Below are 57,671 nucleotides of genomic sequence, written 5' to 3'. Positions count from 1 at the left end.
CGCGGCGGGCAGCCGGTCCGGCGGCAGCAGCTCGTGCGCGAGCAGCGTGCCGAGGGCCGCGGAGAGCAGCCGGTGCTCGTCCTCGGGACGGTTGGTCCAGGCGGTGACCAGGTAGGAGAGCCGGAACCAGCGGGGCGGCTGCCGCCTGCGCAGCACGATGCCGTCCGGGCCCCGTTCCGCATACGCGCCGCGCTCGCGGCGGGCCACGTCCTCGCGTATGTCGTACAGATAGGAGTTGAGCGTCGGAGCGTTGCGCCGCGCCGCCCAGTCGCGGGTCGGCGCCTCGAAGACGACCTCGCCGGTCCCCTCCGGGAGCGCCCCGCGCAGCAGCCCGCGCAGCGCCTCGTCTACTTCGTGGATCACGGCCGGGCTCCCCGCAGGGTCGATGGGAAGCAGTTCGGTCGCCGCATTAGATGTACCCCTCCCGCAGCGCGTACGCGACGGCATGCGCGCGGTTCTGCAGTTGCAGGCGCGTCATCAGCGCGTGCAGGACGTTCTTCACGGTGCGTTCGGAGTAGGCGAGTTTCTCCGATATCTGCTTGGTGTCGAGCCCCTCCGCGATCAGCCGTACCACGTCCACCTCGCGCGGCGCCATGCCCAGCGTCGGCACGAGGGTGCCTGCGCCGGACGGCGAGCCGTCGAGCGCCGAGAGCCGGAGGCGGCCCAGCTGTGTCATGAGCCGGTTGATGAGGTCGGGCGGCAGCTCGCCCTCGCCGCGCGCGGCGCTGTGCACGGCGCGCAGCAGCTTCTGCGGGGTGGCCTGGTGGCGCCAGAGGATGGCCCGCACGCCGTACTCGACGACCGCGAGCAGTTCCGGTTCGCGCAGCTCGGTGGCGATGAGCACGACGCGCTGTTCCGTGGACCGCGCCAGGCGGCGCAGTTCGCTGCCCGCCGGGTCGTCGAGCCGGTCCACGAGCATGACGGCGACGCGTTCCGTTGTGGTGGCGGGCGCCGCGCCGGGCGCCGCGCCGGGCGGCGGCGCGGGCGAGCCGTCTCCGGCGCGGTCCACCAGTTCCACGGTGGGCTGGTGTCGTAGGTGGCTGATGACCCCGGCCCGGCTGAGGGGGTCGGTGGCGTGTACGGCCACCGAGATACGTGTATCCGACACTGAAATTCCCTGTCTTCCCCCGAATAGCGACGGGCACAGGGTGCTCGGAAGCAATCAACAAATGATTGCCGATGAATCAACGGGATCGTTTACCGGTGCCGACGGGTGAGTGAAGACCGCCGTATTGGGGACTTGGAGTGCAGGGCGGGTGCAGCAGCGTTCCCCCCGGGGGGACTGCACCGGCCCAGGTTTCCCTGGTTCGGCCATGAGCCGGGGAAGCCGCGCCCGCTTCACGGGGGCGAGAACATGCCGTGTGCGCAGACCTGCTCCGCGACGTCGCGGAGCTTGACGTTGTTCTCCTGCGAATAGCGGCGCAGCACGTCGAAGGCCTCGTCCTCCGTGAGGTGGTGCCTGCCCATCAGGATGCCCATGGCTTCGCCGATGGTGTGCCGGGTGCTCAGGGCCCGCTCCAGCTGGGCGTGCGTGCGGGCGCTGGAGAAGGCGACGGCCGCGTGCGAGGCGAGGAGCACACCGGCCGTCTCGTCGTCCTCGGTGAAGGCGCCGGGTCGACGCGAGTAGAGGTTCAGCGCGCCGAGGTCCTCGTCCTCGGTGAAGAGCAGGAACCCCATCATGCTGCCGACGCCCAGCGCACGCGCCTCGGAGGCGTACGCGGGCCAGCGCGGCTGGTCACGGGTGACGTCCGAGATGCGGAAGACCCGCTTTCCGTTCACCTTGCGTGCGGCGTCGAAGCAGGGGCCTTCCCCGTTGCGCGCCTGCAGCCGGTCGCTGTCGACGACCAGCCGGTGGGTGGGGGCGAGGGTCTCCACCTCCTTGCCGCGCAGGATGAGGATGCCCGCCGCGTCACAGCCCGCCACCAGCTCGGTGGCCGACGAGGTGATCCGCTCCAGCGTGGCGTCGACCGAGGTCTGCGCCAGCAGGTCCCGCGCCATCGCCGCCATCTGCTTCCCGAACCGGGCCCAGTCCACACCGTCCTCCGTTCTCCCGACGTCTGAGCACTCATCTCTTACCCAGCTTCTCGCCGGAGCCCCGAGACCGGGTGCGACCGGTCCGCTCCGTGCCTGGTCCGGGCCCGTTCGACGGGGCAAAATTCCCAAGTGTGTCCGAAGAGTTCGCTGTACGTTGTAGAGGCGCGCCGGAGACGGAGAGCGTTCCCGCGGAGGCTGTGCGCCGCGTCCGACAGTTGATCACGCAACCGCAGCTCAGGCTGTGTTTTGAGGCCGACCTGAAGTGTTTCTGACGATCAGTACCACCGGTACCCACGAACGCCCGGCCACCGACCTCGGATTCCTGCTCCACAAGCATCCCGGGAAGACGCAGGCGTTCTCCACCTCGTACGGCACGGCGCACGTCCTCTACCCCGAGGCCACCCCCGAGCGCTGCACCGCCGCGCTGCTCCTCGAGGTCGACCCCGTCGCGCTCGTGCGGCGCGGCAAGGGCAAGAACAAGGGGCGGGGCGGGGCGCCGGACGCGGCTCTCGCGCAGTACGTGAACGACCGGCCCTACGCGGCCTCGTCGCTGCTCGCCGTGGCGCTGAGCGCGGTGTTCTCCAGCGCGCTGCGCGGGGTGTGCGCCGCGCGCCCCGAGCGGGCCGCGCAGCCGCTGCCGCTGCGCGTCGAGGTGCCCGCGCTGCCCGCCCACGGCGGCGCCGAGCTGGTGCGGGCGCTCTTCGGGCCGCTCGGCTGGACGGTGGCGGTGACGCCGGTACCGCTGGACGTGCGGTTCCCCGAGTGGGGGGACTCGCGGTACGTACAGCTCGTACTCGAAGCGCCCGAAGAGACGTTGACGCTGGGCGAAGCGCTGCGGCACCTCTACGTGCTGCTGCCCGTCCTCGACGACGCCAAGCACTACTGGGTCTCGCCCGACGAGGTCGACAAGCTGCTGCGGGCCGGTGAGGGGTGGCTCGCGGACCACCCGGAGCAGGAGCTCATCACCAGCCGCTATCTGGCGCGGCGCGGGTCCCTGACCCGGGAGGCCAAGGAGCGGCTCGAACTGGTGCGGCTCGCCGACGCGGACGACACGGACGTCGAGGAGATCGACAACGCCGTCGACGAAGGGACCGCCCCCACCGCCCCCACCGACAGCAACGCGCAGCCGGTGCCGCTCGCCGAGCGGCGCCGCGAAGCGATCCTCGCCGCACTCACGGAGGCCGGTGCCTGCCGGGTGCTCGACCTGGGCTGCGGTCAGGGTCAGTTGGTGCAGGCGCTGCTCAAGGACGTGCGGTTCACCGAGATCGTCGGCGTCGACGTGTCCATGCGCGCGCTGACCGTCGCCTCGCGGCGGCTGGACCTCGACCGCATGGGCGAGCGCCAGGCCGGGCGCGTCACGCTGATGCAGGGCTCGCTCGCGTACACCGACAAGCGGCTCAAGGGGTACGACGCGGCGGTGCTCAGCGAGGTCGTCGAACACCTCGACCTGGCGCGCCTGCCCGCCCTGGAGTACGCGGTGTTCGGCTCCGCGCGGCCCCGCACGGTCCTCGTGACGACGCCGAACGTCGAGTACAACGTCCGCTGGGAGTCGCTGCCCGCGGGCCACGTCCGCCACGCCGACCACCGCTTCGAGTGGACGCGCGAGGAGTTCCGCGCCTGGGCCCACGAGGTGGCGGAACGGCACGGGTACGGAGTGGAGTTCGTCCCGGTGGGCGACGAGGACCCCGAGGTGGGACCGCCCACACAGATGGCCGTGTTCACGCAGGCCGACAAGAACGACCGGACCGGCAAGAACGACCGGATCAGCAAGAAGAAGGAGGAGCAGGCCGCATGACGAACGACACCGGCACCACCGATGCCGCACGGACCCTCGCCGTCACCGACCTCTCCCTCGTCGTCCTCGTCGGCGCCACCGGCTCCGGCAAGTCCACGTTCGCGCGCAGGCACTTCAAGGACACCGAGGTCATATCCAGCGACTTCTGCCGCGGACTCGTCGCCGACGACGAGAACGACCAGAGCGCGAGCCGCGACGCCTTCGACGTCCTGAACTACATCGCGGGCAAGCGCCTGGCCGCGGGCCGCCGCACCGTCATCGACGCGACCAGCGTGCAGAGCGACAGCCGCAAGCAGCTGATCGAGCTGGCCAGGCAGTACGACGTGCTGCCCATCGCCATCGTGCTCGACGTGCCCGAGGAGGTCTGCGCCGAGCGCAACGCCGCGCGCCCGGACCGCGCGGGCGTGCCGCGCCGCGTCATCCAGCGCCACCAGCGCGAACTGCGGCGCTCCCTGCGGCACCTGGAGCGTGAGGGCTTCAGGAAGGTGCACGTCCTGCGCGGAGCGGCGGAGATCGAGGCCGCCACCATCGTCACGGAGAAGCGCTACAACGACCTCACCCACCTCACCGGCCCCTTCGACATCTTCGGCGACATCCACGGCTGCGCCGCCGAGCTGGAGACCCTGCTCGGCAAGCTCGGTTACGTCGACGGCGTCCACCCGGAAGGCCGTACGGCCGTGTTCGTCGGCGACCTCGTCGACCGCGGCCCGGACACGCCGGGCGTCCTGCGGCGCGTGATGTCGATGGTCGCGGGCGGCACCGCCCTGTGCGTGCCCGGCAACCACGAGAACAAGCTCGGCCGCCACCTCAAGGGCCGGGGCGTCCAGCACACCCACGGACTCGCCGAGACCGTCGCGCAGCTGTCGGCGGAGAGCGAGGAGTTCCGCACGCAGGTGCGGGAGTTCGTCGACGGCCTCGTCTCGCACTACGTACTGGACGGGGGCCGCCTCGTCGTCTGCCACGCCGGGCTGCCCGAGAAGTACCACGGCCGCACCTCGGGCCGGGTGCGCTCGCACGCCCTGTACGGCGACACCACGGGCGAGACCGACGAGTTCGGCCTGCCGGTGCGCTATCCCTGGGCCGAGGAGTACCGGGGCAGGGCCGCGGTCGTCTACGGCCACACCCCGGTGCCCACCGCGACCTGGCTCAACAACACCATCTGCCTGGACACCGGTGCCGTCTTCGGCGGCATGCTGACCGCGCTGCGCTGGCCGGAGCGCGAACTCGTCGACGTACCGGCGGAACGCGTCTGGTACGAGCCGTCCAGGCCGCTGCGGACCGAGGCACCGGGCGGCCACGACGGGCGGCCGCTCGACCTGAACGACGTGCACGGCCGCCGCGCGGTGGAGACCAGGCACGCGGGCCGCGTCGCCGTGCGCGAGGAGAACGCGGCCGCGGCCCTGGAGGTCATGAGCCGCTTCGCCGTCGACCCGCGCCTGCTGCCGTACCTGCCGCCGACCATGGCGCCGACGGCCACCTCCCGGCGCGAGGGCTATCTGGAACACCCCGCGGAGGCCTTCGCCGCGTACGCGGAGGACGGTGTCGCCCGTGTCGTGTGCGAGGAGAAGCACATGGGCTCGCGCGCGGTGGTCCTGGTCTGCCGCGACGCGGACACGGCCCGCGAGCGGTTCGGCGTGGAGGGGCCCACCGGTTCCCTCTGCACCCGCACCGGACGCCCCTTCTTCGACGACCCCGCCGTCACCGAGCAGATCATCGGCCGGGTGCGCGACGCCGTCACCGAGGCGGGCCTGTGGGAGGAGCTGGCCACGGACTGGCTGCTGCTCGACGCGGAGCTGATGCCGTGGTCGCTGAAGGCGTCCGGGCTGCTCCGCACGCAGTACGCCGCCGTGGGCGCCGCCTCGGGCGCCGTCTTCCCCGGCGCGATCGAGGCCCTGGAGGCGGCGACGGCACGGGGTGTCGACGTGGGCCCGCTCCTGGACCGGCAGCGGGAACGTGCCGCGGACGCCGCCGCGTTCACCGACGCCTACCGCCGCTACTGCTGGCCGACCGAGGGCCTGGAGGGCGTGCGCCTCGCGCCGTTCCAGATCCTGGCCGTCCAGGGCCGCAGCCTCGCCGCGCTCCCGCACGACGAGCAGCTCGCCCTGATCGACCGCATGGTGGAGCACGACGGCAGCCAGGGCTCCGACCTGCTGCAGACCACCCGCCGTCTCTATGTCGACACGGGCGATGCGGAGTCGGTCCGTGCGGGCGTCGACTGGTGGCTGGAGATGACCAGCCGCGGCGGCGAGGGCATGGTCGTCAAGCCGGTCGAGGCGCTGGTCAGGAACGCGAAGGGCAGGCTCGTCCAGCCCGGCGTCAAGTGCCGCGGCCGCGAGTACCTGCGGATCGTCTACGGCCCGGAGTACACACGCCCGGAGAACCTGGCGAAGCTGCGCGACCGCTTCCTCGGCCACAAGCGCTCCCTCGCCGTCCGTGAGTACGCGCTCGGCCTGGAGGCCCTGGACCGCCTCGCCGACGGCGAGCCGCTGTGGCGGGTGCACGAGGCGGTGTTCGCGGTGCTCGCCCTGGAGTCGGAGCCGGTGGACCCCCGGCTTTAGCCAACGGTGCGCGTCGGCCGTCCGGCCGGGGAAAGATGGACCCCATGGGATTCCATGTCGACTCCGAGGCCGGGCGGCTGCGCCGCGTCATACTGCACCGCCCCGATCTGGAGCTCAAGCGGCTGACTCCGAGCAATAAGGACGCCCTCCTCTTCGACGACGTCCTGTGGGTGCGCAGGGCCCGCCAGGAGCACGACGGGTTCGCGGACGTGCTGCGCGACCGGGGGGTGGCGGTCCATCTCTTCGGCGACCTGCTGACCGAGACCCTGGACGTGCCCGCGGCCCGCCTCCTCGTCCTGGACCGGGTCTTCGACGAGAAGGAGTACGGGCCGCTCGCCACCGACCACTTGAGGGCCGCGTTCGAGACCATGCCGTCGGCCGAGCTCGCCGAGGCGCTGATCGGCGGGATGACGAAGCGGGAATTCCTGGAGCGCCACGCCGAGCCGACGTCCGTGCGCTTCCACTGCATGGACCTGGACGACTTCCTGCTCGGCCCGCTGCCCAACCACCTCTTCACCCGCGACACCTCCGCCTGGATCTACGACGGCGTCTCGATCAACGCGATGCGCTGGCCCGCCCGGCAGCGCGAGACCGTGCACTTCGAGGCGATCTACCGGCACCATCCGCTGTTCCGCGCCGAGGACTTCAACGTCTGGTCGCGGGGCCAGGCGGACTACCCCTCGACCATCGAGGGCGGCGACGTCCTGGTGATCGGCAAGGGGGCGGTGCTCATCGGCATGAGCGAGCGCACCACGCCGCAGGCCGTCGAGATGCTCGCGCACAAGCTCTTCGCGGCGGGCTCGGCGCAGACCATCGTGGCCCTCGACATGCCGAAGCGGCGCGCGTTCATGCACCTCGACACGGTGATGACGATGGTCGACGGCGACACCTTCACGCAGTACGCGGGCCTCGGCATGCTCCGCTCGTACACCATCGAGCCGGGCGTGGGGGAGCGCGAGCTGAAGGTCACCGACCATCCGCCCGAGCACATGCACCGCGCCATCGCCGCCGCGCTCGGCCTCGACGCCATCCGGGTCCTCACGGCCACGCAGGACGTGCACGCGGCCGAGCGCGAGCAGTGGGACGACGGCTGCAACGTCCTCGCGGTGGAGCCCGGCGTCGTCGTCGCGTACGAGAGGAACTCGACGACCAACACGCACCTGCGCAAGCAGGGCATCGAAGTGATCGAGATCCTGGGGAGCGAGCTGGGGCGCGGCCGGGGCGGGCCGCGGTGCATGAGCTGTCCGGTGCAGCGCGACGCCGTGCCCGGGATGTAGGCCCCGACGAGGGGGGTGGGGGGCTCTGTATATAAATGTGGCGCGTCGTATATAGTTTCAATGTCAACGTGCCCCGTACTCCCTATCCCGCACTCCTGGAGCGCCTCATGGCCACAGATCTCACCGGCCGCCACTTCCTCAAGGAGCTGGACTTCACCGCCGACGAGTTCCGCGGCCTGATCGAGCTGGCCGCGGAGCTGAAGGCGGCCAAGAAGGCCGGGGCCGAGGTGGCGCGGCTGCGGGGCAAGAACATTGCGCTGATCTTCGAGAAGAGCTCGACGCGGACGCGCTGCGCCTTCGAGGTGGCCGCCGCCGACCAGGGGGCCTCGACGACCTACATCGACCCCTCCGGCTCGCACATCGGCAAGAAGGAGTCGTCGAAGGACACCGCCCGGGTGCTCGGCCGGATGTTCGACGCCATCGAGTTCCGCGGGGACTCGCAGGACACCGTCGAGACGCTCGCCGCCCACGCGGGCGTGCCCGTCTTCAACGGCCTGACCGACGACTGGCACCCCACCCAGATGCTCGCCGACATGCTCACGATGACCGAGCACAGCGCCAAGCCCCTCACTGACATCGCCTTCGCCTACCTCGGCGACGCCCGCTTCAACATGGGCAACTCGTACCTGATCACCGGCGCCCTGCTCGGCATGGACGTGCGCATCGTCGCGCCCGAGGCCTACTGGCCCGCCCCGGAGGTCGTCGCGCGGGCCCGCGAGCTCGCCGAGGCCAGCGGCGCCCGCCTGACGCTCACCGAGGACATCGCGGAGGGTGTCGGGGGCGCGGACTTCGTCGGCACCGACGTATGGGTGTCGATGGGGGAGCCGCAGGAGGTGTGGGCCGAGCGCATAGCGGCCCTCGTGCCCTACGCGGTGACGATGGACGTCCTGCGCGCCACGGGCAACACCGACGTAAAGTTCTTGCACTGCCTGCCCGCCTTCCACGACCTCGGCACCAAGGTCGGCCGCGAGGTCCACGAGACGTACGGCCTGGAGTCGCTGGAGGTCACCGACGAGGTCTTCGAGTCGGCGCACTCCGTGGTCTTCGACGAGGCCGAGAACCGTATGCACACGATCAAGGCGGTCCTGGTGGCGACCCTCGCCTGACCTCCCCCCTCAAGGAACACGCACCACCTGCACCACCCGCACCACGCACCACCAGAAACGAGAACCACCCCATGAGCCCCACGCGTACCAACGGGCTTCGCATCAAGTCACCCGACCAGCTCGTCGCCGAATCGGGCGCGGACCTCGAAGGCCACGGCCTGAGGCGCACCATGGGGCTCTTCCAGCTCGTGTGTTTCGGTGTCGGCGCGATCGTCGGCACCGGCATCTTCGTCGGCCTCTCCGACTCCGTCGCCGAGGCGGGCCCCGCCGTCGCGGTCTCCTATGTCCTCGCGGCCGTGACCTGCATCTTCACCGCGTTCTCGTTCGCCGAGCTGGGCGGTGCGATCCCGGTCTCCGGCAGCTCGTACTCCTTCGCGTACGCCTCCCTCGGTGAGCGCACCGCGTTCCTCGTGGGCTGGTGTCTGCTCCTGGAGTACGGCGTCTCGGTCTCCGCGGTCGCGGTCGGCTGGAGCCAGTACCTGAACGAGCTGCTGCACAGCCTCACCGGCTGGGAGCTGCCCGCCGCGCTGTCCGCGGGGCCCGGCGAGGGCGGCGTGGTGAACCTGCCCGCCGTGGTCGTCATCCTGCTGGCCGCCGTGCTCCTGGTGCGCGGCATCCGGGAGAGCGCGGGCGCCACGGCCGCCATGGCGGTGCTGAAGATCGGCATCCTGCTGCTCTTCCTGGCCGTCGCCTTCACCGCGTTCGAGGACGGCAACCTCACGCCCTTCGCGGGCGCGGGCGTCTCCGGCATCACCGCCGGGGCCTCGCTCGCCTTCTTCTCCTTCATCGGCTTCGACGCCGTCACCACGGCGGGCGAAGAGGTGAAGAACCCGCGGCGCAACATCCCGCTCGCCATCCTCATCTGCATCGGCGTCGTCACCCTGCTCTACGTCGCCGTGGCGCTCGCGGCCATCGGCGCGCTCGGCCCGGACGCCGTCGCCGACAAGCCCGCCGCGCTGTCGCTCGTCGTCAACCAGGTCACCGACTCGACCGTCGGCGGCGGCATCATCGCCTTCGGTGCGGTCGTCGCCATCGCGTCCGTGGTGCTCGCCGTGATGTACGGCCAGACCCGCATCCTGATGTCGATGTCCCGCGACGGCCTGATGCCGCGCGTCTTCGAACGCGTCTCGCCGCGGACCAGGACCCCCGTCGCCAACACCTGGATCGTCGCGGCGGTCGTCGCCGTGCCCGCTGCCTTCTCCTCGCTCGACGTCGTCGTCAGCCTGACCACCATCGGCACCCTGGCGATCATGGTCGTGGTGAATGTCGCGGTGATCGCGCTGCGCCGCTCCGCCCCTGACCTGCGGCGCACCTTCCGGGTGCCGCTCCATCCGGTCAGCCCGGTCCTCGGCGTCGGCTTCTGCCTCTATCTGATCTGGGGCACGGGCTGGACGACGTGGCTGCAGTTCGCCGTGTTCCTCGTGGTGGGCGCGGTGGTCTACGCGCTGTACGGCCGCGGCCACTCGCGGCTCGGCCGGGGCCCCGTCAGCACTGGTCCCGTCAGCACTGGTGCGGGGACCTCGCGGGAAGCGTGAACCAGACCGCCTTGCCGGACGCGGTGGTGCGGTGGCCGCAGGACGAGCTGAGGGTGCGGATCAGGAGCAGGCCGCGCCCGTGCTCCTGCCAGGGATCGGGCTCGCCGTGCGGGCCCGGGCCCGTGAGGTCGCCGGGCGGCAGCGGATTGGAGTCGTGCACCTCGACCTGACAGCCGGTGGGCAGCAGCTCGATCACCAGCTCTATGGGGTCCTGCCCCTCGGTGTGCTCGACGGCGTTGGCGACGAGCTCCGCGGTGAGGAGCTCGGCGGTGTCGGTGTCGGCGGACGACTCGATGTCGGTCAGCGCCGTACGGACCAGGGCGCGTGCGACGGGCACGGCTGCCGTGGTGTGCGGCAGCGCGATGCGCCAGGAGGCGGGGGAGGAAGGCTCGTGCAAGGCGGGTCCGTTCAGGGCAAGCAGGCGGCGGTCCTGCTTTCAACCGTACGAATCTTAAGCGCTATGTCGACAGGGGCGACGGTCGGGCATTTCCGGGACGTCCGACCCTGTGGTGTCCCGGGTGACAAGACGCGCATTTCGGGATTTCCGTTCCCTTGTGAGGCGGACGCGGCCCGGCTTATCGCGCGCTCATGACGACAGTCACGGAACGGTGATAACTTCGAGGGGTAGCCAGTCGTCACCTCAGGCCGAGGAGGCCGCACCTGATGAGTCCCTTCACCGGCTCCGCGACCCGCACTCCCGACTGGCGGCACCTGCGCCTCGTCGTCGACGAAGGGGTCGCCACGGTCACCCTCGCCCGCCCCGACAAGCTCAACGCGCTCACCTTCGGTGCCTACGCCGACCTGCGCGACCTGCTCGCCGAGCTCTCCCGCGACAAGTCCGTGCGCGCCCTCGTGCTCGGCGGCGAGGGCCGCGGCTTCTGCTCGGGCGGCGACGTCGACGAGATCATCGGCGCCACGCTCGCCATGGACACCGCCCAGCTCCTCGACTTCAACCGCATGACGGGCCAGGTCGTGCGCGCCATCAGGGAGTGCCCCTTCCCGGTGATCGTCGCCGTGCACGGGGTGGCGGCGGGCGCCGGCGCGGTGCTCGCCCTCGCCGCGGACTTCCGCGTCGCCGACCCCTCCGCGCGGTTCTCCTTCCTCTTCACCCGGGTCGGCCTCTCCGGCGGCGACATGGGCGCCGCCTACCTCCTGCCGCGCGTCGTCGGACTCGGCCACGCCACCCGGCTGCTGATGCTGGGCGAACCGGTGCGCGCCCCCGAGGCCGAACGGATCGGGCTGATCAGCGAGCTGACGGAGGAGGGCAGGGCCGCGGCGGCCGCACAGGACCTGGCCCGCCGCCTCGCCGACGGACCGGCCCTCGCGTACGCGCAGACCAAGGCGCTCCTCACCGCGGAGCTCGACATGCCCCTGGCCGCCTCCATCGAGCTGGACGCCTCGACGCAGGCCCTGCTGATGAACGGCGAGGACTACGCCGAGTTCCACGCGGCCTTCACGGAGAAGCGCCCGCCGAAGTGGCAGGGGCGGTGACCGTGGGAACCTCCGTCGCACCCTCCGCCGCGGGCCGGGCCCACCGGATCGCCGTCATCGGCGGCGGCCCCGCGGGGCTCTACGCCGCCGCGCTGCTCAAGCGCCTGGACCCGACCCGCGAGATCACCGTCTGGGAGCGCAACGCGCCCGACGACACCTTCGGCTTCGGCGTCGTCCTCTCCGACGAGACCCTCGGCGGCATCGAGCACGCCGACCCCGCCGTCTACGCCGCCCTCCAGGCGGAGTTCGTGCGCTGGGACGACATCGACATCGTGCACCGGGACCGGCGCCACACCTCCGGCGGCCACGGCTTCGCGGCACTCGGCAGGCGCAGGCTCCTGGAGATCCTGCACGACCGCTGCCGGGACCTCGGCGTCGAGCTGCGCTTCCGCACGGAGGCGCCGCCCGCCGCCGCGCTTTCCGCGGAGTACGACCTGGTCGTCGCCGCGGACGGCGTGCACAGCCTCACCCGCGAGGCGCGGGCCGACGTCTTCGGGCCGAGCCTGACGACCCACCACTGCCGCTACATCTGGCTCGCCGCGGACTTCGCCTTCGACGCGTTCCGCTTCGAGATCGCCGAGACCGAGCACGGCGTGATGCAGCTCCACGGCTATCCGTTCTCGCCGCACGAGTCCACCGTCATCGTCGAGATGCGCGAGGAGGTGTGGGAGGCCGCGGGCTTCGCGGAGCTCGACGAGCGCGAGTCCACCGAACGCTGCGCCAAGATCTTCGCGGACGCACTCGGCGGCCGCCCCCTGCGCGGCAACAAATCCGCCTGGATCAACTTCCGCACGGTCACCAACTCCCGCTGGTCGAGCGGGAACACGGTCCTGCTCGGCGACGCGGCGCACACCGCGCACTTCTCCATCGGCTCGGGCACGAAGCTCGCCGTCGAGGATGCTCTCGCGCTCGCCGCCTGCCTGGAGGAACAGCCCGACATCCCGGCCGCGCTCCAGGCGTACGAGACCGAGCGCCGCCCCGTCGTCGCCTCCACCCAGCGCGCCGCCCGCGCCAGCCTGGAGTGGTTCGAGCGGCTGCCCGACTACCTGGACCAGCCGCCCCGCCAGTTCGCCTTCAACCTGCTCACCCGCAGCCGCCGCGTCACCCACGACAACCTCCGGCTGCGCGACGCGGACTTCACCCGCTCCGTCGAGCGGGACTTCGGCTGCCCGGACGGCACCCCGCCGATGTTTACGCCCTTCCGGCTCCGCGACCTCACCCTGCACAACCGCGTCGTCGTCTCGCCGATGGACATGTACTCCGCCGTGGACGGCGTCCCCGGCGACTTCCACCTGGTGCACCTGGGCGCGCGGGCCCTTGGCGGCGCGGGCCTGGTCATGACCGAGATGGTGTGCGTCAGCGAGCGCGGCCGCATCACACCGGGCTGCGCCGGGCTCTACACCGACGAGCAGGCCGAAGCCTGGCGCCGCGTCACCGACTTCGTGCACGCGCAGGCGCCCGGCACGGCGATCGGCCTCCAGCTCGGCCACTCCGGCCGCAAGGGCTCCACCAAGCTGATGTGGGAGGGCATCGACGAGCCGCTGTCCGACGGCAACTGGCCGCTCGACGCCGCCTCGCCGCTGCCGTACCGGCCGGACAGCCAGACCCCGCGCGAACTCTCCCGCGCGGGCCTCACCGAGATCCGCGACCAGTTCGTCGACGCGGCCCGCCGCGCCGACCGCGCGGGCTTCGACCTCCTCGAACTGCACTGCGCCCACGGCTATCTGCTCTCCGGCTTCATCTCCCCGCTCACCAACCACCGCACGGATGCCTACGGAGGGGACCTCTCGGGCCGCCTCCGCTTCCCCCTCGAAGTCTTCGACGCGGTGCGGGAGGTGTGGCCCGAAGGCAGGCCCATGACGGTGCGCATCTCCGCCACCGACTGGGCCGACGGCGGCACCAGCGCGGAGGACGCCGTCGAGATCGCCCGCGCGTTCGCGGCCCACGGCGCCGACGCGATCGACGTCTCGACCGGCCAGGTCGTCTCCGGCGAGCGCCCCGCGTACGGCCGCTCCTACCAGACGCCGTACGCCGACCGCATCCGCAGCCTGACCGGCATCCCGGTGATCGCCGTGGGCGCCGTCTCCTCCTGGGACGACGTCAACTCCCTGCTCCTGGCGGGCCGCACGGACCTCTGCGCCCTGGCCCGCCCCCACCTCTACGACCCCCACTGGACCCTGCACGCCGCGGCCGAACAGGAGTACGCAGGACCGGGCGCGACCTGGCCCGCCCAGTACCGCGCAGGCAGCCGCAGGCCCCAGACCGGCCGTACGGACACCCCCAAGCAGAGGCTGAAACTGGGCGACTGACCTCAGGCTCTCAGCGCGGCACGACGGTGATCCTGATCCGGGCCGCCGTGCCGTCGCCGCGGAGCGTCAGCGTCCCCGGGCCGTCCCGGCGCACACCGTCGAGACGGCCCAGTGGGGTCGCCCGCCCGTCCGGTTCGCCGATGGCGATCCCCTCGGTGACGGCCATGACGAGCACGGTCTCGCCCGCGGCACACACCGTCTCCCGCGCGGCGGTGACGGTGACGATCTCCACCTGTGCCGTCGCCCGGCCCCTGCGGGTCATCACGTTCAGGTTGCGCACCGCGCCCGCCGTCAGGCGGCAGTCCGTCGTCGCGTCGCCGGGGAAGGCGAACGGGCTCAGCGGTCCGACCGGCCGCGAGGCGCCGTCCACCGTCAGCACCATGCCCTCGCCCTCGACCGGGGTGATCACGCGGTCGAGCCCGGGAAAGGCGGAGAAGGCGCCGTCACCGTCCACGTCCGCGACGCTCACCCGCCAGTCGGCGCCGTCCGCGACCTCCCTGGTGATACCGCCGCCGTTCTTCCACGGCACGCTGCGGTACGCGCTCCAGCGCAGCACATCTGCGTCCATCCGCCGACTCCTCCCACGCTCATGATCACCGAGTCCGGGGCCAGCCTATGCGGGGTGCACGAACCGCGCCCCGGCCTCCCGCAGCGACTCGTCGAGCGCCGCGAACACCGCCGCCGAGCGGGCGCCGGGCCAGTCCGAAGGCAGCAGACCGGCGGGCAGGCCCGGGTCGGCGTAGGGGAGCTGGCGCCAGGAGTCGAGGGCGAGGAGGTAGTCGCGGTAGGCCTCCTCGGGGGACGGGGGAGCGTCCTTGCGGGCCTCCCAGGAGCGGAGCACCGGCTCGTGGCGGTCCAGGAACTCCTCGTGCTGCTTGGCCAGGGACGAGAGGTCCCACCAGCGCGCGACCGCCTCGGCCGTCGGCGCGTAGCCCAGGTGCTCGCCGCTGAACAGGTCGACGTACGACGCGAGTTGGAGTCGCTCCAGGGTGTGCCTCGTCTCCTCGTAGAGATGGGCGGGGGCGATCCAGACGCCGGGGGCCGCCGTGCCGAAGCCGAGGCCCGCGAGGCGGGAGCGCAGCACGTGCCGCTTGTTGCGCTCCGCCTCGGGGACGGAGAAGACGGCGAGGACCCAGCCGCCCGCCGTCCGCGCGGGCGGCGGGCCGTAGATGCGGCGGTCGCCGTCCTCCAGGAGCTGGCGGGCGTCGGGCGAGAGCGCGTACCCGGCCGCGCCCGCCGCCGTGCGCCCTGGAACGAGGAGACCGCGTCGCTTCAGCCGGGACACCGACGACCGCACCGAGGGTGCGTCGACGCCGACCGGCGCGAGGAGGCGCACCAGCTCGGCCACCGGGACGGGGCCGGGCGCCGCCCGGCCGTAGGCGCCGTAGAAGGTGACGATCAGGGACCGTGGAGTGTGCTGCTCGGACACGTGATCACTCTACGGGCCCGGCTCCGGCTCCGTCCGCAGCCGGAACCGCTGCAGCTTCCCCGTCGCCGTCCTCGGGAGTGCGTCCAGGAAGACGATCTCGCGCGGGCACTTGTACGGCACGAGCTCACCCTTGACGAACTCGCGCAGCCGGTCCGCGTCCGGGCTCGCCCCTTCGCGCGGGACCACGTACGCCACCACTATCTGGCCGCGCAGCTCGTCGGGGCGCCCCACGACCGCCGTCTCCGCGACGTCGGGATGGCGCAGCAGGGCCTCCTCGACCTCGGGGCCCGCGACGTTGTACCCGGCCGAGATGATCATGTCGTCCGCGCGGGCGACATAGCGGAAGTAGCCGTCGGGGTCGCGGACGTAGGTGTCGCCCGTGACGTTCCAGCCGTGCCGTACGTACTGCAGCTGGCGGTCGTCGGCGAGGTAGCGGCAGCCGACCGGGCCGCGCACGGCGAGCAGTCCCGGTTCGCCGTCCGGCACGGGGGCGCCGGAGTCGTCGACCACGCGCGCGTGCCAGCCGGGGACGGGCCGTCCCGTCGTGCCGGGCCTGATCGCGTCGTCGGCGGCGGAGATGAAGATGTGCAGCAGCTCCGTCGCGCCGATGCCGTTGATGATGCGGTGTCCGGTGCGCTGGTGCCAGGCCTGCCAGGTGGCCGCGGGGAGGTTCTCGCCCGCCGAGACGCAGCGGCGCAGCGAGGAGACGTCGTGCGCGTCCAGCTGGTCCAGCATCGTGCGGTACGCGGTGGGCGCGGTGAAGAGCACGCTGATGCCGTGCTGCCCGATGGCGGGCAACAGCTGCTTGGGGCCCGCCTGTTCGAGCAGCACGGAGGAGGCGCCGAAGCGCAGCGGGAAGATGACGAGGCCGCCGAGCCCGAAGGTGAAGCCGAGCGGCGGGCTGCCCGCGAAGACGTCGTCGGGCACCGGTTTGAGGATGTGCCGCGCGAAGGTGTCGGCGATGGCGAGCACGTCGCGGTGGAAGTGCATGCAGCCCTTGGGGCGGCCCGTCGTGCCGGAGGTGAACGCGATCAGCGCGACGTCGTCGGCCGCCGTGTCCACCGCCGCGTACCGCTCGGGGTGCCGGGCGGCGCGCGCGAGGAGGTCGTCGGGGCCCTCGCCGCCGTACGTGGTGACGCTCAGGCCCGGCACGCCCGCCTTGATCAGGTCGTCGACGGACCTGATGTCGCAGAGCGCGTGCCGCACCTCGGCGATCTCGCACATGGTGGCGAGCTCCTGCGCGCGCTGCTGGGCGAGGACGGTCACGGCGACCGCGCCCGCCTTCATCACCGCGAGCCAGCAGGCCGCGAGCCACGGCGTGGTGGGCCCGCGCAGCAGGACGCGCTGGCCGGGCCGTACTTCGAGCTCGCTGGTCAGCACGTGCGCGATCCGGTCGACGTGCTGCCGCAGCAGCCCGTACGTCCAGGTCTCGCCGGACGGTGCGTGGAAGGCGGGGCGCTCGGCGCCGAACCGGTCGGCGGACCGGTCGAGGAGTTCCGCGCCGCAGTTGAGGCGGTCGGGGTAGTGCAGCTCGGGGCGGTCGTGGACCAGCACGGGCCACCGATCGCGCGGCGGGAGGTGGTCCCGGGCGAACGTGTCGACGTGGCCGGATGGTGTCAGCCCCGGGTTGGCTGGATTGCCGGTGGGTTCCATGGCGGCTCTGCCCCCTTGCCTGCCGGTCGGGCGCTGTGGTGGGCTCGCTCCATGAGCGTATCGTGATGGTGACGACAGTCAACGGTGCGCGATAAAGGAAGGGTCCGGGATGACGGCATTCTCGCTCAATCCTGAGCAAACCGCCCGTTGTGCGGAGCTGCGGACGCTCGCCGCCGAGCGGCTGCGCCCCCTGGCGGAGAAGGGTGAGCCCGGCCATGTGAACCGGCCACTGGTCGCGGCGCTGGGTGAACTGGGCCTGCTGGACTGCCTGTTCGAGGAACGGGGGGCGGGTGGGGAGCAGGCCGGTGCCCGGGCGCGGGGCGCGGGCGCCCTGGACCTCTGCCTGATGCGCGAATCCCTCGCGTACGCCTGCACGGAGGCCGAGACCGCCCTCGCCCTCCAGGGCCTCGGCGCCCACCCCGTGCACGCCCACGGCTCGGCCGCGCAGCGGGAACGCTGGCTGCCGCCGGTCCGCGCGGGGCACGCCGTCGCGGCCTTCGCGCTCTCCGAGCCGGGCGCGGGCTCGGACGCGGCGGCCCTGAGTCTCGCGGCGGAGCGGGACGGCTCCGGAGGGTGGCGCCTCACCGGCGAGAAGTGCTGGATCTCCAACGCTCCCGAAGCCGACTTCTACAGCGTCTTCGCCCGTACGTCCCCGGGCGCGGGGTCCCGCGGTGTCACCGCGTTCCTGGTCCCCGCCGACCGCGCGGGTCTCACCGGCACTCCCCTCGACATGCTCTCCCCGCACCCCATCGGGGCCCTCGCCTTCGACGGCGTGCGGGTCGGCGTCGAGGACGTGCTCGGCGAGGTCGACCGCGGCTTCCGGGTCGCGATGACCACCCTCAACCGGTTCCGGCCGAGCGTCGGCGCCTTCGCGGTCGGCATGGCGCAGTCCGCGCTCGACGCCACGCTGGCCCACACGGCCGAACGGACCGCGTTCGGCGGCACGTTGAAGGACCTGCAGTCCGTCGGCCACCAGGTCGCCGAGATGGCCACGCGCACGGAGGCGGCGCGCCTGATGGTGTACGCGGCAGCGGCGGCGTACGACAGCGAGGGACCGCAGGGCCCCGGCATCGCCCGGCGCGCCGCGATGGCGAAGCTCATCGCCACGGAGACCGCCCAGTACGTGGTCGACGCGGCGGTCCAGCTGCACGGCGCCCGCGCACTGCGCCGCGGACACCTCCTCGAACACCTCTACCGTGAGGTGCGCGCGCCCCGCATCTACGAGGGTGCGAGCGAGGTCCAGCGCACCATCATCGCCAAGGAGCTGTACGCCCACCAGGAGGAGCCGCCCGCATGAGCAGCCTGCACCGCGTCAACCCCGCCGAACTCGCCCCGCCCACCGGCTTCTCGCACGCCGTCACCGCGACCGGCTCCCGCCTCGTCTTCCTCGCCGGGCAGACCGCACTGGACGGCGAGGGCAAGGTCACCGGATCGACCCTGCCCGAGCAGTTCGAGAGGGCCCTGACCAACCTCCTCACGGCCCTCCGCCACGCGGGCGGCACCCCCGCCGACCTCGCCCGCGTCACGGTCTACGCCACGGACGTCGCCGACTACCGCGCCTGCGCCGCCGAACTGGGCCGGATCTGGCGGAGGTTGGCGGGCCGCGACTACCCCGCGATGGCCGTGATCGGGGCGGTCCGCCTGTGGGACGACTCGGCGCTGGTGGAACTCGACGGAATGGCCGTGCTCGACTGAACGGCCCGGTCCGGCGGCTTTGCGTGTCAACAAACTCTGCGTAAAAGGGAGTTCAAAGCTCGACTGACGGTGGTCTTCAGTGGATCAGACCCACATATGCGATACCGACCAGTATGGGAAGCGGGACTTCAGGTCAAGGTTGGCTTACTTCGCTCGCATCAGGTAGGTTCACGAAAGATCTTGCTTTGCGGGCAGACCACGCCCGAGGGTCATTCCGGCTGCTTATGAGCAGTCAAAGCGGCACACAGTGTGTGCACCTATCGGGGGGTGGGGACTTGAGACCTTGCAGACGGATTCCTTCTGACGCGTCGGCGTGCGGTTCCCGCGCTCCCGGTGCGTCGGGATGAGCAGCTTAGTCTCGCGGAGTCACCGCCCTGCCTGGCGACATAACTCCTGCAATCTCTCCGTGCCCGAACGTACGGGCACCCCGTCGGATGACAGCTCTCCGCGGTATCCCTTCGAGTCATCCATGGCCCATGCACCCTTCTGCGGCGGGCTTTTGAGGCGACCGATCTTCCACGCCAAGCCGTAATCCGGTCGCCACGGCCTCGGCAGGCCGTCACAGCCGCACCAGCGGCCAAGTCGTCATGCAATTTTCCGGGAAGTCGAGGAAAACATGAGCAACCCGTTCGACAACGAAGACGGCAGTTACTTCGTGCTCACCAACGAGGAGGGACAGCACTCCCTCTGGCCTGCCTTCGCCGACATCCCGGCCGGCTGGTCCAAGGCCTTCGGTGCGGCCGACCGGGCGGCTTGCCTGGAGTACGTGGACACGAACTGGACGGACCTGCGCCCCAGTTCACTCATCGAGGCATCCGGGAACAGCGGCAAGTAGTGAATGGGAAGGCTTTTCAATCCATGACGGCACAATCAGCAGCGAACGCGAACGCAGCGAACGTAGCGGACGTAGTCGGAATCGGCTTCGGTCCCTCCAACCTCGCGCTGGCGATCGCTCTGGAGGACATCGCCAAGGCGGACGCGGGGACGCCGGAAGTCAGCATGAAGTTCTACGAGCGGCAGCCCCGGTTCGGCTGGCACCGCGGCATGCTGATGGAAGACGCGACGATGCAGGTCTCTTTCCTCAAGGACCTGGCGACCATGCGCAATGCGATGAGCCGCTACACGTTCGTCTCCTACCTCCAGGAGAAGGGCAGGGTCGCCGAGTTCATCAACAGCAAGACCCTGTACCCGCTGCGTGTCGAGTTCCACGACTACCTGGAATGGGCGGCCCATCAATTCCAGTCGCACGTGTCCTACGGTTCCGAGATCACCGCCGTCCGGCCGGTGGTCGAGAACGGTGTGGTGGAATACGTCGATGTAGTGGCCCGCGACGCTTCCGGCGGTCATGAGACCGTTCAGCGCGCGCGTAATGTCGTCATCGGCATGGGGCTGACGCCTCGACTCCCGGCAGGTATCGAGGAATCCGGGCGCATCTGGCACAGCTCGCAATTGATGCACCGGGTCGGCACCATCACCGAAGCCCCTCGGAATGTCGTCGTCGTGGGCTCGGGGCAGAGTGCAGCCGAAGCCGCCGACTATATGCACCGCACCTTCTCCGACGCCCAAGTGCACACCGTGCTCTCGCGTTACGGCTACAGCGTCGCCGACGACAGCCCGTACGCGAACGGCATCTTCGACCCGGAGGCCGTCGACCAGTTCTACGACTCTCCGGCCGACGAGAAGCAGCGCCTCCTCGACTACCACGCGAACACCAACTACTCGGTGGTCGATCTCGACGTGTCGCAGGACCTGTACCGCAGGAGCTACCAGGAGAGGGTCCTCGGCAAGCCACGGCTGCGGATGCTGAACACCTCGCGCGTCACCGCCGCCGACGAACATGCGGACGGCGTCAGGGTCGTGGTCGAGTCGACCGCGTCCGGCGCGGCGAGGACCATCGAGGCGGACCTGGTCGTCTTCGCCACCGGCTACCGCCCGAGCGACCCGACCCCACTGCTCCAGGACCTGCTGCGCGAGTGCAAGCGGGACGAGCAGGGGCGCCTCGGCGTCGAGCGCGACTACCGCGTGACGACGTCGGACGCGGTGCGCTGCGGGATCTACGTCCAGGGCGCAAGCACCGAACACTCCCACGGTCTGTCGGCCGGTCTCCTGTCCAACACCGCGGTCCGGTCCGGCGAGATCGCCCAGTCCATCCTCAAGAGGTGACCATGTACGTCCCATCGATCTACCAGGCGGAAGACCGGGCGTGGCTTCGCCGCATCGTCGAGCAGTACCCCCTCGCCACGCTGGTCACCAACGGTCCGCGGGTGCCGTACGCCACGCACCTGCCGATGATCTTCAGCCCCGACTCCCCCTCGGGGGACGCCGGGCCGGAGGGCGTGACCCTGCTCGGCCACATGAACCGGGCCAACGCCCACTGGGACTCGCTGACCGACGGCGCGGACGCCCAGCTGATCTTCACCGGCCCGCACGGCTACGTCACCCCCGCGGTGTACGAGACGACGCCCGCGGCACCCACCTGGAACTTCGTCTCGGTGCACCTCCAGGGGACGTTGCGGCCGATCACCGGTTTCGAGGAGACGCTCGAAGTCGTCCAACGGACGGTGAAGGCGTACGAGAAGGACTTCGGCGACGGCTGGGAAATGGACGGCTCGCTGGAGTACTTCCGGGGGATCGGCCCGGCCGTGGGCGCGTTCCGCTTCGAGGTGGAGTCGGCGGACGGCATGTTCAAGCTCAGCCAGGAGCAGGGCCCCGACATCCGCAAGCGGGTCACGGACCGCTTCGCCTCGGACGGCACCTGGCGCGGCAGGGAACTCGCCGCCCTGATGCGCGAGTTCGACACGACCCGAGAGCCATCCGTCCCCACCGGAGGAACTGCCCATGCCCACAACTGACATGACCCCGCGCCGTCTTCTGATGTGCCGCCCCAGCCATTTCGGCGTCGTCTACTCCATCAATCCGTGGATGAACCCGGAGAAGCCCTGCGACAGCGATCTGGCACTCGCCCAGTGGGAGGAGCTGTACGAGCTCTACAAGTCGCTCGGCCACACCGTCGACGTGATCGACCCGATACCCGGGCTGCCCGACATGGTGTTCGCCGCCAATGGCGCGACGGTGGTGGACGGCAAGGTGCTCGGCGCCCGTTTCCGGCACGCGGAGCGGACCGCCGAAGGGCCCGCCTATCTCTCGTGGTTCCAGGAGCATGGATTCGACGACTGCCTGTGGCCGGAGTTCATCAATGAGGGCGAGGGCGACTATCTGCTCGTCGGCCGACGCATCCTGGCGGGCACCGGATTCCGCACGGACCCGCGCTCGCACGCCGAGGCGCAGGAGTTCTTCGGACTCCCGGTGACCGGACTGACCTTGGTCAACCCGCGTCACTACCACCTCGACACCGCCCTTTCGGTGCTCTCCGACGACCAGATCATGTATTACCCGGAGGCCTTCTCGTCCGGCAGCCGGGCCGTGCTCCGGGAGATGTTCCCCGACGCGATCCTGGCGTCCGGTGAGGACGCGGCGGTCTTCGGACTCAATGCGTTCAGCGACGGCTACAACGTTGTCATGCCGGAGGCCGCCACCGATCTCGCGGCCACGCTCCGCGAGCGCGGTTTCAACCCCATCGGCGTGAACCTCTCCGAACTGCTCAAGGCGGGCGGCAGCGCCAAATGCTGCACCTTGGAGCTGCGTTCCCCCCGGGGCGGGGTCCGGTAATGGATTTCGACGTTGTGGTGGTGGGTGCGCGCTGCGCGGGTGCGTCGACCGCTCTGCTCCTTGCCCGGCAGGGCCGACGCGTGCTGCTGGTCGACAAGGCGCCGTTCCCTTCGGACACCATGTCCACGCTCTACATCCACCAGCCGGGAGTCACCAGACTCGCGCGCTGGGGGGTGCTCGACGACGTCGTGGCCTCCGGCTGCCCGCCGCTGGACACCATCAGCCATGACATCGACGGTCTCAGCCTGACCTCGGCGGTGCCGTCCGAGGACGGATTCTCCGCCGCGTACGCGCCGCGGCGGTACGTCCTCGACGACCTGCTGGTGCGGGCCGCCGTATCGGCGGGCGCGGAGTTCATGGACCGCGCACAGGTGCAGGAGCTGGTCTGGCGCGACGACCGGGTCGCCGGGGTCCGGCTGAAGACCGGGGATGCGACGACAACGGTGTCGGCGGGACTGGTCATCGGGGCCGACGGCATGCGCTCGAAGGTCGCCGACCTGGTCGACGCGCCGGTCCTGCGGTCGGATCCGCTGGCGAGCTGCGTGTATTACACCTTCTGGCGCGGTCTGCGTACGGGATTCGGATTCCACGAAAGAGTGGGGCGCTGGATCGCCCGGATTCCGACCCACGACGACCTCACCATCGTGGCCGCCTATATGCCGCAGGCCGAATTCGCGGAGGCGCGCCGCGACCCCGGGGAGGCGTATCTGTCGGCGGTCAAGTCGACCGCGCCTGAGCTGTACGAGCAGATGATGTCCACCGAGCGGGCCGACCGGTGGCGGGGCACGGGGGACCAGCGGAACTACTTCCGCAAGGCCCACGGACCGGGCTGGGCGCTGGTGGGGGACGCGGCCCACCACCTCGACACGATCAGTGCCCGCGGAATCACCAATGCGTTCGTCCAGGCCGATCTGATCGCCGATGCCATGTCCGGTGTCCAGGCGGAGGACACGGCCGCTGTCGACGAGGCGACGTCGGACTTCGCAAGGACGATGGCGGACACCCTCGACGGTCCGTACAAGAGCACGCTCGAACTGGCGCGTCTCAATCCGACGAAGACGAGGCTCCGCATGCTGCACGCCGTCGCCGGATCGCCGGAACTCACGTCCCGCTATTTCGCCCTGGTCTCGGGCGTCATCGGGATGCGCGAATTCATGACGGCCGACCTCGTGGACCTTCTGTAGCCCGCCGCCGCCCCCGTACGCCGTTCCCGTAGTCCGCGTGCAGTATGTCCGCTGCCCGCCGTAAGTAAGGTTGAGCATTGATCCCGTTGTCTTTCGCGCAGCGTCGGTTGTGGTTCATTCACCAGCTGGAAGGGTTGTCGTCGACGTACAACATTCCACTGGTGCTGCGGCTGACCGGTGGACTCGATGTTCAGGCGCTGGGTGCGGCCGTCGCCGGTGTCGTGGGGCGGCACGAGAGCCTGCGGACGGTGTTCCCCGCCGTGGACGGCGTGGCCGAACAGCGCATCCTGGACGCGGCGGGGGCGGAGTTCGGATGGGAGGTCGTCGACGCCGAGGGGTGGTCGGCGGACGCACTGGACGACGCGGTCGGGAGGACGGCGTGGTACGAGTTCGACCTGAGCGCTGAAATCCCCTTCCGCGCAAGGCTGTTCAGGGTGAGCGACGACGAGCACGTGATGGTGCTCGTGATGCACCACATCGCGTCGGACGGGCTGTCGCTCGCACCGCTCCTGCGGGACGTCGAGGTGGCGTACGCCGCGCAGGTCGCAGGGGAGGCCCCCGGCTGGGCGCCGCTGCCGCTGCACTACAGCGACCACACCCTCCGGCAGCTCGACAGGCTCGGCGACGAGTCCGATCCCGACAGCGCGCTCAGCCGTCACCTGCGGTACTGGGAGAAGGCGCTCGACGGCTTCGAGGGACGGCTCGAGCTCCCGACGGACCGGCCCTACGCGGCGGTCGCCGATCACCGGGGCAGCCGGATCCCCGTCGAGTGGCCCGCGTCGCTGCAGGAACAGGTGCGGAAGGTGGCGCGGGAGAACCGGTCCACCGGCTTCATGGTGGTCTCGGCCGCCCTGTCGCTGCTGCTGTCCGAGCTGAGCAACAGCCCCGACGTGGCGTTCGGTGTCCCGACCACGGGCAGGCGCGACGCCGATCTCGCCGACCTGGTGGGCTTCTTCGCCAACACGCTGGTGCTCCGGGCGGACGTCGCAGGCGAAATGACGGGCCGCCAGTTGCTGGCGCAGGTGCGGGGCCGGATCCTGGACGCCTCGGCGCATCAGGACGCTCCCTTCGACGCCCTGGTCGACCTGATCAACCCCACCCGCTCGCAGACGCACCACCCGCTGGTCCAGGTCATGCTCGGCTGGCAGAACAACATCTCCGCGGAGCTGGCACTGCCGGGCGTACGGGCCGACACCGTGCCCACCACCTCCCGCGCGGCCCGCATGGACCTGACGTTCAGCCTGCGCGAGCGGCACACCGACTCCGGCGAACCGGCGGGCATCGGCGGCGTGGTCGAGTACCGCACCGACGTGTACGACGCGGCGACGGTCGAGTCGATGGTGGCCCGCCTGGAGCGGATCCTCGCCGCGATGGTCGCCGACATGGACCGGCCGGTCCTCTCCATCGACGTACTGGACGACGACGAGCGCGCGCAGCTCGACCGGCTGGGCAACCGTGCGGCGCTCACTGGGCCCACCCACAGCGCGTCGATACCCGAGCTCTTCGCGGCCCGGGCGGCGCGGACACCGGACGCCGCGGCAGTGGTGTTCCAGGGCCGCACGTGGACGTACCGCGAGCTGGACGAGGCGTCGGCCCGCCTGGCGCACGTGCTGACCGGTCGCGGGGTGGGCGCGGGGGACGCCGTCGCCCTCCTGCTCCCGCGCTCCGCCGAGACCGTGATCGCGGTCCTGGCCGTGCTGAAGCTGGGCGCGACGTACGTGCCGATCGACGTCAAGCACCCCGACGAGCGGGTGGCGTTCATCCTCGGCGACGCGGCTCCGGTCGCCGTCGTGACCACGGCTCCGCTGGCCCACCGGATCGACGGGTCCGGCGTCGCGGTGATCGACGTCGACGACCCCGGCCCGGCGGCGCAGCCGGTCACGGCCCCGGCCCTCCCCGACTCCGGGCGGATCGCCTACATCATCTACACCTCCGGCACCACCGGTGTGCCCAAGGGCGTCGCGGTCACCCACGCAAGCGTCACGCGGCTTTTCACCTCGACGGCTCCGGGGTTCGTACCCTCCGCCGACCAGGTCTGGTCGCTGTTCCACTCGTACGCGTTCGACGTGTCGGTGTGGGAGATGTGGGGCGCGCTGCTGCACGGCGGGCGCCTCGTCGTCGTCCCCGAGGACGTGGTCCAGTCCGCCACCGACTTCCATCGGCTGCTCGTCGACGAACGCGTCACCGTCCTGAGCCAGACGCCGTCGGCGTTCTACGCACTCCAGGCCGCCGACCTGCGGCAGGAACCCGGGGCTCGCCTCGACGCCGTGGCGGCCGTGGTCTTCGCGGGCGAGGCCCTGGAGCCGTCCAAGCTGCGGGGGTGGCTGGAGCAGCGCGCGACCTGGCCGCACCTGATCAACATGTACGGCACGACGGAGACGACCGTCCACGCGTCCTTCCGCAGCATCGTCGCGGCGGACCTGGACAGCCATGTCAGCCCCGTCGGCGTGCCCCTCGCCGACCTGGCCTTCTTCGTGCTGGACGCGGGGCTGTGCCGGGTGCCGGTGGGCGTGGTCGGCGAGCTGTACGTGGCGGGACCCGGTGCCGGCCTCGGCTACTTGGGCCGTGGCGGTCTCACGGCGTCGCGGTTCGTGGCCTGCCCGTTCGGCCCCGTGGGCTCGCGGATGTACCGCACGGGCGACCTGGTGCGGTGGAACCGCGCGGGCGAGCTGGAGTACGTGGGCCGCTCGGACGACCAGGTGAAGATCCGTGGCTTCCGGGTGGAGCTCGGCGAGGTCGAGGCCGCGCTGGCCGGTGTCGCGGGGGTGGAGCGGGCCGCCGTGGTGGTGCGGTCCTCCGACGCGGGCAAGCAGCTGGTGGGCTATGTGGTGCCCGCCGACGCCTCGGCGGGCGTGGACGGCGCCGTGGTGCGCGGTGCGGTCGCCGGGCACCTGCCGGAGTACATGGTCCCCGTGGTGGTCATGGTCGTCGACGACCTGCGGCTGACGGTCAACGGCAAGCTGGACAAGCGGGCCCTGCCGGAGCCGGAGTTCACCGGCGGGGTGTACCGGGCGCCGTCGTCGCCGGTGGAGGAGATCCTCGCGGGGATCTTCGGGCGGGTGCTCGGTCTGCCGCAGGTCGGCGTGGACGACGCGTTCTTCGACCTCGGCGGCAACTCGCTGTCGGCGATGCGGGTGATCGCGGCCCTGCGGGAGTCCTTCGGCTCCGAGATCGGTGTCCGGGCGCTGTGGGAGGCCCCCTCGGTGGCGGGGCTCGCCCGGCTGGTGGGCAGCCCGGCCGACGGCGGTGCGGCGTGGGTCCCCGTGGCGCGTCCGGAGCGGCTGCCGCTGTCGTTCGCGCAGCGCCGGCTGTGGTTCATCCACCAGTTGGAGGGGCTGTCGTCGACGTACAACATCCCCCTGGTGTCGCGGCTGACCGGTGAGCTGGACGTCCGTGCCCTTGGCGCGGCGGTCGCCGATGTCGTGGGGCGGCACGAGAGCCTGCGGACGGTCTTCCCGGCCGTGGACGGTGTGCCGGAGCAGCGAATCGTCGAATTGGCCGCCCTGGCCGATGCGGACGCGGGCTGGGACGTCGTCGACGCCAGCACGTGGACGGAGGCGCGGATCACCGACGCCGTCGGCGCATGCGGCCGTTACACCTTCGACCTGGCCGCCGAAGTGCCCTTCCGGGCCACGCTCTTCGCGGTGTCGCCCACGGAACACCGACTGGTGCTCGTCATGCACCACATCGCGGTCGACGGATGGTCGCTGGCACCACTCCTGCGCGACCTGTGGACCGCGTACGGAGCACGCACCGAGGGGCACGCGCCCGCCTGGTCGCCGCTGCCCGTCCAGTACGCCGACCACACGCTCCGCCAGCACGCGCTGCTGGGCGACGAAGCGGATACGAGCAGTGTGCTCGGCCGACAGGTGCAGTACTGGGAGCGGGCGCTGGAGGGGCTCCCCAGCAGGCTGGAACTCCCCACGGACCGGCCGTACCCGGCGGAGGCCGACCAGCACGGGGGCCGCGTCGCCGTCGAGCTGCCCGCGGACTTCCACGAGCTGGTGCAGCGGGTCGCGCGGGAACGCAACGCCACCACGTTCATGGTGATGTCGGCGGCGCTCTCGGTGCTGCTGTCGCGGCTGAGCGGCAGCTCGGACGTGGCGTTCGGCGTGCCGACGGCGGGCCGGGGACGCACCGAGCTCGACGACATGGTCGGGTTCTTCGTCAACACCCTCGTGCTGCGCACCGAGGTCTCGGGCGAGCAGAGTTTCGGTGAGCTGCTCGGGCAGGTGCGGGAGCGGAGCGTCGACGCCTTCGCGCACCAGGACGTGCCCTTCGACGCGCTCGTGGAACGGCTCAACCCGGTCCGTACGCAGGCCCATCACCCGCTGGTCCAGGTGCTGTTCGGCTGGCAGACCGACACCGTCCCCGACATCCCGGTGCCGGGACTCGGCATGGAGACCGCCTCGGTCGACATCGGGGCCGCCCGGATGGACCTGGCGTTCAGCCTCCGTGAACGGTTCACGGACAACGGCCGTCCCGGGGGCATCAGCGGGATCGTCGAGTACCGCACGGACCTCTTCGACGCCGAAACCGTGGAACGCATGGCGGCACGCTGGCAGCGGCTGCTGACCGCCATGGCGGCCGAGCCGGACCGTCCGCTGGCGTCGCTCGACGTGCTGGACGAGGCGGAGCAGGCGCAGCTGGACGTGCTGGGCAACCGGGCGGTCCTGGCGGAGCCGTTCGACGCCGTGTCGGTGCCGGAGCTGTTCGCCCGCCAGGTGTCGCGGGCACCGGACGCCGTGGCGATGGTGTTCGAGGGCCGCTCGTGGACGTACCGGGAGCTGGACGAGGCGTCGTCGCGGCTTGCGCATCTGCTGGCCGGGCGCGGGGTGGGTGCCGGGGACACGGTGGCGCTGCTGCTGCCGCGTTCGGAGCACACCGTGACGTCGGTGCTCGCGGTGCTGAAGCTCGGCGCCGCCTATGTGCCGATCGACGTGAACCATCCGGACGAGCGCGTGGCGTTCGTGCTGGAGGACGCCGCGCCGGTGGCGGTCCTCACCCTCCGCGAGCTCGCGGACCGGGTCGATGCGGACCGGGTCGACGCGGACCGGGTGACGGTCGTGGACGTCGAGGACCCGGCCGTCGCCCGGCAGTCCACCGCCGCCCTGCCGTACCCCGCCGCGGACCAGGCCGCCTACGTCATCTACACCTCGGGCACGACCGGCACCCCCAAGGGCGTCGCGGTCACCCACCGCGGCATCGCGGACCTGATCGTCACGCACCTCCAGCGGCTCGCCGCGTCCGGCGCCCCGGGCACCGACCCGCTGGGCACCGACCCCCTGGGCACCGGCTCCTTGCAGCCGCACGACCACGTCTGGACGCTGTTCCACTCCTACGCCTTCGACTTCGCGGTGTGGGAGATGTGCGGTGCGCTCCTGCACGGCGGACGCCTGGTCGTGGTCCCCGAGGAGGTCGTGTACTCGCCCTTCGACTTCCGCGAGCTGCTCGTCGCCGAACAGGTGACGGTCCTGACGCAGACGCCGTCCGCGCTGGCCCGGCTCTCCCCGGAGGGACTGGAGTCGATCGCGGTGCTCCTGGTCGGCGGCGAGGCGTGCCCGGCCGAGCTGACCGAACGCTGGGCTCCCGGGCGGGCGATGATCAACGCCTACGGCCCGACGGAGTGCACCGTCTACGCGTCGATGAGCAGGCCGCTGGCCGCCGACGGGGTGGTGCCGATCGGCGCCGCAGGGTCGGGCACCGCCCTGTTCGTCCTCGACGGCGGACTGCGCCGGGTGCCGGTGGGCGTCGCCGGTGAGCTGTATGTCGCGGGACGCGGTGTGGCGCGCGGCTATGTGCGCCGTCCCGGCCTCACGGCGTCGCGGTTCGTGGCCGACCCGTTCGGTCCCGCGGGCTCGCGGATGTACCGCACCGGCGACCTGGTGCGCTGGAACCACGAAGGTGAACTGGAGTACGTCGGGCGCGCCGACGACCAGGTGAAGATCCGTGGGTACCGGGTCGAGACCGGCGAGATCGAGTCGGTGCTGCGCGCGGCCCCCGGCGTGGGACAGGCCGCGGTCGTCGTCCGCGAGGACCGGCCCGGACACCGCCAACTCGTCGGCTACGTCGTCGCCGATGCCGACGGCACGGGCCCACTGGACGGCGCCCGGCTGCGCCGTCTGACGGGTGAGTGGCTGCCCGAGTACATGGTGCCCGCGGCGGTCGTGCTGCTGGACGCGCTGCCCATGACCGGCAACGGCAAGCTGGACAAGAAGGCCCTGCCCGCGCCCGAACACGGGGACACGGAGGGCTACCGGGCCCCGGCCACCGACGCCGAGGCGAGCCTGGCGGCCATCTACGCGCAGGTGCTCGGCGTCGAACGGGTCAGTGTCGACGACTCGTTCTTCGACCTCGGCGGCGACAGCATCTCCTCCATGCAGGTGGTGTCCCGGGCCAGGGCAGCCGGACTGCACTGCAAGCCCCGCGACATCCTGGTCGAGCAGACCGTGGCGCGCGTGGCCCGCGTACTCCAGCAGTCGGGCCCGGACGAGTCGGGCCTCGAACCGGACGACGACACAGGCCCCCTCACGGCGACGCCGATCATCCGCTGGCTCGACTCCCTGGCGGCGCCGACGGACGAGTTCAACCAGACCATGCTGTTCCAGGCGCCGTCGGAGGCGGAGCACGGTGACGTGGTCGCGCTCCTCCAGGCGCTGCTCGACCGGCACGCGATGCTCCGGCTGCGGATGGACGACGTCCCGCCGGGCGAGCCGGGCAACCCGACGATCCCGCCCGTCGGCTCGGTGGACGCCGCCGACCGCGTCACCGTCGTCGAGGAGCTGACCGACGACGCATTCACCGCCGCGGTGCGCGGGCTCGACCCGCACCGCGGGGCCATGGTGCAGGCAGTGTGGTCCGCACCGGCCCGCCAACTCCTGCTGGTCGTGCACCACTTGGCGGTCGACGCCGTCTCCTGGGGGATCATCCAGCGGGACATCGCGGCGGGCTGGCGGCACCTCGCCGAGGGCCGGGACATCGCGCTGGAGACCAGCGGCACCTCGTTCCGGCGCTGGGCCACGAGCCTGGCGGAGTACGCCACCACGCCGGAGGTCACCGACCGGCTGCCGAGCTGGCAGCGCATCGAGCAGGCCGCCGCGCTGCTGCCCGCGACCCAGCGGTCCACCGACACCTGGGCGGACGTGGAGCAGCTGTCGGTCTCGGTCGACGCCGAGCTGACGGACGTCCTGGTGACCGAGGCGACCGCGGCCCTGCACGTCAACGTCCAGGAGCTGCTGCTCATCGCGCTCGGCACGGCACTGGCCCAGCACCACCAGCACTTCGGCGCCCCCTTCCGTATCGACGTGGAGGGCCACGGGCGCCGCGACGAGGTCGGCGCCGGGACCGATCTGACGGACACCGTCGGCTGGTTCACCGCGAAGTACCCGGTCGCGCTGACCGCGTCGTCGCTGGACAGGGCGACGGTCCTGGCCGGTGCCCCGGCCCTCGGCGCCTGGGTCAAGGACGCCAAGGAGCAGTTGCGTGCCGTCCCGGACGGGATCACGTACGGCCTGCTCAAGTACCTCGACGGCGGTGCGGACCTGCCCGGCGCGGATCCCGCGGTCGGCTTCAACTACCTGGGCCGCCGCAGCACGCCGCAGCCCGGTGAGCGCCCCGGCGACTGGCGGATCCTCGGTCCGCTCGAATCACCGGAGGCCAGGCGCTTCGGCTCCCGGCCGATGCTGCTGCCGCACACGGTCGACATCAACGCGGTCGTGCTCGGCAGCGGCGCGGGGTCGGAACTCCATGCCACCTGGAGCTGGGCGGGCGCGCGCATCGACCGCTCCTACATCACCGAGCTGCACGCGCGCTGGCACGACGCCCTCGTCGGGATCGCCGCGTACGTGCAGCACGGCGGCGGCGGACTCACGCCCTCCGACGTGCTGCCCACGGCCGTCACCCAGCAGCAGCTGGACCGGCTCGCGCAGACCGTGGAACCGGCCGACCTCCTCCCGCTGACCCCGCTCCAGACCGGTCTGCTCTTCCACCGCCGCTCCGACAGCGCGGAGCCCACCGAGCTGTACACCGTGCAGCTGGGCATCGAGATATCCGGCGCGCTGGACGTGTCCCGCCTGCGCGAGGCCGTGCGCACCGTGGTCGCACGCCACCCCAACCTGGTGGCCCGGTTCGTCTCCGACCGGCTCACCGAGCCGGTACAGATCATTCCGAAGCGGCCGGACGTGCCGTGGACCGTGGTCGAAGGCGACTACCGCGACGGTGACGAACAAGCCCTGCTCGACGCCGAGTTGGCCGCCTGCAGCAACCTCGCCGACGAGGCGCCGCTGCGCATCCTGATCCACGGGACGGCACCGGACCGGCACAAGCTGGTGCTCTCCGTGCACCACATCGTGGTGGACGGCTGGTCGATCCAGATCCTCCTCCGCGAGATCTTCGCCGCCTACCGCAAGGAGTCCCTGGCGCCCGCCCCCGCCTTCCGCGGCTATGTGGAGTGGCTGGCCGCGCAGGACTGGAGCGCCGCGCGACGGCACTGGCAGCACCTGCTCGCGGACCTGGAGACGCCGACCCTCGTCGACCCGGCCGACCGCTCGGGGCCCGCCGCGCGGGCGCTGCTGCGGGCCGACCTCCCGGCCGGTGTCACCCGCGCCGTGGAGCGCCTCGCCCGCGCGCGGAACACGACCATGAACATCGTGCTGCAGGCCGCCTGGGCGCGCCTGCTCGGCGTGCTGACCGGCGGCCAGGACATCGTCTTCGGCACCACGGTCTCGGGCCGCCCGGCCGACCTGCCCGGCAGCGAGTCGGCCGTGGGCATGTTCATCAACACGGTCCCGGTACGTGCCCGCACGACCCTCTCGACGACCGCGGCCGAGCTGATCGGCACGCTCCGGGACGCCCATCACGACGGCATGGAACACCAGTTCATGGCGCTGGCCGACATCCAGCGCGCCGCGGGCCACCAGCGGCTCTTCGACGCGATCTTCGTGTACGAGAACTATCCGCTGAAGGCGTCCGGCGGACAGCTCGACAGCGACGGGCTCGGCATCCGGATCGCCTCCAGCCGCGAGTTCACGCACTACCCGCTCGCCCTGCAGGCCTGGCCGGGACGGCAGCTGAGGCTCCGTCTGGAGTACCGCACCGACGTCTTCGACGAGCGGACGGCCGCACGGATCCTGGCCTGGCTGGAGACGCTGGTCACCGCCATGGCCGCCGACGCCGACCGCCCGCTCGCGACGATCGACGTGCTCGACGCCGACGAGCTGGCGCGGCTGGACGTGCTGGGAAACCGGCCGGTCCTGTCGGAGCGGAGCGCCGTGCTGCCGGATTCGGAGCCGGAGCAGGCCGCCGCGGTGTCGGTGCCCGCCCTCTTCGCCGAGCAGGTGCGGCAGCGTCCTGACGACGTGGCGGTGGTGTTCGAGGGCCGGTCGTGGACGTACCACGAACTGGACGAGGCCTCCACGGACCTTGCGCGGGTGCTGTCCTGGCGTGGCGTGGGCGCGGACGATGTCGTCGCGCTGCTGCTGCCCCGCTCGGAGCACACCGTGACGGCCGTTCTCGCGGTGCTGAAGCTGGGCGCGGCCTATCTGCCCCTCGATGTGAACACCCCGGACGAACGGCTGGCGTTCGTCCTCCGGGATGCCGGACCGGCGGCGGTCGTGACGACCGCGAAGCTGTCGGAGCGGCTCCGCGGACACGACGTCACCGTGGTGGACGTCGCGGAACCGGCAGGGGAGAACAGGCCGGTCGGCGGCGACTTCCCGGCCCCCGACGCCGACCGCATCGCCTACCTCATCTACACCTCCGGAACCACCGGCACCCCCAAGGGCGTCGCCGTCACCCACGCCAACGTGACGCAGCTGTTCACCACGTCCTCGCGGACGTCCGAGCTGTCGCCCGGCCAGGTGTGGTCGCTGTTCCACTCCTATGTGTTCGACGTGTCGGTGTGGGAGATGTGGGGCGCCCTGCTGCACGGCGGCCGCCTGGTCATCGCCTCCGACGACACCGTCCGCTCCGCCACCGACTTCCACGACCTGCTCGTGAAGGAGCGCGTCACCGTCCTGACCCAGACGCCGTCCGCCCTGGGCCGGATGTCGCCGCAGGGGCTCGACTCGGTGCGGACCGTCTTCGTGGGGGGCGAGGCCTGCCCGGCCGAGCTGGTCGACCGGTGGGCCCCCGGCCGAGAGGTGATCAACGCCTACGGCCCGACCGAAGGCACCGTCTACGCCTCGATGAGCGCCCCCATGCGGCCCGGCAACGGTGCCCCCATCGGCTCCCCGGTGCCGGGTGCCGCGCTGTTCGTGCTGGACGCGGGGCTGCGCCGGGTGCCGACGGGCGTCGTCGGCGAGCTGTACATCGCGGGGCGGGGTGTGGCGCGCGGCTATGTGCGCCGCCCGGGACTTACCGCGTCGCGGTTCGTGGCGTGCCCGTTCGGGCCCGCGGGCTCGCGGATGTACCGCACCGGCGACCTGGTGCGCTGGAACGCCGACGGCGAGCTGGAGTACCTCGGGCGCTCGGACGACCAGGTGAAGATCCGCGGCTTCCGGGTCGAGCTGGGCGAGGTCGAGGCCGCGCTGGCCGCCGTGGCCGGGGTCGCGCACGCCGCGGTGGTGGCGCGGGACACCGATGCCGGTGCGCAGGTGGTGGGCTATGTCGTGCCTGCCGACACCGACACCGACACCGACACCGGCGCGGGCGTGGACGGTGCGACAGTACGGGCCGAGGTGGCCGCACGGCTGCCGGAGTACATGGTCCCGGCCGTCGTCGTGGTCATCGACGAGCTGCCGCTGACCGTCAACGGCAAGCTGGACAGGCGGGCCCTGCCCGAGCCAGAGTTCTCCGGCGGCGCGCACCGGGCCCCCTCATCGCCGGTCGAGGAGATCCTCTGCGGCATCTTCGCGCGGGTGCTCGACCTGCCGCAGGTCGGCGTGGACGACTCGTTCTTCGACCTGGGCGGCAACTCGCTGTCCGCGATGCGGGTCGTGGCGGCCGTACGGGAATCCTTCGACCGCGAGATCGGCGTGCGCGCGCTGCTGGACGCGTCGTCGGTGGCCGGCCTGGCCCGTCTCGTGGGCGACCCGTCGGGCGACGGCCAGGTCTGGGAGCCTGTCGTGCGCCCGGAGCGGCTGCCGCTGTCGTTCGCGCAGCGCCGGTTGTGGTTCATCCACCAGCTGGAGGGGCTGTCGGCGACGTACAACATTCCGCTGGTGCTCCGGCTGACCGGTTCGCTCGACGTCGATGCGCTGGCCGCGGCGGTCGCCGATGTCGTGGCCCGGCACGAGAGCCTGCGGACGGTGTTCCCGGCCGTGGACGGTGTGCCCGAACAGCGCGTGCTCGACGTGGCCCGGGCGCACTTCGCCTGTGCCGTCAGCGACGCCACGGCCTGGACCGAACAGCAACTGGACGACGAGGTCGGCACGGTCACCCGCCACGCCTTCGACCTGGCCGCCGAAATCCCCTTCCGCGCCAGGATCTTCAGGGTCTCCGCCACGGAGCACCGCCTCGCCCTGGTGGTGCACCACATCGCGGGCGACGGCTCGTCCCTGGCACCCCTGGTCCGTGACCTCCTCACCGCATACCGGTCCCGCAGCGCAGAGACGGAACCGGTCTGGGAGCCGCTGCCGGTGCAGTACGCCGACTTCACGCTCTGGCAGCACCGGCTCCTCGGCGACGAAGCCGACCCCGACACCCGGCTGGGCCGCCAGACGGCCTTCTGGGAGCAGGAGCTCGCCGGGTTCGAGGGCCTCCTTGAGCTGCCGACCGACCGGCCCTACCCCGTGGTCGCCGACCACCGGGGCGGCCAGGTCCTCGTCGAGTGGCCCGCGGAGCTGCAGGAGCTCGTCGCGCGCAGGGCGCGGGAGCACAACGCGACGACGTTCATGGTGATGTCGGCGGCGCTTTCGGTGCTGCTGTCCCGGCTGAGCGGCAGCTCGGACGTGGCCTTCGGTGTGCCGACGGCGGGCCGTGGCCGCACCGAGTTCGACGACATGGTCGGGTTCTTCGTCAACACCCTGGTGCTGCGCACCGAGGTGTCGGGCGAGATGAGCTTCGCCGATCTGCTCGGGCAGGTGCGGGAACGCAGCCTGGACGCCTTCGCCCACCAGGACGTGCCCTTCGACGCGCTCGTGGACCGCCTCAACCCGGTCCGCACCCAGGCCCACCACCCCCTGATCCAGGCCCTGTTCGCCTGGCAGAACGTCACCCTGCCCGACCTCTCCCTGCCGGGCCTGGACATCTCGCCGCTGCGCGCGGACACCCTGACCGCCCGCATGGACCTGACCTTCAGCCTCCGTGAGCGGCTCGACGGCTCCGGCCGCCCCGCGGGCATCGGCGGCGTGGTCGAGTACCGCACCGACGTCTACGACGCCGCGACCGTCGAGCGCCTCGTGGCCCGCTGGCAGCGGCTGCTCAGTACGCTGCTCGCCGACGCGGACCGCCCGGTGCTCTCCATCGACCTCCTGGACGAGCAGGAGCTGGCGCACCTCGACGTCCTCGGCCAGCGGTCGGTGCTGGGTCACGCGGCCGACGACCCCTCGATTCCCCGGCTCTTCGCCGAGCAGGTGCGGCTGCGGCCCGCCGACGTTGCGCTGGTGTTCGACGGCAGGTCATGGACGTACCGGGAGCTGGACGAAGCGTCGACGAGGCTGGCGCACCTCCTTGCCGGGCGCGGCGTGGGCACGGGCGACGTCGTCGCGCTGCTGCTGCCGCGCTCGGAGCACACCGTGACGGCGATCCTGGCGCTGCTGAAGCTGGGCGCCACCTACGTGCCGATCGACGTCAAACACCCCGACGAGCGCGTGCGGTTCGTCCTCGGCGACGCCTCGCCCGCTGCGGTCCTGACCACGGTCGGCCTCGCCCACCGCGTCGAGGCGTCCGGCGTCCCGGTCGTGGACGTCGAGGACCCCGCGACGGCCGCACAGCCGACCGAGGCGCTGCCGCTGCCGGACGCCGACCTGCTCGCCTACATCACCTACACCTCGGGAACGACGGGCGTCCCCAAGGGCGTCGGCATCACCCAGGCGAACGTCACGCAGATGTACGCCCCCTCGGAGCGGTCCTTCAAGCCCACCCCGGATCAGGTGTGGTCGCTGTTCCACTCCTATGTGTTCGACGTGTCGGTGTGGGAGATGTGGGGCGCCCTGCTGCACGGCGGCCGCCTGGTCGTCGTCCCCGAGCACGCCGTGCACTCCGCCGACGACTTCCACCGGCTGCTCGTCGCCGAGCGGGTCACCACGGTCAACCAGACCCCGTCGGCGCTCGAAATGCTCTCGCCCGAGGGCCTGGACGAGGTGCACACCGTCTTCGTGGGCGGCGAGGCGTGCTCCGCCTCGCTGGTCGAGCGCTGGGCCCCCGGCCGGTCCATGATCAACGGGTACGGCGAGACCGAGACGTTCTACGCCTCCATGAGCGGGCCCATGAAGCCCGGCACAGGAGCGGCCCCCATCGGAACGCCGGTGCCGGGCGACGCGCTGTTCGTCCTGGACGCGGGTCTGCGGCGGATACCCGTCGGTGTGGTCGGTGAGCTGTACGTGGCGGGCCGCAGCGTCGGCCGGGGCTATGTCGGCCGGGCCGGTCTGACCGCGTCGCGGTTCGTGGCGTGCCCGTTCGGTCCTGCGGGCTCGCGGATGTACCGCACCGGAGACCTGGTGCGCTGGAACCCGGACGGTGAGCTGGAGTTCGTCGGGCGCTCGGACGACCAGGTGAAGATCCGCGGCTTCCGGGTCGAGCTGGGCGAGGTCGAGGCCGCCCTCGCGGACGTGGCCGGGGTGGAGCGTGCGGTGGTGACCGTGCGCACCACCGAATCCGGCAAGCAACTCGTGGGCTACGTCGTGCCCGCCGACCCGGCCGTGCGGGTCGACGGCGGCTCCGTACGAGGCGAGCTCGCCGTGCGGCTGCCGGAGTACATGGTCCCGGCCGCGGTCATGGTCATCGACGCGCTGCCCCTGACCGTCAACGGCAAGCTGGACAAGCGGGCCCTTCCGGAGCCGGAGTTCACCGGCGGTGTCTTCCGGGCGCCGTCGTCACCGGTGGAGGAGATCCTCGCGGGGGTCTTCGCCCGGGTCCTGGAGGTGCCGCGGGTCGGGGTCGACGACTCCTTCTTCGACCTGGGCGGCAGTTCGCTGTCCGCGATGCGGGTCGTCGCCGCCGTACGAGAGGCGTTCGACACCGAGATCGGCGTGCGCGCCCTGATGGAGGCGCCGACCGTGCGGGGCCTCAGCAGGCAGCTCTACAGCTGGTCCGCGTCCGACGAGATGCCCCAGGTCGTGAAGTTGCGCCAGGGCACGGGACGCCCGCTGTTCTGCATCCACCCCGGCGGCGGCGTCAGCTGGGCCTACCGGGCCCTTGGCGGCGCCGTGCGGCGCCCGATCATCGGCATCCAGCAGACCCTCGACGACGGCCAACGGCCCGGCACGGTACGTGAGATGGCCGAGCACTACGCCGACCTCGTGCAGTCCGAACAGCCCGAAGGCCCCTACGACCTGCTCGGCTGGTCCTTCGGCGGTGTCGTCGCGCACCAGCTGGCCACGGTCCTTGAGCGCAGGGGAGCGCAGGTGCGGCGGCTCGTGCTGCTCGACGCGGCCCTGGTGGAATCCGGCACGTCCCGCTCACCGGACGAGGAATTCGACGAGATCGACGTACTGCGGTACTTCGTCTCCAAGAACGTCGACCTGCCCGCGCCGCCCGAACTGACCACTCAGGAACAGCTGGTGGAATGGATCGAAAGCCATTCCTCCCTCGGCGCGGCCATTCCACCGGCCTGGATGATCAGCCATGTCGTGCACAACCTCCGATTCAACTCGGAACTCTGGCACGGCCACACACCGGACGTGTTCAGCGGCGCCGCCGTGGTGTTCCAGGCCATGGGCAAGGAACTCGACCCCGGCTATTCACGCGACTGGACACCCCATGTCACCGGTCAGGTCACCGAGATCGCGGTGGAATGCGAACACAACGACATATTGAGTACCGACGTGTTGGACACCTATGGCGACCGGCTGCACGCAGAACTGGAAGGCGGCGACGATGACCAAACCCGGTGAGTTTCCCTATGAGGCCGGAATTCATCCCAAGGGATATACGTCCCGGCCGTGGACGATCAGGCAGTTGGCCGGTCTCGGCGACGGAATGGACACCAACAAGCGTTTCCACTACCTCCTCGACCGCGGCGAGACGGGGCTCTCCCTCGCCTTCGACCTGCCCACGCAGCTGGGTCTCGACCCGGACGACCCGACGGCCGTCGGCGAGGTCGGCCGCGCGGGCGTCTCGGTGGCCACCGTCGACGACCTGGCCGCCGTGTTCGACGGGATTCCGCTGGACCAGGTGTCGGTCTCGTTCACCATCAACGCGACCGCGCCGATGATCCTCGCCCTGTGGGTCGTCGTCGCCGAGGAATCGGGCGTCGACCCCGCGCTGCTGCGCGGCACGCTGCAGAACGAGATGCTCAAGGAACACGCCGCCCGCAAGGCGTTCGTGTTCGACCTGGACGACAGCTTCCGCTTCTCGCTGGACGTCATCGAGTACTGCGTACGCCACCTGCCCAAGGTCAACCCCGTGTCGATCTCCGGCGGGCACGCCCGCGAAGCCGGTGCGAGCCGGTCGATGGAGGTGGCGCTCGGCATCGCCGACGCGGAGGCGTACCTCCAGGGCATGCTGGCCCGCGGCTTCACCGTCGACGAGGTCGCACCGCGGCTCAGCTTCATCTTCGGCACCCATATGGAGGTCCTCGCCGAGGCGGCGAAGTTCCGGGTGCTGCGCAGGATGTACGCCACCCGTATGGTCGACCTCTTCGGTGCCGCCAACGAGAAGTCGACCCGGATGCGCATCCAGGTCAACACCTTCGGCTCCGCGCTGGCCGCAAGCGAGCCGCTCAACAACATCGCGCGCACCACCGTCCAGGCCATGGCGGCCGTCCTCGGCGGGGTCCAGTCCCTGCACGTGTGCGGCTTCGACGAGGCCGCGCAGACCCCGGGGCAGCTTTCGGCGCGCGTCGCGCTGCGGGTCCAGCAGATCCTCCTGAAGGAGACCGACCTGGCGCAGTACGTCGACCCGCTCGGCGGCTCCGACGTGATAGCCCGGATCGCCGACGAGATAGAGGCGGAGGCCACCGGCTGGCTCGACGACATCGCGGCCCGCGGCGGCCTGCTGAGCTGTCTGCGCAGCGGCTGGCTGGAGTCGCGCATCGACGACATGGCCTACACCGGGGGCGGTCCCACGGTCGGCGTCGTCGATGCCGAGGAGTCCGAGGAAGAGGACTGGCTCACCGAACGGCAACTGCGCTCGGGTGTCGTTCCCGGGCGCCGCACCCCCTTCGAGCGCAGGAACTGCGACGCGGAGCTGCGCGCCCTGACCGAGGACGTCGCGGCGGGCCGCAACGTCATGGAGTCGATGATCGCGGCGGCGCGGGCGCGGGCCAGCATCGGCCAGATGCAGCAGGCCGTCGCGGCCGGACTCGACGCGCCGCCGCCGCACGCCTGAGCGGCACCGCGGCACAAGTTTCCGAACACCCGAGTGGATAGCGAAGCAACATGAACAAGCAGCAGCTGACCGACACCGTCATCGCCTTCTGGGAGAAGGCCACCGGCGAAGAGGGCCTCACACCCGAGGACAACTTCTTCGACCTGGGCGGCGAGTCCCTCGTGGCCGCGAAGATCCTCGCCCTCGTCGAGCGCGAGTACGGCCTGGAGGCGGAACTGCACCTGATATTCAACAACCCCACCATCGAAGAGTTCGTGGACGCCGTCGACGAGGAGCTGTCCGCCAAGGCACAGCGGGGGACGGTCGCATGACCACACAGGAACTCAAGTCGCTCTGGGGCGGCCCGGCGACGCCGGACTGCTTCCTGACCGCATTCGTCCGCCGCGTCACCGACCACCCGGACCGTACGGCGGTGGTCGACGCCGACCGCTCCTACACGTACGCGGAACTTGCGGCCTGGGCGCAGGCGGTCTCGGCCGACCTGGCCGCGGCCGGGGTGGGCGTGGGCGACCGCGTCGCGGTGTCCCGGCCGCGCGGCGCGGGCGCCGTCGCCGCGCTTTTCGGAGTGATGCTGCGCGGCGCCACGTACGTCCCGCTGGACCCCGAGTACCCCGTCGAACGCCTGCAGTTCATGATCGACGACTGTGCGCCGCGCGCCGTCATCACCACCGAGCACACGCGCGTGCGCTACGACGGCCCGCTGGTGGACATCGGCACGCCGCCCGGCGTACCCGCGTCCCTGGACCTGCGCCCGGTCGACTGCGATCCCGAGCTGCCCGCGTACGTCATCTACACCTCCGGGTCGACCGGCTGGCCCAAGGGCGTGGCCCTGAGCCACCGCTGCATCGACGCGATGGCCGAGTGGCAGGCGTCCCACTCGCCGCGCCCCGACCTGTGCACGGCGCAGTTCGCGCCGCTGAACTTCGACGTCTCGTTCCAGGAGATCCTGGGCACGCTGTGCGGCGGCGGCACGCTGGCGGTCATGCCGGAGGAGCTGCGCCGCGAGCCGGGGCGGCTGCTGCGCTGGCTGGCCGAGCACCGGGTCGAGCGGCTTTTCCTGCCGTTCGTCGCCCTGCAGATGCTGGCGGTGACGGCGCGGCCCGACACCCTGGCCCAGCTGCACCTGGTCGAGGTGAACACCGCCGGTGAGCAGGTCGTCTGCTCGGAGGACATCCGGGCGATGTTCGCCGGAATGCCCGGCTGCCGACTGGTCAACCACTACGGGCAGAGCGAGTCCGCCATGGTGACCTCGCACATCCTGGGTCCCGACCCGTACGCCTGGCCCCATCTGCCGCCGATCGGCGTCCCCCTGCCGGGCTGCGAACTGCTCATCGACCCGGAGTCCCCGGAGACCCCGCACATCGGCGAACTCCTCGTGACGGGGCACCCGTTGTCGGAGGGATACCTGGGCCGCCCGGAGCTGACGGCCGAGCGCTACGTCGCCATCGCGCCCTCACCGGCCGGGCACACCCGGGCCTTCCGCACCGGCGACCTGGTCGAACTCACCGACGACGGGGTGCGCTTCCTGTCCCGCGTGGACAGTCAGATCAAGATCCGCGGCATCCGCGTCGACCTCCTGGAAGTCGACGCGCAACTGCTCACGGACCCCGACATCGCGGCCGCCGCGACGGCCATGGTGGCGACCAAGTCGGGTCACGCCAGCCTGCGCGCCGCGGTCGTCCTCCGCGAGGGATGCACAGGGCCGGTCGAGGCCGCCGCGCTGGAGCGCCTGCGCAAGGTCCTGCCGGAGGTCTCGGTCCCGGTCTCCGTGACGGAACTGCCCGAACTGCCGAGGACGCCCAGCGGGAAGATCGACCGCGAGGCGATCGTCACGCTGATCAACGAGGACCGCAGCAGGCGGCGGCGCGAGCGGGGCGGCCGCGCATGACCACGATCCTGCACGACAGGCCCGCGGACGCCGGACAGTACGCGCTGTGGGCGGAGGCCACGATCGACCCGTCGATCAGCGGCGGCGGCTACTTCGTGGCGACCTTCCACGGGGCGGTCGACGCACACCACCTGGAGACCGCCGCACAGGCCGTGCTGCACCGGCACGAGCCGCTGCGGTCGGTCCTGCGCCTCGTCGACGGGCAGTTGCGCCAGTGCGTGCTGTCCGCCCAGGAGGCCTGCTCCTTCGGACACGGCGACCTGCCGTGCGAGGAAGGCGCCGAGCGTGCGGCCGTCCGGGCCTGGCGCGAGCTGCCCGAACAGCACCGCCACTGGGACCTGGCCACCGAGGCGCCCATCCGCTTCCGGCTCCTCAGGCACGGTCCCGACCGCTGCTCGGTCGTGTTCGAGGCCCACCACGCCGGGTTCGACGGGCGCAGCAAGTTCATCGTGGCCCGCGACTTCTCCGCCTGCCTGGCGGAGCTGCGGGCGGGCAGGGCGGTCGACCCGACGCCGCTGGCCGCGCCCGGCACCCCGGTGGCGCCCCGCGAAGTGACCGAGGAGGCCATCGAGTTCTGGCGCGCCGCCGTCGACAGGGCGACGCCGATGGCGCTGCCCGAAGGCGGCCGCCTGGGGCAGCGGACGGTCACCGCATCGCCGACGGTCGAGCTGGACCCGGCCGCGGTCGCCGCCCTCCGCACGAAGGCACAGGCGCTGAAGGTGAGCACCTTCACCATGCTCCTGGCGGCGCTCACCCGCCAACTGGCGGTCTACGACAACACCGACCCGCTCCTGGCCCTGGCCTCCGACGTGAGCGACGAGCACACCGGCCATGTCGCCGGGCTGCAGATCAACGTGGTCCCCGTGGCCCTGGAGATCTCCCGGGGCGCCTCGACCGAGCAGTCGGTGGCGACCGCGCGCCGGGCGCTGGCACAACTGGCGCGCAATCGCCGCGTGCCGTTCGTCGACCTGGTCGCCGGTGTGCCCGGCAAGCCGATGGCCCGGCTCAGCACCGAGCTCGGCCTGTCCTTTCCCCGGCCGCCCGCCGGTCTTGACCTGGACATCCCGGGCCTGCGCTCCGCATGGGACTTCTTCACGCCGAACACCAACGCGGCGCTGGCCAGGACCCTGCAGATCCGGGCGGACTGGCCGCATGCCCGGGTGCGTCTCGACTACCGCCAGGACCTCATGGGCGCGGCGGAGGCCGAACAGCTCCTGGCCGACTTCCGCACCGCCGTCTCCGACCTCGCCGCCGACCGCACGACCTCCTCGGTCGGCGCGGCGCGCGCGGACCGCCCGGAGCCGACCACCGGCGGAGCCCCGTACCTGTGCGGCGGCGTCCGCGCGGGAACCGTACGGAACGACGACGCTCCCCACCCGCCCGTCCTGACGCCCGCGGACGGCGTCGCCTTCACCGTGCACGGCCGGTCGGGACAGCCGCTGCCGCGCTCCATCGCGGGGACGGTCCGGGCCCACCTGCCGGACGGGCGCGAGGTCCCCACCGACGACTGCGGATACGTCGCCGCCGACGGCCTCGTGCGGCTCCTCGGGCCGCAGGACGGCCGGTGGATCCGCACCCGCAGCCTGATCGACGCCTCCGCCGTCGCCCGCGTCGCCCGCACCCACCCCTGGGTCCGGGAAGCGGAGGTGCGGATGGAGAAGGCCAGGACGGAGACCGCGGTGCTCACCGTGACCGGGCCCGGCGAGGACGCGCCGAGCGCGCGCGACATCCGCGCCCATCTGCGCACCTGGCTGCACGGCAGCGACCTGCCGGGCCGCATCAGAATCACCGTTTCCGACCCCGACCCCGACACCAGCCCCGACCCCGACCTCAGCACCGACGCTGACAGTGAAGAAGGATGACCATGGACGAGCTTTCGGCAGCTGTGATCGCGGGCGCCTCGCCCGACGTACTTGAAGGCCTTCCGGTCCCCGCCGAATACAACGCGGCCTACCTGCGCACCGAGGACATCGGCATCTTCTCCGGTGTGGAGGACAAGGACGTCCGCAAATCCATCCACCTCGGCAAGGTTCCGATGCCGGAACTCGCCCCCGACGAGGTGCTGGTCGCCGTCATGGCGGCGGCGATGAACTACAACACGATCTGGTCCGCGACCTTCGAGCCGCTGCCCACCTTCAACTTCCTGCGCCACTACGGCAAGCAGGGCGGCTGGGCCGCCCGGCACGACCAGCCGTACCACGTGCTGGGCTCGGACGCCGCCGGAGTGATCGTGCGCGTCGGCAGCGGCGTGCGCAACTGGAAGATCGGCGACCACGTCGCCGTGGCGACGGCCCACGTCGACGACCAGGAACCGCTCACCCAGCACGACGGCATGATGGGCGACGAGCAGCGGGCCTGGGGGTTCGAGACGAACTTCGGCGGCCTCGCCGACTACGCGGTCGTCCGGGCCAGCCAGCTGCTGCCCAAGGCGGCCCACCTCACCTGGGAGGAGGCGGCCAGCAACCCGCTGTGCGCAGGCACGGCCTACCGGATGCTCGTCAGTGAGCGCGGCGCCAACATGCGCCAGGGCGACGTGGTGCTCATCTGGGGCGCGGCGGGCGGTCTCGGCGGCTACGCCGTGCAGTTCGTCCGCAACGGCGGCGGCATACCGATCGGCATCGTCAGCTCGGACCAGAAGGCCGAGGTCGCCCGCAAGCTCGGCTGCGAACTGGTCATCGACCGGCGCGAGATCGGCGAGATCTCCGCCGATCCCGACGTCACCGTGGCGACCGGCAAACGCCTCGGCAAGATCATCAGGCGTGAGATCGGCGAGGACCCGAACATCGTCTTCGAGCACGTCGGCCGCGAGACCTTCGGCCTCTCGGTGTTCATCGCCAGGCGCGGCGGCACCATCGTGACCTGCGGGTCGAGCACGGGCTACCAGCACACCTTCGACAACCGCTACCTCTGGATGCGGCTGAAGAAGATCGTCGGCAGCCACGGGGCGAACCTGTACGAGCAGTACCAGGCGAACCGCCTCATCCAGCGCGGCCGGGTGATGCCGATGCTGTCCGAGGTGTACCCGTTCCACGAGACGGGCGAGGCCGCCCGCATGATCCAGCTGAACGAACACCTCGGCAAGGTCGGTGTGCTCTGCCTGGCGCCGGCCAGCGGCCTCGGCGTCACCGACCCCGCGCTGCGCGCGCAGATCGGCGAGGACCGGATCAGCCCGCTGATGACGGCATGACGCAGTCGGCTCGGAGCGCAGACACAGGAAAGGCCGGGGGACAGATGCACCGTGTCCGAGTGGTGGTCGCCAAGCCGGGGCTCGACGGCCACGACCGAGGCGCCAAGGTGGTGGCGCGGGCCCTGCGCGACGCCGGTATGGAGGTCATCTACACCGGGTTGCGCCAGACGCCCGAGCAGATCGTCCGGACCGCACTGGAGGAGGGCGCCGACGCCGTCGGCCTGTCCCTGCTGTCGGGCGCCCACATGGAACTGGTGCCGCGGATCCTGAAGTTGCTCACCGAGAACGACGCGGCGGACGTGCCGGTCTTCTGCGGCGGCATCATCCCGCCGGAGGACGCACGGCTCCTCATCGAGCTGGGTGTACGCCGGATCTTCACCTCCCGTGACTCGCTCCCCGAGATCATCGACTGGGCGCACGCCAACCTGCGTCCGCTGGAGGTGACCGAGTGACCGGCGGGCCGCTGCAGGCGACGCTGGAATCCGCCCGGCAGGGCAGTGTCCGGGCGCTGGCCCGGCTCATGGGGCGCGCGGAGAACCACGGCATCACGGAGGCTGACCTCGGCGCTCCGGGGTCGGCCCGGGAGGGCTGCCCGGTCATCGGCCTGACCGGTCCGCCGGGCGTCGGCAAGTCGACGTTCGTCTCCTGCCTCGTCGCCGAGTACCGGCGGCGGGGGAAGCGGGTGGCGGTGCTCTGTTTCGATCCGTCGTCGCCGGTGACCGGGGGCGCGCTGCTCGGCGACCGCATCCGTATGCAGGAGCATTCGGACGATCCCGGGGTGTTCATCCGGTCGGTGTCCAGCAGGGGCCATCTCGGCGGGCTCTCGGCCACCGCCCGGCCCATGATCTCGGTCCTCTCCGCGGTCGGGTTCGACGTCATCCTGATCGAGACGGTCGGGGCCGGGCAGTCGGAGGTCGAGATCGCGTCGGTCGCGGACCGGACCGTCGTCGTCCTCGCGCCCGGCGCGGGTGACGGCATCCAGCTGGCCAAGGCCGGTGTCCTGGAGGTCGCCGACCTCTACGTCGTGAACAAGGCCGATCAGGACGGAGTCCACGGGATGGTCCGCGAACTCCGGGCCATGGTCGCGCTGGGCACCGTCGACATCCCTGTCGTGACGACCACGGCAAGTCGCGGGGAGGGCGCCGCGGAGGTCATCGCGGCCCTCGGCACCGACGGCGAACGGGACTGACACCGCCACTCCACACGGCTCCCGGACAGTCAGCGCTGTCCGGGATCGTCGTTCAGCAGCGGGAACAGCCGGGCCACCGCCGCCACGGGCATGGTGCCCGCGACGGCCCGGTGGTCCCGATCGCGGTATCCGGCCAGCAGCTGGCGTACGGAGGCGGCGAGTTCGGCCATTTCCGCCGGGGTGAGGTGGATCACGGCGCTGAAGGACTCGTCGTGCCGCCACTCGGCCGGTGCCCGGTCCCGGTGGCTCAGCCAGTGCTGGTAGCTCTCGTCCTCCAACCCGCGTGCGAGGTCGTCGAACTGCTCCGGCACCTCCCGGTCCTGCCCGTCCTCCTGCCCCGACGACTCCCACCTGAGCCGCCACGGCCGCGCCCGCCCGCCCTGCTGCGGAACCTCCTCGATGAGTCCGTGCCGGGCGAGTTGGCGCAGGTGGAAGGAGCAGAGGCCGGAGCTGTGGCCGAGGCGGGCGGCGGCCTGGGTGGACGTGACCGTGCCGACCTCGGCCAGCAGGTCCAGCAGGGCGACGCGCACGGGATGGTCCGGAAGTGACTGTCGGGCACGGCTCAACGGGTGCTCCCTGGAGGCTGCTTGACGGTCTTGGTCGCTCACTTTGCAAAGGCTGCTACTTTGGAAAGCATTCGGTCAAGCTGGGCAACCGCCGGCCGGGGATCACGTCCCTGGCCGGCGCGTGCATGTGCGGAAGGCGTTGAAACTCCATGGCTGTTCGGAACGGTGACATCTCGCAGGATCGCCGGGTGCGAGTGCAGGGGGAACCGGTCGATTCCTACCCGCAGTTCGCCCCGGAGGTCGAACGGGGTGCGGTGCACCGCATCACCGTCGTGGGGGAGGAGATCCTGACCCGGCGGTGCCGGGAGGTCACCGAGTTCGGCACGCCCGAACTCTCGCAGCTGATCGACGACATGTTCGCCACGAACCAGGTGGCGAGCGGCGCGGGCCTCGCGGCCAACCAGATCGACGTGGACCTGCAGTTGTTCGTGTGGGACATCGTGGACGACTGGGGAGTGCGCCACGTCGGGCACATCGCCAACCCGGTCCTGGACGAGATCGAGACCGACGATCGCGTACTGGTCGAGGAGACGGAAGGGTGCCTGTCCGTGCCGGGCCCCTACCGCATGGTGCCCCGTCTCGACCGCGCCGTCGTGCGAGGCCGTGACAAGGACGGCAACCCCCTGGTGATCGAGGGCAGGGGCTACTTCGCCCGTTGCCTCCAGCACGAGACGGACCACCTGCACGGCCACCTCTACCTGGACCGCCTCAGCAAGCGGGAGCGGAAGTCCGCGCTGCGCGAGATGGAGGACTCCAAGGAGGAGATGTTCGCCCGCCGCGCCGCCACGGCCAAGAAGCTGGGCAAGTGACGGCTTGCAAGATCGTCCGGGTGTGCGGTGAACTTGAGCCATGCTGACGCGAATTGATCACATCGGGATCGCCTGCTTCGACCTCGACAAGACCATCGAGTTCTACCGTGAGACGTACGGTTTCGAGGTCCTCCACATCGAGGCCAACGAGGAACAGGGCCTCCGCGAGGCGATGTTGAAGATCAATGAGACGTCGGACGGCGGCGCCAGCCACCTCCAGCTCCTGGAGTCGACCCGCGAGGACTCCGTCGTGGGCAAGTGGCTGGCCAAGAACGGCGAGGGCGTCCACCACATCGCGTTCGGCACCGCGGACGTGGACGGCGACGCCGAGGCCATCCGCGGCAAGGGCGTCCGGGTGCTCTACGACGAGCCCCGGATCGGGTCCATGGGGTCGCGGATCACCTTCCTGCACCCCAAGGACTGCCACGGAGTGCTGACCGAACTCGTCACCGCCGCGCCGTCGGACCCGGCCGGGCACTGAACCGCCCGGGTCCGACGGCGCGCCGTCATCCTCAGATGTCCCGGAACGTCTCGATCTGCGCGCCCACCGAGTTCAGGCGCTCCGCCAGCTCCTCGTATCCGCGGTTGATCACGTACACGTTGCGGAGTACGGACGTGCCCTCGGCCGCCATCATCGCGAGCAGCACGACCACGGCGGGGCGCAGCGCGGGCGGGCACATCATCTCGGCCGCGCGCCAGCGGGTCGGGCCCTCGACGAGCACCCGGTGCGGGTCGAGGAGCTGCAGACGGCCGCCGAGGCGGTTGAGGTCCGTGAGGTAGATCGCCCGGTTGTCGTAGACCCAGTCGTGGATCAGCGTCTTGCCCTGTGCCGCCGCCGCGATGGCCGCGAAGAACGGGACGTTGTCGATGTTCAGGCCCGGGAACGGCATCGGGTGGATCTTGTCGATCGGCGCCTCCAGCTTGGAGGGGCGCACGGTGAGGTCGATCAGGCGCGTACGGCCGTTGTCCGCGGGGTACTCCGCGGTGCGGTCGTGGTCGAGCCCCATCTCCTCCAGGACCGCGAGCTCGATCTCCAGGAACTCGATCGGCACCCGGCGCACCGTCAGCTCCGACTCCGTGACGACGGCCGCGGCCAGCAGGCTCATCGCCTCGACCGGGTCCTCGGAGGGGGAGTAGTCGACGTCGACGTCGATGGTGGGGACGCCGTGCACGGTCAGGGTGGTCGTGCCGATGCCCTCGACCTCGACGCCGAGCGCCTCCAGGAAGAAGCACAGGTCCTGGACCATGTAGTTCGACGAGGCGTTGCGGATGACCGTCGTGCCCGCGCTGCGCGCCGCGGCAAGGAGCGCGTTCTCGGTGACGGTGTCCCCGCGCTCGGTGAGGACGATGGGGCGGTCGGGGGCGATGTCGCGGGCCACCGTGGCGTGGTACAGCCCCTCGGTCGCCGCGATGTCCAGGCCGAACCGGCGCAGCGCGATCATGTGTGGCTCGATCGTGCGGGTGCCCAGGTCACAGCCGCCCGCGTACGGCAGCTTGAAGTGGTCCATGCGGTGCAGGAGCGGGCCGAGGAACATGATGATCGAGCGGGTGCGGCGGGCCGCGTCCGCGTCGATGGCGTCCATGTCCAGCTTGGCGGGCGGCACGATCTCCAGGTCGACGCCGTCGTTGATCCAACGGGTGCGCACCCCGATGGAGTTGAGCACCTCCAGGAGGCGGTAGACCTCCTCGATGCGGGCGACGCGGCGCAGCACCGTGCGGCCCTTGTTCAGGAGGGACGCACAGAGCAGCGCCACGCACGCGTTCTTGCTCGTCTTGACGTCGATGGCGCCGGAGAGCCGACGGCCGCCGACAACTCGCAGATGCATGGGGCCCGCGTACCCGAGCGAGACGATTTCACTGTCGAGAGCCTCGCCGATCCGGGCGATCATCTCAAGGCTGATGTTCTGGTTGCCGCGCTCGATGCGGTTCACGGCGCTCTGGCTGGTGCTGAGCGCCTCGGCGAGCTGCGTCTGTGTCCAGCCCCGGTGCTGCCGGGCGTCACGGATGAGCTTGCCGATGCGTACGAGGTAGTCGTCTGCCATGCGTCGCAGGTTATCTCAGATATGAGATGGCGTACGCGCTGGGGTAGGCCAGATGGGGATCGGCCGTCCGGGGGGCCTTTCCTCGCGCGCGAGTTCGGTGCGCGGGGGCTCAGCCGCAGCCGCACGAGGCATGCCGGCCGCCGTGCACCGACGCGTACGCCGTGGGCCGGGGCCCCGCCGCCGCCCGCGTCACTCGGGCGGCGGCCGCGCGTCCTGCCGACGACTCTGCGTCGTGCACCACTGTGCCCCCGACGAGCGTCAGGCGCACCTCGGAAGAGCTGATATCGGCCACCGGACACCGCGTCACATCGCGGTCGAGCAGCACGAGATCGGCTGCTTTTCCCCTCTCGACGGTGCCGGTGAGGTGGTCCGAGCGGAGTTGACGTGCGGTGCCCAGGGTGTGCATGAGCAGGGACGACGTACGACTGAGGCCTTCCTCCGCGCGGTAGAGGCCGCCGCCTCCCTCCATGCCCTCGCGGTCGATCGCGGTGCGGATCTGGTTCCAGACCTGCAGAGGGTCGACCGGCCAGTCCGAGCCACCCGCGAGCGCCGCGCGCCGCTTCTGGAGACTGCGCGCCGGGTACAGCCAGCGGTGGCGCGCGGCGCCGATGTAGGGCAGCAGGGAGTCCATGGTCCAGATGTTGCGAGTGGCCCACTGGAGCTGCATGCAGGCGACGACGCCGAGCGCGGCGAACCGGGGGAGGTCGGCCGGATCCACCAGTTCGAGGTGGGCCGTGGTGTTGCGGAGATCACGGCGGCCGGTCTTCCGCAGGGCGTACGCGTACCCGTCCAGGGAGGTGCGCACGGCGCGGTCGCCGATGGCGTGCGCGTGCATCTGCCAGCCCTCGGCGTTGAAGGCGGCGCTCAGCCGTCCGTAGTCCGCCGCCGACACATAGAGGTCGCCGCGGTGGTCGGTGGGTTTGCCGTCCTTGTCCAGATAGGGCTTGAGGAGCGCGGCGGTCTGCGCGGGGTACTCGATGACGCCGTCGAGGAAGACCTTGATGGTCCCGAAGCGCAGTCCGCGTACCCCCTTGAAGTCCGCACGCAGTTCGTTCGCGTACGCGAACGCGGCGGCCGGATCCTTCGTCAGATCGGTCTCGACGCGCAGGGCGGGCACGATGCGCTGCAGGAGGCGGTCCGACTCGGCGAGGTGCCGGTAGAGCTCCAGCTCGCCGCGCCCGACGACGGCTTCCATGAAGGTGGTGATCCCGGACGCGGCGGCCTCGGCGAGGGTCTTCGCGGCGGCATCCGCCAACTGGGTCTCGTCGGGCTCGGGGATGTGCCGGGAGACGAGCGGCTGGGCGTCGTCCTTGAGCACTCCGGTCGGCTTGCCGTCCGCACCCTTGACGATCTTGCCGCCGACCGGGTCGGGGGTCGACGCGGTGATCTTCGCGATGTCCAGGGCGCGCTGGTTGGCCCACAGGTTGTGGCCGTCGCCGCCGCGCAGGGCGATCGGGCGGCGGGTCGGCAGGGAGTCGAGCATCGAGTGGTGCGGGGCGGTGCCGCGCGGCAGCAGCCCGACCGGGTTCCAGTCCTCCACGACCAGCCACCCGTCGGGCTCCTGGTCGGCGGAGTCCTTCAGAAACGCGGTCAGCGTCTTCTGGAGCTCCTCGACGGTCTGCTCGGCCCCCGCGAGCGAGGGCCGCAGCGAACGGCTCGCCGCGTCCATCGGGTGGGCGTGCCCGTCGTGGATGCCGCTCATGACGGTGCCGCCCCGCGCGTCCACCACGTCGGTGTCCCGCCCGACGAAGCGCTTGACGGCGGAGTCCGTACCGACGGCGAGGATCCGCCCGTCCCGCCCGACGGCCACGGCCTCGTGCCGGGCGCGGCTCGAAGTGCCGGTGAAGACACGGGCGTTGTGCACGACGAGGGCGGCGGACCGGCGGGGCGAGGAGGCGGCGGCGGGCCCGGCCGAGGCGACGACCCCCACGGCGCCTGCGGCCCCCGCGGCTCCCGCGGCGGCGAGGAGACCGCGCCGGGAGAGTGGGGGAAGCGGGGGAGGAGAGGGCAGAGAGGCGACGGGCCGAGACCCGACGGACGGGGACACCACAGGCTGAGACCCGACCGACGGGGACACGACAGGCTGAGACACGACGGGTTCGGGCACGACGGGTTCGGACACGACCACACTCCAACGCGTAGCGGCAACGGAACGAGTGGGTGGAACCATCGACGAGTAATCCGTTAACCAGAACCCGCCCCTGGCGACGGATTCCGTACGATGTGCCGCGTGCCAGGGCCGACTCTCGCCGACATAGCCCGCGCCGCGGAGGTCTCGACGGCGACGGTCTCGCACGCCCTCAACGGCACCGGCAGGGTCGGCGAAGCCACCCGCCGCCGGGTCCGCGAGACGGCGACCCGCCTCGGCTACGGCACGCCGGGGCCGCCCCGCACCCGCACGCTCGGCGTCGCGGTCACCACGTTCCCCGCCGCCTGGAACTACACGGAGATCGCCTACTTCTCCCGTGCCGTCACCGCGGCCACCTCCGCCGCCCACGCCCGCGGCTACGCCCTCATCACCCTCCCCGCCGACCGCGCCGCCGACGACTCCTGGCACAGCCTCGCCGTCGACGGCATGCTGATCATGGACAGCCCGCGTGGCGACCCGATGGTCCGCGCCCTGCGCGCCCGCGGCATCCCGCTCGTCTTCGACGGCGTCCCCGGCGACCCGCGCCCCGGCGACCACTGGGTCGACAACGACCACGAGACGGCCACCCGCGAGGTGCTCGACCACCTCGCGGCCGCCGGTGCCCGCCACATCGCTCTGCAGTCCGGCAGCGGCGACGAGCACTACGCCCGCGCGGTGACGGCGGCGTACGAGCAGTGGTGCGGGGAGCGCGGCACGGCCCCGCTGGTCGTGCCCTTCGACCCGGACGACGACCAGGGACACGCGTTCGACGCCCTGCTGCGGGGTGCGGACAGCGTCGATGCCGTCGACGCCGTCTACGCCGCGTACGACCCCGGCGGCCGCCAGCTCCTGGCCGCCGCGGCCCGGCACGGCCTGCGCGTCCCCGCCGACCTGCGCGTGGTCTGCGCGAGCGAGGACCCCGCCTACGCGACGACCGAACCGCCCGTGACGACGGTGACCCTCGCCCCCGAGCGGGCCGCGCGGGCCGCCGTGGCCGTCCTCGTCGACCTGATCGAGGGCGGCGGCGCGGCGGCCCCCGGCCCGGTCGTCGTACCGGCGGGCCTGGTGGTCCGGGCCTCGTCCGGCGGTCAGCCCGCGGCGGGCTGGTCGACGTAGCCCTCGGCGCCGCCCCGGTAGTACGTGGCGGGGTCCCCGGCCGCCAGCTCCCGGCCCAGCGCGAACCGGCTGACCAGGTCCGGGTTGGCGACGAAGTGCGTGGCGAACGACACGGCGTCGGCGACGTCCGCGGCCACGGCGGCGTTGGCGGAGTCCTGGCCGAAGCCGTTGTTCACGATCACCGGTCCCGCGAAGCGCCGACGGTAGCGGGCGAACACCCCGAGGTCCGGGGCGTCACCGGCCGCGAGGTCCGGGCCGCGCAGGTGCAGATAGGCCACGGGACGGTCGTTCAGGGCGGTCACCAGCTCGTCGAAGTCGGCGAGCGTCGACGCGTCGGGCGCGAAGAACCCGCCGTCCCAGTAGGGCGAGAGCCGCACCCCCACACCCCGCCCCGGCCAGGCGTCCGAGGCCGCGCCGACGACGTCGAGCAGCAGCCTCCGCCGCCGCGCCCGGTCACCGCCGTAGGCGTCGGTACGGCGGTTGAGCCCCGGATTGAGGAACTGGGCCAGGAGGAACACGCCGAGAGCACCGATCTCGACACCGTCGAAGCCCGCACGGCGTGCGTTGTACGACGCGGCACGGAACTCCTCGACGGTCCTCTCCACCTCCGCGAGCGTCATCTCGCGCGGCGTGACGGTCTCCTTGAACCCCTGCTCCGTGAACGACCTCTCCCGCGGATTGACCGCGGAGGGCCCGAACGGCGTCTCGCCGCCCAGATGGTCGGGGTGCGAAGCGGCGCCGGTGTGCCACAGCTGCTGCACGATCCGGCCGCCGAGCGCGTGCACGACATCGGTGACCCGGCGCCACCCCGCGACCTGCTCCTCGCTGTAGATGCCGGGGACGTCGATGAACCCGATCGCGCGCTCGCTCACCCAGGTGCCCTCGGTGACGATCAGACCGGCGCCCGCCCGCTGGCCGTAGTGCACGGCGTGCAACTCCGTCGGCGCAAGGGCACTGTTGGTGGCACGGGCCCGGGTGGTCGGCGCCATCACCACACGGTTGGGCAGCCGCAGACCGCCCAGGTCGAGCCCTTGCAGCAAGGGCTGGGAGAGGTCGGTCGGCGGGGGCGTGGACAGGTGCGTGGGCATGGTGGATCTCCTGGGCGCCCGGAGGGGGCTTAGGTGTCGGGATAAGGTCACGGCGGCTCGGCCGCGCAGGGCACGAACCGCGTACGACACACAGGTGACGGGGCGCGAAGGGAAGAGGTGACCGGTGGACGGGCGAGCGGACGGGCAGCGGGCCGGGGCCGCACAGGAGGCCGGGCGGGACCTGCTCGCCGAACGCTTCGAGGCGCACCGGGGACACCTGCGCGCGGTGGCCCACCGCATGCTCGGCTCGCTCGCCGACGCCGACGACGCCGTCCAGGAGACCTGGCTGCGGCTCAGCAGGACCGGCGACGACGGCATCGAGAACCTCGCGGGCTGGCTGCGCACGGTCGTCTCCCGCCTCTGCCTGGACATGCTGCGGTCCGCCGCGTTCCGCCACGAGGAGGCGGTGGGCGACCGGCTGCCCGACGGCACCGGCGATGCGGGCGCCCGCGCGGCCGACCCCGAGGAGGAGGCGCTGCTCGCCGAATCGGTGGGCCGCGCGCTGCTCGTGGTCCTCGACAGGCTGGGCCCCGACGAGCGCGTCGCGTTCGTGCTGCACGACCTGTTCGCCGTGCCGTTCGCGGACATCGCCCCCATCGTGGAGCGCACCCCGGTCACCACGAAGAAGCTGGCGAGCCGCGCCCGCCACAAGGTCCAGGGGCCACCCGCCCCCACCGCCCCCGGGCTCGCCCACCACCGGCACGTGGTCGACGCCTTCCTCACCGCGTCCCGCAACGGCGACCTCGAAGCGCTGCTCGCCGTCCTGGCCCCCGACGTCGTGCGCAGGGCCGACCTCGGCGCGCTCTCCGGAGGCCGGGCGGCGGAGATCCGCGGCGCACGGGCCGTGGCGGAGGAGACGGTGCTCCTGCGGCGCAACGCCCGCGTCGCGGAGCCCGCACTCATCAACGGCGCACCGGGCCTGCTCGTCGCACCCCGCGGCCGCCTGCTCCTCGCGCTCGTCATCACGGTCGAGGGCGACCGGGTGGCGTCGTACGAGGTGATCGCGGACGAGAGCCGACTGCGCGAGCTGGACCTGTCACTGCTCCCGCAGGGCCCCGCCGACCACTGAGGCCACGACCTTCCTGACGGCCGCGTCACCGGCCTCCCCGGTCATCTCCCGGCCTGCGAAGAGCAGATGGCCGGTGCCGATCAGGGTGAACGCCAGCGTGTCCACGTCGGAGTCCGCGGCGAGGCGCCCGAGGTCGCGCTCCGCCGTCAGGTAGGCGGCGACGACGGCCCCGGCCTCCGTCAGGAGGGGGATGCCGACGGGGGTGGTCCCGCGCAGCTGCGCCCGCAGGCCGTCCCGCGCGGTGACCAGGCCGAGGACGCCCAGCGCGACCGGCCCGAACAGGTCCGTCAGCGCGGTGGCCGTGTTCCCGACGACGGTGCCCGATCCCGCGGCCCCGCACAGCGCCGCGCCCCGCGCTTCGACCCCCGCGATGCGGTCGCGCACCAGCTCGGCGAGGAACACGTCGAAGTCGGCGAAGTGCCGGTGCAGGACCCCCTTGGCGCAGCCCGCCTCCGTGGTGACCGCGCGGCTGGTCAGCGCGTTCGGCCCCGCCCGGATCAGAACGCGTTCGGCGGCGGCGAACAACTGCTCGCGCACATCGCGGATGGCCACCCCTGTAGGCACCTGGGTCCCGCCTTTCTCCTGCTGTTACCGTCCGCCCGGTTGACGAGTGGGCGCGTGCCCACTCAAAGTGGGCGCATGCCCACTATCCCTGAGCGTGAGCCGCACCTGCACCGTCGGATGGCCGAATCCTTCGGCGTGGACGCCGAGCGCTACGACCGGGCCAGGCCCCGCTATCCCGACGCCCTCGTCGAACGCGTCGTCGCGGCCGCCCCGGGGGCCGACGTCCTCGATGTCGGCTGCGGCACCGGCATCGTGGCCAGGCAGTTCCTGAAGGCGGGGTGCTCCGTGCTCGGGGTCGAGCCGGACGGGCGGATGGCGGACCGGGCCCGGCGGCTCGGGGTCACGGCCGAGGTCGCGACGTTCGAGGAGTGGGACCCGGCGGGCCGGGAGTTCGACGTGGTGGTCGCAGGGCAGGCCTGGCACTGGGTCGACCCGGTCGCGGGAGCCGCCAAGGCGGCGCGGCTGCTCCGGCCCGGCGGCCGCCTCGTCACCTTCTGGAACGTGCCCGAGCCGCCGCCCGCGATCGGGGAAGCCTTCGCCGACGCCTATGAGCAGGTGGCCCCCGACTCGCCGGTCACCGTCCGCGTCACACCGGAGCAGGCCAGGGACGGCCACGGGCCGCTGCTCGCGAAGGCGGCCGACGGAATCCGCGCGGCGGGCGCGTTCGGCGCGCCCGAGGAGTGGGAGTTCGACTGGAAGACGACCTACACGCGCGACGCGTGGCTGGACCAGCTGCCGACCCAGGGCATCCTCACCCGCCTCCCGCAGGAAGCGGTCGCCCGGATCCTCGAAGCCGTCGGCGCGGCCGTCGACGCACAGGGCGGCAGCTTCACCATGCGGTACGTGACGGTGGCGCTCGCCGCGGAGCGGGCCGGACGGTGAGCGGCACCACCGCCTCCCCCGTCACATAGGGAGCGAGAGCAGCCGTACCTGCCCCGAGGGCCAGCGGGCGTCGTCGTGCAGGGGCGTCACCATGGTCCGCAGCGGCATGGTCACCAGGCGGGCTTCAGGTTGTTCGACGAGTACGTCCATGTCGAGCGGGTGCCATCCCAGGCGCTGGTAGAGCGCCACGAGGGGAGGTCGGCAGAACAGGAGTGCGTACTCAGGACCCATCGTGCGGGCGTGCTCCAGGGCGGCCGTGACGACGAGCCGAGCCAGGCCCCGACCTTGCATGCCGGGTGCGACGGCGACCCCGCCGACGCCCACCACCTCTGTCCGGGTGCCGCCGATCGCGACAGGCAGTCGCCGCAGGCCGGTGTGTGCCACGAGCCGGTCTTCGTGTCTGATGCCGAAGTGTTCCTCTTTCGGCAGCCAGGTCAGACCGGTCGAGGCGACACCGAAGGGATCATCGCCGCTGCCGAGGATCTCCTCCTGGTCCGCCTTCGTGTACTGGGGGAGCCGCACTGCAGTCGGTGTCGGTGTCGCAGGGGATTGGTTGTCAGACATCCCCACATGGTGATCTCTCCGCCTGGCGCAGGCCAAGAGGCAGCGGACACCGAGGGCGCGCCTCGTCGTACGCGCGGGTCATGTACTAGAGTTATCTCGACATCGAGATATCTGCCGAGGCGCACCAGAAGCCGCCACTCGGTAAGGGTTACCTAACTAAGCCTTACCTTAGCGGACCGACGAGGAATCGTGGCGGCAGGATGTACGGAACGCGCGAAAAAATCTGAAGGAGACTGTCGTGTCGGCGAACAGCTTCGACGCCCGCAGCACGCTGCGCGTGGGCGACGAGTCGTACGAGATCTTCAAGCTGGACAAGGTCGAGGGCTCCGCACGCCTTCCCTACAGCCTGAAGGTGCTGCTGGAGAACCTGCTCCGTACCGAGGACGGCGCGAACATCACCGCCGACCACATCCGCG

General features: G+C 71.5%; 41 protein-coding genes (2 of these 41 running past the window's edge). 28 read left to right on the top strand and 13 right to left on the bottom strand.

Annotated features, from left to right (window positions below; genetic code table 11):
* The 3 genes from ABZV77_RS03210 to ABZV77_RS03200 form a co-directional block, all read right to left on the bottom strand.
* Positions 1-363, bottom strand: the 5' portion of a protein-coding gene (locus tag ABZV77_RS03210) for a DUF4255 domain-containing protein (protein WP_356249686.1). 276 nt of this gene lie to the left of the window's left edge; the window shows 363 of its 639 coding nt (coding positions 1-363); it begins with the start codon at positions 361-363; its stop codon lies beyond the left edge, outside the window.
* A 46-nt stretch (positions 364-409) separates the two neighbouring features.
* Positions 410-1,108, bottom strand: coding sequence for a response regulator transcription factor (locus ABZV77_RS03205; protein WP_356249684.1), 699 nt, complete (start codon positions 1,106-1,108; stop codon positions 410-412).
* A 230-nt stretch (positions 1,109-1,338) separates the two neighbouring features.
* A complete protein-coding gene (locus ABZV77_RS03200; RefSeq protein ID WP_356249682.1) occupies positions 1,339-2,034 on the bottom strand; it encodes a GAF and ANTAR domain-containing protein in 696 nt (231 codons plus the stop codon).
* Positions 2,035-2,296: 262 nt separating this feature from the next.
* On the opposite strand from ABZV77_RS03200, the gene ABZV77_RS03195 reads away from it, so the two are divergent.
* The 5 genes from ABZV77_RS03195 (at position 2,297) to ABZV77_RS03175 (ending at position 10,305) form a co-directional block, all read left to right on the top strand.
* Entirely contained in the window at positions 2,297-3,829 is a 1,533-nt protein-coding gene (locus tag ABZV77_RS03195) for a 3' terminal RNA ribose 2'-O-methyltransferase Hen1 (RefSeq protein ID WP_356249680.1), read from the top strand.
* Entirely contained in the window at positions 3,826-6,387 is a 2,562-nt protein-coding gene (locus tag ABZV77_RS03190; RefSeq protein ID WP_356249678.1) for a polynucleotide kinase-phosphatase, read from the top strand. The genes ABZV77_RS03195 and ABZV77_RS03190 overlap by 4 nt, the downstream gene beginning before the upstream one ends.
* A gap of 44 nt (positions 6,388-6,431) precedes the next feature.
* Positions 6,432-7,664, top strand: coding sequence for an arginine deiminase (locus ABZV77_RS03185; protein ID WP_356249677.1), 1,233 nt, complete (start codon positions 6,432-6,434; stop codon positions 7,662-7,664).
* A gap of 107 nt (positions 7,665-7,771) precedes the next feature.
* A complete protein-coding gene (gene argF / locus ABZV77_RS03180) occupies positions 7,772-8,770 on the top strand; it encodes an ornithine carbamoyltransferase (RefSeq protein ID WP_356250168.1) in 999 nt (332 codons plus the stop codon).
* 71 nt (positions 8,771-8,841) lie between these two features.
* A complete protein-coding gene (locus tag ABZV77_RS03175) occupies positions 8,842-10,305 on the top strand; it encodes an amino acid permease (RefSeq protein WP_356249675.1) in 1,464 nt (487 codons plus the stop codon).
* Here the strand turns inward: ABZV77_RS03175 and ABZV77_RS03170 are convergent.
* Positions 10,271-10,702: an ATP-binding protein gene (locus ABZV77_RS03170; protein ID WP_356249673.1), complete on the bottom strand. Its 432-nt coding sequence runs from the start codon at positions 10,700-10,702 to the stop codon at positions 10,271-10,273. The genes ABZV77_RS03175 and ABZV77_RS03170 overlap by 35 nt on opposite strands.
* Before the next feature lie 266 nt (positions 10,703-10,968).
* Here ABZV77_RS03170 and ABZV77_RS03165 point away from each other — a divergent pair, with 266 nt between their 5' ends.
* Positions 10,969-11,796, top strand: coding sequence for an enoyl-CoA hydratase family protein (locus tag ABZV77_RS03165; RefSeq protein WP_356249671.1), 828 nt, complete (start codon positions 10,969-10,971; stop codon positions 11,794-11,796).
* 2 nt (positions 11,797-11,798) lie between these two features.
* A complete protein-coding gene (locus ABZV77_RS03160; RefSeq protein WP_356249669.1) occupies positions 11,799-14,105 on the top strand; it encodes a bifunctional salicylyl-CoA 5-hydroxylase/oxidoreductase in 2,307 nt (768 codons plus the stop codon).
* A gap of 10 nt (positions 14,106-14,115) precedes the next feature.
* Here the strand turns inward: ABZV77_RS03160 and ABZV77_RS03155 are convergent, their stop codons facing one another.
* From ABZV77_RS03155 to ABZV77_RS03145, 3 genes are read right to left on the bottom strand one after another with little or no spacing between them, the layout of a single operon-like run.
* Positions 14,116-14,673 carry a HutD family protein gene (locus ABZV77_RS03155; RefSeq protein ID WP_356249667.1) on the bottom strand — a complete coding sequence of 186 codons (558 nt, stop codon included), beginning with the start codon at positions 14,671-14,673 and terminating at the stop codon, positions 14,116-14,118.
* Positions 14,674-14,718: 45 nt separating this feature from the next.
* Positions 14,719-15,534, bottom strand: coding sequence for a PaaX family transcriptional regulator C-terminal domain-containing protein (locus ABZV77_RS03150; protein WP_356249665.1), 816 nt, complete (start codon positions 15,532-15,534; stop codon positions 14,719-14,721).
* A gap of 9 nt (positions 15,535-15,543) precedes the next feature.
* Positions 15,544-17,187 carry an AMP-binding protein gene (locus ABZV77_RS03145; RefSeq protein ID WP_356249663.1) on the bottom strand — a complete coding sequence of 548 codons (1,644 nt, stop codon included), beginning with the start codon at positions 17,185-17,187 and terminating at the stop codon, positions 15,544-15,546.
* 109 nt (positions 17,188-17,296) lie between these two features.
* Between ABZV77_RS03145 and ABZV77_RS03140 the strand changes: the two genes are divergently transcribed.
* The 15 genes from ABZV77_RS03140 (at position 17,297) to meaB (ending at position 46,427) form a co-directional block, all read left to right on the top strand.
* Positions 17,297-18,484 (top strand): acyl-CoA dehydrogenase family protein, encoded by a 1,188-nt coding sequence (locus tag ABZV77_RS03140; protein ID WP_356249661.1) that lies wholly within the window; start codon positions 17,297-17,299, stop codon positions 18,482-18,484.
* On the top strand, positions 18,481-18,882 hold the full coding sequence (locus ABZV77_RS03135; RefSeq protein WP_356249659.1) for a RidA family protein: 402 nt from the start codon (positions 18,481-18,483) through the stop codon (positions 18,880-18,882). The genes ABZV77_RS03140 and ABZV77_RS03135 overlap by 4 nt, the downstream gene beginning before the upstream one ends.
* A gap of 616 nt (positions 18,883-19,498) precedes the next feature.
* Positions 19,499-19,717: an MbtH family protein gene (locus ABZV77_RS03130; protein WP_356249657.1), complete on the top strand. Its 219-nt coding sequence runs from the start codon at positions 19,499-19,501 to the stop codon at positions 19,715-19,717.
* Positions 19,718-19,740: 23 nt separating this feature from the next.
* Positions 19,741-21,045 (top strand): SidA/IucD/PvdA family monooxygenase, encoded by a 1,305-nt coding sequence (locus ABZV77_RS03125; protein WP_356249655.1) that lies wholly within the window; start codon positions 19,741-19,743, stop codon positions 21,043-21,045.
* A 2-nt stretch (positions 21,046-21,047) separates the two neighbouring features.
* Positions 21,048-21,734 (top strand): FMN-binding negative transcriptional regulator, encoded by a 687-nt coding sequence (locus ABZV77_RS03120; RefSeq protein ID WP_356250166.1) that lies wholly within the window; start codon positions 21,048-21,050, stop codon positions 21,732-21,734.
* Positions 21,721-22,551 (top strand): dimethylargininase, encoded by an 831-nt coding sequence (ddaH, locus tag ABZV77_RS03115; RefSeq protein WP_356249653.1) that lies wholly within the window; start codon positions 21,721-21,723, stop codon positions 22,549-22,551. The genes ABZV77_RS03120 and ddaH overlap by 14 nt, the downstream gene beginning before the upstream one ends.
* Positions 22,551-23,735 (top strand): NAD(P)/FAD-dependent oxidoreductase, encoded by a 1,185-nt coding sequence (locus ABZV77_RS03110; RefSeq protein ID WP_356249651.1) that lies wholly within the window; start codon positions 22,551-22,553, stop codon positions 23,733-23,735. Before ddaH ends, ABZV77_RS03110 begins: the two co-directional genes overlap by 1 nt.
* A gap of 77 nt (positions 23,736-23,812) precedes the next feature.
* On the top strand, positions 23,813-38,728 hold the full coding sequence (locus tag ABZV77_RS03105; RefSeq protein ID WP_356249649.1) for an amino acid adenylation domain-containing protein: 14,916 nt from the start codon (positions 23,813-23,815) through the stop codon (positions 38,726-38,728).
* Positions 38,712-40,163: a methylmalonyl-CoA mutase family protein gene (locus ABZV77_RS03100; RefSeq protein WP_356249647.1), complete on the top strand. Its 1,452-nt coding sequence runs from the start codon at positions 38,712-38,714 to the stop codon at positions 40,161-40,163. Before ABZV77_RS03105 ends, ABZV77_RS03100 begins: the two co-directional genes overlap by 17 nt.
* 50 nt (positions 40,164-40,213) lie before the next feature.
* Entirely contained in the window at positions 40,214-40,474 is a 261-nt protein-coding gene (locus ABZV77_RS03095) for an acyl carrier protein (RefSeq protein ID WP_356249645.1), read from the top strand.
* Positions 40,471-42,051, top strand: coding sequence for an AMP-binding protein (locus tag ABZV77_RS03090; RefSeq protein WP_356249643.1), 1,581 nt, complete (start codon positions 40,471-40,473; stop codon positions 42,049-42,051). The genes ABZV77_RS03095 and ABZV77_RS03090 overlap by 4 nt, the downstream gene beginning before the upstream one ends.
* Positions 42,048-43,913 (top strand): condensation domain-containing protein, encoded by a 1,866-nt coding sequence (locus ABZV77_RS03085; RefSeq protein WP_356249641.1) that lies wholly within the window; start codon positions 42,048-42,050, stop codon positions 43,911-43,913. The genes ABZV77_RS03090 and ABZV77_RS03085 overlap by 4 nt, the downstream gene beginning before the upstream one ends.
* A gap of 2 nt (positions 43,914-43,915) precedes the next feature.
* Entirely contained in the window at positions 43,916-45,238 is a 1,323-nt protein-coding gene (gene ccrA, locus ABZV77_RS03080) for a crotonyl-CoA carboxylase/reductase (RefSeq protein ID WP_356249639.1), read from the top strand.
* A 44-nt stretch (positions 45,239-45,282) separates the two neighbouring features.
* The gene (locus ABZV77_RS03075) at positions 45,283-45,690 is read left to right on the top strand and encodes a cobalamin B12-binding domain-containing protein (protein ID WP_356249637.1); all 408 of its coding nucleotides are present in this window, start codon (positions 45,283-45,285) and stop codon (positions 45,688-45,690) included.
* Entirely contained in the window at positions 45,687-46,427 is a 741-nt protein-coding gene (meaB, locus tag ABZV77_RS03070; RefSeq protein WP_356249635.1) for a methylmalonyl Co-A mutase-associated GTPase MeaB, read from the top strand. The genes ABZV77_RS03075 and meaB overlap by 4 nt, the downstream gene beginning before the upstream one ends.
* Positions 46,428-46,456: 29 nt before the next feature.
* On the opposite strand, the gene ABZV77_RS03065 is transcribed toward meaB, so the two are convergent.
* Positions 46,457-47,035: a helix-turn-helix domain-containing protein gene (locus tag ABZV77_RS03065; RefSeq protein ID WP_356249633.1), complete on the bottom strand. Its 579-nt coding sequence runs from the start codon at positions 47,033-47,035 to the stop codon at positions 46,457-46,459.
* A gap of 107 nt (positions 47,036-47,142) precedes the next feature.
* Here ABZV77_RS03065 and def point away from each other — a divergent pair, with 107 nt between their 5' ends.
* Together def and mce are read left to right on the top strand one after the other, a co-directional pair.
* Complete coding sequence (def, locus tag ABZV77_RS03060; RefSeq protein WP_356249631.1) at positions 47,143-47,802, top strand: peptide deformylase; 660 nt, start codon at positions 47,143-47,145, stop codon at positions 47,800-47,802.
* A 40-nt stretch (positions 47,803-47,842) separates the two neighbouring features.
* Complete coding sequence (gene mce / locus ABZV77_RS03055; protein ID WP_356249629.1) at positions 47,843-48,283, top strand: methylmalonyl-CoA epimerase; 441 nt, start codon at positions 47,843-47,845, stop codon at positions 48,281-48,283.
* A gap of 31 nt (positions 48,284-48,314) precedes the next feature.
* Here the strand turns inward: mce and ABZV77_RS03050 are convergent, their stop codons facing one another.
* Positions 48,315-49,844 carry a UDP-N-acetylglucosamine 1-carboxyvinyltransferase gene (locus tag ABZV77_RS03050; RefSeq protein ID WP_356249627.1) on the bottom strand — a complete coding sequence of 510 codons (1,530 nt, stop codon included), beginning with the start codon at positions 49,842-49,844 and terminating at the stop codon, positions 48,315-48,317.
* Between the two features lie 109 nt (positions 49,845-49,953).
* Positions 49,954-51,774, bottom strand: a complete 1,821-nt coding sequence (locus tag ABZV77_RS03045; protein ID WP_356249625.1) for an amidohydrolase — start codon at positions 51,772-51,774, stop codon at positions 49,954-49,956.
* 291 nt (positions 51,775-52,065) lie between these two features.
* Between ABZV77_RS03045 and ABZV77_RS03040 the strand changes: the two genes are divergently transcribed.
* Complete coding sequence (locus tag ABZV77_RS03040; RefSeq protein WP_356249623.1) at positions 52,066-53,088, top strand: LacI family DNA-binding transcriptional regulator; 1,023 nt, start codon at positions 52,066-52,068, stop codon at positions 53,086-53,088.
* Here the strand turns inward: ABZV77_RS03040 and ABZV77_RS03035 are convergent.
* Positions 53,061-54,176, bottom strand: coding sequence for an alkene reductase (locus ABZV77_RS03035; RefSeq protein ID WP_356249621.1), 1,116 nt, complete (start codon positions 54,174-54,176; stop codon positions 53,061-53,063). The genes ABZV77_RS03040 and ABZV77_RS03035 overlap by 28 nt on opposite strands.
* A gap of 124 nt (positions 54,177-54,300) precedes the next feature.
* Here ABZV77_RS03035 and ABZV77_RS03030 point away from each other — a divergent pair, with 124 nt between their 5' ends.
* Complete coding sequence (locus ABZV77_RS03030; protein WP_356249619.1) at positions 54,301-55,245, top strand: sigma-70 family RNA polymerase sigma factor; 945 nt, start codon at positions 54,301-54,303, stop codon at positions 55,243-55,245.
* Here ABZV77_RS03030 and ABZV77_RS03025 read toward each other — a convergent pair.
* Entirely contained in the window at positions 55,213-55,809 is a 597-nt protein-coding gene (locus tag ABZV77_RS03025; RefSeq protein WP_356249617.1) for a TetR family transcriptional regulator, read from the bottom strand. The two genes, ABZV77_RS03030 and ABZV77_RS03025, sit on opposite strands and share 33 nt — an antisense overlap.
* A gap of 75 nt (positions 55,810-55,884) precedes the next feature.
* Here ABZV77_RS03025 and ABZV77_RS03020 point away from each other — a divergent pair, with 75 nt between their 5' ends.
* A complete protein-coding gene (locus tag ABZV77_RS03020) occupies positions 55,885-56,691 on the top strand; it encodes a class I SAM-dependent methyltransferase (protein ID WP_356249615.1) in 807 nt (268 codons plus the stop codon).
* Positions 56,692-56,712: 21 nt separating this feature from the next.
* On the opposite strand, the gene ABZV77_RS03015 is transcribed toward ABZV77_RS03020, so the two are convergent.
* Positions 56,713-57,255, bottom strand: a complete 543-nt coding sequence (locus tag ABZV77_RS03015; protein ID WP_356249613.1) for a GNAT family N-acetyltransferase — start codon at positions 57,253-57,255, stop codon at positions 56,713-56,715.
* 238 nt (positions 57,256-57,493) lie between these two features.
* On the opposite strand from ABZV77_RS03015, the gene acnA reads away from it, so the two are divergent.
* Positions 57,494-57,671: the beginning of an aconitate hydratase AcnA gene (acnA, locus tag ABZV77_RS03010; RefSeq protein ID WP_356249611.1), read on the top strand. The gene runs 2,537 nt beyond the window's last position; the window shows 178 of its 2,715 coding nt (coding positions 1-178); the start codon lies at positions 57,494-57,496; the stop codon falls past the right edge of the window.

Source organism: Streptomyces sp. NPDC004732, assembly GCF_040609235.1.
Classification (GTDB): Bacteria; Actinomycetota; Actinomycetes; order Streptomycetales; family Streptomycetaceae; genus Streptomyces.
This window is presented reverse-complemented; position numbering and strand designations above follow the sequence as displayed.

Bases quoted from the DNA above. Each gene is read 5' to 3' on its own strand.
- ABZV77_RS03190 (WP_356249678.1), top strand. From the start codon at position 3,826: ATGACGAACGACACCGGCACCACCGATGCCGCACGGACCCTCGCCGTC.
- ABZV77_RS03185 (WP_356249677.1), top strand. From the start codon at position 6,432: ATGGGATTCCATGTCGACTCCGAGGCCGGGCGGCTGCGCCGCGTCATA.
- argF (WP_356250168.1), top strand. From the start codon at position 7,772: ATGGCCACAGATCTCACCGGCCGCCACTTCCTCAAGGAGCTGGACTTC.
- ABZV77_RS03175 (WP_356249675.1), top strand. From the start codon at position 8,842: ATGAGCCCCACGCGTACCAACGGGCTTCGCATCAAGTCACCCGACCAG.
- ABZV77_RS03165 (WP_356249671.1), top strand. From the start codon at position 10,969: ATGAGTCCCTTCACCGGCTCCGCGACCCGCACTCCCGACTGGCGGCAC.
- ABZV77_RS03155 (WP_356249667.1), bottom strand. From the start codon at position 14,673: ATGGACGCAGATGTGCTGCGCTGGAGCGCGTACCGCAGCGTGCCGTGG.
- ABZV77_RS03145 (WP_356249663.1), bottom strand. From the start codon at position 17,187: ATGGAACCCACCGGCAATCCAGCCAACCCGGGGCTGACACCATCCGGC.
- ABZV77_RS03140 (WP_356249661.1), top strand. From the start codon at position 17,297: ATGACGGCATTCTCGCTCAATCCTGAGCAAACCGCCCGTTGTGCGGAG.
- ABZV77_RS03135 (WP_356249659.1), top strand. From the start codon at position 18,481: ATGAGCAGCCTGCACCGCGTCAACCCCGCCGAACTCGCCCCGCCCACC.
- ABZV77_RS03130 (WP_356249657.1), top strand. From the start codon at position 19,499: ATGAGCAACCCGTTCGACAACGAAGACGGCAGTTACTTCGTGCTCACC.
- ABZV77_RS03125 (WP_356249655.1), top strand. From the start codon at position 19,741: ATGACGGCACAATCAGCAGCGAACGCGAACGCAGCGAACGTAGCGGAC.
- ABZV77_RS03120 (WP_356250166.1), top strand. From the start codon at position 21,048: ATGTACGTCCCATCGATCTACCAGGCGGAAGACCGGGCGTGGCTTCGC.
- ddaH (WP_356249653.1), top strand. From the start codon at position 21,721: ATGCCCACAACTGACATGACCCCGCGCCGTCTTCTGATGTGCCGCCCC.
- ABZV77_RS03110 (WP_356249651.1), top strand. From the start codon at position 22,551: ATGGATTTCGACGTTGTGGTGGTGGGTGCGCGCTGCGCGGGTGCGTCG.
- ABZV77_RS03100 (WP_356249647.1), top strand. From the start codon at position 38,712: ATGACCAAACCCGGTGAGTTTCCCTATGAGGCCGGAATTCATCCCAAG.
- ABZV77_RS03095 (WP_356249645.1), top strand. From the start codon at position 40,214: ATGAACAAGCAGCAGCTGACCGACACCGTCATCGCCTTCTGGGAGAAG.
- ABZV77_RS03090 (WP_356249643.1), top strand. From the start codon at position 40,471: ATGACCACACAGGAACTCAAGTCGCTCTGGGGCGGCCCGGCGACGCCG.
- ABZV77_RS03085 (WP_356249641.1), top strand. From the start codon at position 42,048: ATGACCACGATCCTGCACGACAGGCCCGCGGACGCCGGACAGTACGCG.
- ccrA (WP_356249639.1), top strand. From the start codon at position 43,916: ATGGACGAGCTTTCGGCAGCTGTGATCGCGGGCGCCTCGCCCGACGTA.
- ABZV77_RS03075 (WP_356249637.1), top strand. From the start codon at position 45,283: ATGCACCGTGTCCGAGTGGTGGTCGCCAAGCCGGGGCTCGACGGCCAC.
- def (WP_356249631.1), top strand. From the start codon at position 47,143: ATGGCTGTTCGGAACGGTGACATCTCGCAGGATCGCCGGGTGCGAGTG.
- mce (WP_356249629.1), top strand. From the start codon at position 47,843: ATGCTGACGCGAATTGATCACATCGGGATCGCCTGCTTCGACCTCGAC.
- ABZV77_RS03050 (WP_356249627.1), bottom strand. From the start codon at position 49,844: ATGGCAGACGACTACCTCGTACGCATCGGCAAGCTCATCCGTGACGCC.
- ABZV77_RS03040 (WP_356249623.1), top strand. From the start codon at position 52,066: ATGTGCCGCGTGCCAGGGCCGACTCTCGCCGACATAGCCCGCGCCGCG.
- ABZV77_RS03035 (WP_356249621.1), bottom strand. From the start codon at position 54,176: ATGCCCACGCACCTGTCCACGCCCCCGCCGACCGACCTCTCCCAGCCC.
- ABZV77_RS03020 (WP_356249615.1), top strand. From the start codon at position 55,885: ATGCCCACTATCCCTGAGCGTGAGCCGCACCTGCACCGTCGGATGGCC.
- ABZV77_RS03015 (WP_356249613.1), bottom strand. From the start codon at position 57,255: ATGTCTGACAACCAATCCCCTGCGACACCGACACCGACTGCAGTGCGG.